This is a genomic window from Spirillospora sp. NPDC046719, assembly GCF_040645715.1.
GTDB lineage: Bacteria > Actinomycetota > Actinomycetes > Streptosporangiales > Streptosporangiaceae > Spirillospora.
Map to the genome: position 1 here is coordinate 1 of NZ_JBEYYT010000013.1, position 44,124 is coordinate 44,124.

Here is a 44,124-nt window from a genome sequence, read left to right on the forward strand (position 1 = left end):
GGGGGGGGGGGGGGGGGGGGGTCCCGGCGGGCGCGGGGGGGCGGGGGCGTCGGGGGGGGGCGGCCGGCGCGCGGCGCGCCGCCCCCCCCCGCGGCGAGGTCCGTGGTGGAGGCGGGCGCGGCCAGCATGACCAGCAGTTCCGCGCGGCGCGCGCCGATGAGCGCGGCGAGGGCCGCGGGGCCCTCGGGGGCGGTGTGGTCCCAGATCGCGCCGCGGCCGCGCGCGGGATAGCAGATCAGCGGCGGGCCCTGCTCGTCGATCATGGTGATCGCGCCGCGCAGGAACAGGCCCGGGACGAGGACGAGCCCGCGTCCGGCGACGTCCACGGCGCGTTCGGGCGCGAGCCCGGAGGGGACGACGAGCCGGACGAGGCCCGGCGTCCAGCTGATCCGGTCGTCCAGCTCGGCGAACAGCGCGGCGGCCCCGCCGAAGGCCAGCCGCCGGGCCCGGTGCGCGAGGTCGGCCTCCAGGACGGCCCGCATCCGGGCCCAGTACGGCTCGACGCAGGCGTCCCAGTACGCCTCGAACGCCGCGCAGATCCGGTCGAGGACGGCCGCCGGATCGCCGCTCAGCAATGGCGGGACGGGCACGTGCCGGTACGCGGCGGCGATGTCGTGCCGGACGGCATCCGGTGGCGTCTCCCGCAGCACGGCGAGGTCGTCGGCGATCTCGTTGCCGATCCCGGCCGGACGGGGGGTGAGGAAGTCGGGGATCCAGCCGTGCGGTGCGAACAGGACGTCCAGGAGCGCGGTGTCGAGCCGGGCGTACGCGGCGGCGGTCTCCCGCACCCAGGGCAGGTGCTCGGGGTGCTTGGCCGGGAACACCCGCGGACGCAGGCTGAACACCAGCTCGAACAGCGGTGACATCCCGAACGACGTCTCGGCGAGGTCCTGGATGCCGAGCCTGAACTCGTACATTGAGCAGAATCCTAAATCCATTCCCGCCGGCGGGCCGTGCGGCTGGGATGGCCGCATGACGACGATCTCCTCCCCGCCCCCGGGCGTGGCCGCCCTGGCGCGGCATCCGGTGATCCGGGTGCTGGCCGCGGCGATGCTGGTCAACACGCTCGGCAACGGCCTGTTCATGACCACCAGCGCGCTGCTGTTCACCCGCGCGGTCGGGATGTCGCCGTCCCAGGTCGGGGTCGCGCTGGCGCTGGGCGGGGTGTTCGGGATCGCGGCGGGGGTGCCGATGGGCCGCGTCGCCGACCGGTTCGGGGCGCGCCCGACGGTGGTGGCGCTGCTGGGCGCGGAGGGCGTGCTGATCCTCGGCTACACGCAGGTGCGCTCGTTCTGGACGGCGGTGCCGCTGATCTGCGGCGTCACGTTCCTGGACCGGGGCGCGAGCGCCGTCCGCAACGCGTTGGTGGCGCACGCGCTGCCCGCGGAGCTGCGGATGCCGGGCCGGGCGTTCCTGCGGATGATGACCAACACCGGAGTCGGCGTCGGGGCGGCGCTGGCGTCCCTGGCGCTCGTCGCGGACACCCCCGCCGCCTACCGGACGATCGTGGTGCTCGACGCGGTGACGTTCGTCGGTGCGGCGCTCCTGCTGACGCGGGTCCCGGCGGTGCGTCCGGCGCGGGACGCGGCGTCCGGCGGCGCCGGCTTCGGCGCGCTGGCCGATGTCCCGTACCTGGTCATCACCGTGCTGGGCGGGGTGCTGGTGCTGCAGCAGGGGATCCTCGAGGTCGGCGTGCCGCTGTGGGTGACGCGCGAGACGCACGCGCCGCGCCTGCTCGTCTCGGCCTGCCTGGTGCTGAACACGGCCCTGGTCATCGCGTTGCAGGTGCGGATGAGCCGCGGCGTGGAGGACCCGCGGGTCGCGGCGCGGGCGTGCCTGCGCGCCGGGACGCTCATGGCGGTCGGCTGCCTGCTGTTCGGGCTGGCCAAGGGCCCGGAGCCGTGGACGGCGTCCCTGCTGATCCTGGCGGCGCTGGTGGTCCAGACGGTCGGCGAGGTGCTGTGCGCGGCGGGCACCTGGGCGCTCAGCTACGAGCTGGCGGACGAGCGCGCGCACGGCGTCTACCAGGGGGTCTTCAACAGCGGTTTCGCGGCCGGGGTGCTGCTGGGGCCGCTCGTCGTCACGCAGACGGCGCTGCGCCACGGCATGGGCGGCTGGGCCGTCTTCGGTGCGGTCTTCCTGGTGGCGGCGGTCGCGTTCGTTCCGGCGGCGCGCTGGGCCGCCGCGCACCGTCCGTTCCCGGTGCCGGCCCCGGCTCCGGCGCCGGAACCGGGGCGGGCGCGCTGACACCCGCGCGGCGGCGGCAGCGGAGGCGAGCCGCCGCGCGGGTGATCGTTGGAGCGGTGCCGCCTGCGGTCACGCCTGGGCGGGCAGCGGTTCGTCCTGGAAGGCGTGGTCGATGTCGACGCGCTCCAGTGGCGCCATGTGGCGGCGGCGCACCACCAGGACGCCGATCGCGACGACGCAGCACGCGGCGCCGACGACGTACGGGAGGTGCGGGTTGACCTCCTCGGCGAGCTTCGTCGCGAAATAGGGGGCGAGGGCGCCGCCCATCCAGCGGACGAAGTTGTACCCGGCGGACGCGACGGGCCGCGGGTTGTCGGACACCTCCATCGCGGCCTCGGTGAACGCGGTGTTGTTCAGCCCGATCGGGATGCCGGACAGGATCGTGCAGACGATGATCCCGTCGTGCCCGAGGAAGGCCAGGCCCAGCTGGAACAGCACCAGCAGCGCCAGCCCGAGGTACATGACGCAGACCGTCCCGATCCGGCGCTGCAGCGCGGGCGCGCCGAACACCGAGGCCAGCGCGACCATGACGCCCCAGCCGAAGAACACCAGGCCGATGCCGTGGGCGCTCATCCCGAGCACGAACGGGGTGAAGGCGAGGACGGTGAAGAACGCGTAGTTGTAGAACAGCGCGGTGAACGCGGTGGTGGACAGCCCGCCGTGCCCGAGCGCGCGGATCGGCGCGGTCAGCCGGGTCTTCTCCGCGGGCTTCGGCGGCGCCTTGAGCAGCGTGACGATCAGCAGGAAGCCGACGGCCATCAGGATCGCGGTGCCGAAGAACGGGAAGCGCCAGTTCATGTCGCCGAGCAGCGCGCCGACGAGCGGGCCGAGCGAGATGCCGAGGCCGAGCGCGGCCTCGTACAGGACGATGGCCTTCTCGGCGCCGCCGGACGCCGCGCCGACGATGACGGCGAGCGCGGTGGCGACGAACAGCGCGTTGCCGAGGCCCCAGCCGGCGCGGAAGCCGACGAGCTGGCCGACGGTGTCGGACGTGCCGGCGAGCGCGGCGAACACCACGACGAGGGTGAGCCCGATCATCAGCGTCCTCTTGCCGCCGATCCGGCTGGACACCCAGCCGGTGATCAGCATGGCCACCGCGGTGATCAGGAAGTAGCTGGTGAACAGCAGCGAGACCTGGCTCGGTGTGGCCCGCAGGTTCGCGGCGATCGCGGGCAGGATCGGATCGACGAGCCCGATGCCCATGAAGGCGACGACGGCGGCGAAGGCGGTGGCCCACACCGACATCGGCTGCCTGAGGATGCCGCCGCCCTTCGACGAGGGAACAGCGTGCATGGAGACCCCCCCTTTAAGAGATCAAGGAGCGGTGAAGAGCTTGTCGAGGGCGGGCAGCGCCGCGGCGACCGCCGCGCGCTCCTCGTCCGTCAGCACCGCGAACCGTTCGGCGAGGAAGCCGATCCGCTGCTCGCGCCCGGCGGCCAGCCGCTCGCGGCCGGTCGCGGTGAGCGCGGCGGTGACGACGCGGGCGTCCGAGCCGTCGCGGCCGCGCTCGACCAGGCCGTCCCGCTCCAGCCGGTTGATCTGCGCGGTCATGGTGGGGAGCCGGACGCCGTGCTCGGCGGCCAGCTCGGTCATGCGGCGCGGCCCGTGCTCCAGCGAGCCGAGCACCGACAGCTGCTGGCTGGTGATCGCCTGGTCGGCGCTGACCCGGCGCAGCATCAGCACGATGTGCCGGAGGCTGCGGTTGAGCTGCTCGGCCAGCGCGCTCTCGGTAACGGTCACGGTTGCTCTCCTCGGGATTACTTAGTCAGTCTAAGTTAGTGTGGCTAAGCATTGGCGCGGTCCGGCATGTCTCGTCCGTCACACGCCGCCGGCCTCCCGGCGCCCGTAGGCTTCGGGGCATGGCGATGGAGACCACGGCCGAGTCCCCCGTGCCGGTGCGGACCGTCCTGCAGGCGGTCGGCGGCTGGATCGGCCGTCTCGGCCGGATCTGGGTCGAGGGCCAGATCACCGACCTCAACGCGCGCGGCGGCACCGTCTACGTGACGCTGCGCGACCCCGTCGCGAACATGTCCGTCCGGGTCGTCGGCCCGCGCGGGGTGTTCGAGGCCGCCGGGCCCGCCCTTACCGACGGCGCCCGCGTCGTCGTGCACGCCAAGCCCGACTTCTGGATCAACCGCGGGACGTTCTCGCTCAGCGCCATCGAGGTCCGCCCGGTCGGCGTCGGCGAGCTGCTGGCCCGGCTGGAGCGGCTCAAGCAGGTGCTCGCGTCCGAGGGCCTGTTCCGGCCCGAGCGCAAGCGCCCGCTGCCGTTCCTGCCCGGCAAGATCGGGCTGATCTGCGGCCGCGACTCCGACGCCGAGCACGACGTCCTGCAGAACGCCCGCCGCCGCTGGCCCGCCGTGGCGTTCCGCGTCGAGAACACCGCCGTCCAGGGCTCCTACGCCGTCGGCGAGGTCATGGAGGCGCTCCGCAAGCTCGACGCCGACCCCGAGATCGAGGTCATCGTCATCGCGCGCGGCGGCGGCGCCATGGAGGACCTGCTGCCGTTCTCCGACGAGACGCTCGTCCGCGCGGTCGCCGCCGCCCGCACCCCGGTCGTCAGCGCGATCGGGCACGAGCAGGACAGCCCGATCCTCGACCTCGTCGCCGACGTCCGCGCCTCCACCCCGACCGACGCGGCGAAGAAGACCGTCCCGGACGTGCGCGAGCAGCTCCAGCTCGTCCGGCAGCTCCGCGACCGCGGCCGCCGCTGCCTGGCGGGCGGCCTGGAGCGGGAGCTGCACTGGCTGAGGAACGTCCGGTCGCGGCCCGCCCTCGCCGACCCGGTCCGCGAGATCGAGCGGCAGTCCGAGCGGGTCCTGGCGCTGCGCGACCGGACCCGCCGGTGCGTGGCGTCCGCCCTGGACCGGGCCGGGGACGAGCTGTCGCACACCCGCGCCCGCCTGCTCGCCCTCTCCCCCGCCGCGACGCTCGACCGCGGCTACGCGATCGTCCAGCGCGAGGACGAGGCGGTCGTGCGGGAGCCCGCCGACGTCAAGGACGGCGAGCGCCTCCACGTCCGCCTGGCGGGCGGCCGGCTCACCGCCACCGTCTCCGGCCGCGAAGAGCCCTAGAGTGGTGCGAGTGGCAGAAGAGAACGCGACCGAGCGCAAGCCCTCGTACGAGCAGGCCCGCGACGAGCTGACCGAGGTCGTCAAGCGGCTGGAGGCCGGCGGGCTGACGCTCGAGGAGTCGCTCGCCCTGTGGGAGCGCGGCGAGAAGCTCGCCGCCGTCTGCGAGGAATGGCTCGAGGGCGCGCGCGCCAGGCTCGCCGCCGCCATGCAGGGACCGGAGGACGGCGAAGCCCCGGCCCCGTTCTGACCGTAGGGGGACACGCGTCCGGGACGGGCCCGCGGGCCCGGGTCAGGACCCCTGGGTGGCCGGCGCCGACGCCGTCGGCGCCGGGCCCGCACCCTGCTTGGCCTGCGGCTTCAGCGAGGCGGCGAGCACCGCCAGCTCCTCGTAGGACGCGGTGCCCGTCACCACGATGCTCATCCCGCCGGGGCCCGGCCGCGCCAGCGAGTTCGCCTTCTTGTCGTTGCGGTGGTACTTCGCCCACGATTCGCCGGCGACCTGCATCGTGCCGATCGGCTTGCTGCTGTTGGTCATCCGCGGGACGTAGGCTTCCGGCTTCTCGTTGCTCTGCTCCAGCGCCGCGTACTCGCCCTTCGGCGTCACGAACCCGAGATGCCACGCCACCGGCTGCTTGCCGCCGGAGTCCAGGCCGTTCAGGCGCGAGCTCGTCGGCCGCCAGCTCGGCGGCAGGCCCTCCGGCGCGTACGGCGTGTACGGCGCGTCGCTGCGCAGGGCCCACAGCTGCGAGGAGTAGTCGACGGTCCGCAGCACTTCCTTGTTGTCGCGCGGCGTGATCACGAAGATCGCCAGCACGAGCAGCAGGCACGCGCCCATCGCCATCGTGAAACCGCCGAGCCCGGTCGTCAGCCGCTTGTACACGGCCGGGCTGACCTGGACCACGGGACGGCCCGCGCCCTGCGGCGCCGCCGCGGCCTCGCCCCCGGCCCGCGCGCCCTCGCTCTCGGCCGGGGCCCGCTCGCCGTCGCCCTTGCCCTCGCCGGACGCGGCGTCCCCGGCGCCCTCAGAAACGGCGCCTTCCGAAACGGCGTCCTGCGGAGCGGCGCCGGCGGTCGCCTCGCCGTGCGCCCGCGGCGCCTCCGCCGCCGACGGCTCCCCGGCGGGCGGCCGCTCGCCGGCGGCGGGCTGCTCGGACCCGGAGACGGTCTCGGCGGCCTCCGGAGCGGATGCGGGACTCTTGTCGGTCACCCCTCCAGGATCCCGCACGGTCACGGCTGCTCTGTACGGGGGTTCCTGATCGTGCCGACGATGCCCATGATCTCGTCCGCCAGGGTGCGCGCCGCGTCCTCGTCGTCCATCAGCGAGATCTCCGACACCGCGCCCGCCATCGCGCCCGTCAGCACCACGACCAGCGCCTCGTCGACGCCGCCGTCCGCGGTGTGGAACAGCGCCGCGTTCCGGCGCGCCCACTTGTTCAGCCGCTGGCGCATCACCCGGTCGAACCCGGGCGGGCCGTCACCGGAGATGAACAGCCGCGCGACGTCCCGCTCCCGCAGGCACCCGTCGAGGTACGCGCCGGCGCCCGCGACGAACTGCCGCATCGCATCGTTCTCGCCCGCGTCCCGCACCGCGTTGATCGCCTTGCGGGTGCGCTCCTGCTGGCGGCCCTGGAACTCCTCGAACAGCGTCAGGTACAGGTCGGCCTTGCCGTTGAAGTGGTGGTACAGGCTGCCGACGCTGGCGCCCGCCTTGGCGACGATGTCGGTCACCGCGGCCTGCGCGAAGCCCGCCTCGCAGAAGACGTCCCGGGCGGCGGACAGCAGGGCGCTGCGCGTGGCGGCCCCGCGGTCGGAGGTGCGCGCGGGCGCCTCCGCGGCCCCCGCGCCCCCGTCCTGTGCCGCCCCGTCGGACGAGACGTCGATGTCGCTGCTCATGAGCCCTGAGATTACGCCCTCTTCCCACGGGGAAACGATCCCTTGCCCGCGTGACGGTCAAAACGACCCGCGCACGCGGGCGGCTCTCCCCGGCGCACCGGCTGGTCTGGTCCAATTTGTGACCCGCCGTCCGGTCCCCGGAGAATCCGAGTCACCACCGAACGAAGGGGCCGCCCCGTCATGTCCGAAGAGACCACCGTTTCCTCCCCGCTGACCACCGAGCCGGCCGCGCCGGACCGCAACCTGGCGATGGAGCTGGTCCGGGTGACCGAGGCCGCCGCCATGGCCGCGGCCCGCTGGGTCGGCCGCGGGGACAAGAACGGCGCCGACGGAGCCGCCGTCAACGCGATGCGCCAGCTCATCAACACCGTCTCGATGCGCGGCGTCGTCGTGATCGGCGAGGGCGAGAAGGACAACGCCCCCATGCTCTACAACGGCGAGGAGGTCGGCGACGGCTCCGGCGCGGAGTGCGACGTCGCCGTCGACCCGGTGGACGGCACCCGCCTCACCGCCCTCGGCATGAGCAACGCCATCGCCGTGCTGTCGGTGGCCCCGCGCGGATCGATGTTCGATCCGTCCGCCGTGTTCTACATGGAGAAGCTCGTCACCGGCCCCGAGGCCGCCGACGTCGTCGACATCGAGCGCCCGATCGCCGACAACATCCGCGCCATCGCGCGCGCCAAGGGCTCCTCCACGCACGACGTGACCGTCTGCATCCTCGACCGCCCCCGGCACGAGGGCATCGTCAAGGAGGTCCGCGAGACCGGCGCCCGCATCAAGTTCATCCTGGACGGCGACGTCGCCGGCGCGATCATGGCGTCCCGCCCCGGCACCGGCGTCGACCTGCTGCTCGGCATCGGCGGCACCCCCGAGGGCATCATCGCCGCCTGCGCGATCAAGGCGCTCGGCGGCGTCATCCAGGGCCGCCTGTGGCCGCAGGACGACGCCGAGCGGCGCAAGGCGATCGACGCCGGCCACGACCTCGGCCGCGTCCTCACCACCGACGACCTCGTCACGTCCGACGACGTGTTCTTCGCCGCCACGGGCATCACCGACGGGGAGCTGGTCGACGGCGTCCGGTACAGCAAGGGCACGGCCGTCACCCACTCCCTCGTGATGCGGTCGCGCAGCGGCACGATCCGCACCATCTCCAGCGAGCACAAGCTCAGCAAGCTCCGCGCCTACAGCGCCATCAACTTCGACAGCGCGGTCTAGGAGGCGCCGGTCAGGGGTCCAGGCGGCGGAAGCGCTGGGCCACGACGAGCGTGTCGTCGGTGATCTCGGGCGTGCGGCCGAGGAAGGCGGCGACGCCGTCGCTGCGGAAGAAGCGCTCGTGGTCGGCGCGCCATTCGGCGGCGCCGGCGTAGCCGCGGCCTTCGGCGCGGGCGTAGGCGTCGTCGATCTCCTTGATCGGGACGACGCGGACCTCGGTGAGCTCGATCGCGGCGGCGGGACGGCCGTCGGAGTCGAGCACGGCGAACCGGTCGCCGGGTCCGGGGACCGGCTCGCCGGCCTTCTCGTGGAGTTCGAGCAGGCCGGTGAAGGCGGTCTTCTCGCCGTTCAGGACCGCGGCCACGCCGCGGTCGCGTTCGGGGCCGGGGAAGGCGAGTTCGAGGGGCGCAAGATCGTCCATGGGCCTAGCGTCGCAGGCGGCCTCGGACGCGCTGCCGGAGGGTCCGCTTCGGGGCCCTGGCCTTCACCGAGCCGAAGAGGAGGGTGCCGGCGACCTCGATGGTGGGGCCCTCGGCGGCGGGACGGGTCCGGACCTCGCGGGTACTGAGCACGGTGCGGCCGGTGACGTCCACGCGGACGCCCTCGGGGACGAGGAGGCGGACGCGGCCGGCGAGGACCATCGAGTCGAGCACGATGTGGCGGCGCTGCAGGACGGCCTCGCGCAGGTCGAGTTCGACCGTTCCGAAGAGGGCGAGCAGCGGCAGCTTGACGGGGACGACCCAGCGGCCGTCGCGGCGGACGCGGCCGAAGAGGGCCGTGACCGGGCGGTCGTCCACGAGGATGGGCTGGGCCTCCTCGGGGCTGAGGTCGAGGGTGAGGCCGGTGAGCTCGCCGAGGGTGCGGGCGGCGTAGACGCGGGCGGTGCGGTCGGCGTGCTCGTCCATGGTGATGCGGCCGTCCGCGAGCGCCTCGCCGAGCACGGCGGCGACGCGCTCCCGGTCGGCGTCGGACGCGCGCAGGTCGCTCACGCGGGTCGCCTGTCCCGGGCGGCGGGGGATGTCCACACGAAGAGGTTACTGGGCCCGCGGCGGGGGACCCCGAGAAAAATGGATGGGTTTCGCCGAGACCGGTACCTAGGGTGACGGCATGACGGTGCAACGTGCGCAGCTCGCGGCCGAGGAGGGGGAGGCCGGGGCGGCGGCGATCAGCCTGCGCGGCGTGGTCAAGCGGTTCGGGACGTTCACCGCGGTGGACGGGCTGGACCTGGACGTCCCCGCGGGCAGCTGCCTGGGCCTGCTCGGGCCGAACGGCGCCGGGAAGTCGACGACCATGAAGATGCTGACCGCGCAGGCGGTGGCGGACGAGGGCGCCATCCGGGTGCTGGGGTTCGAGGTCCCCGCGCAGTCGAAGCAGGCGCGGGCGGCGATGGGGGTCGTCCCCCAGCAGGACAACCTGGACGAGGAGCTGACCGCCCGGGAGAACCTGGAGATCTTCGCGCACCTGTACCGGGTGCCGCGGCGCGAGCGCCGCGCGGCCGTGGACGACGCGCTGGCGATCGCGCACCTGACCGAGCGCCAGGGGACGAAGGTGGACGACCTCTCGGGCGGGATGCGGCGGCGGCTGCTGATCGCGCGGGGGCTGGTGCACCGTCCGGCGCTGGTGCTGCTGGACGAGCCGACGGTGGGCCTGGACCCGCAGGTCCGGGCGGAGCTGTGGGGGCTGATCGACGGGCTGCGCTCGCGCGGGACGACCGTGCTGATGTCGACGCACTACATCGAGGAGGCCGAGCGGCTGGCGGACGAGTGCGCGCTGATGTCGCACGGCAGGGTGATCGCGCGGGGGTCGCCGTCGGAGCTGGTCGCGCGGTACGCGGGCGAGCGGGTGGTGGAGCACTACGGGCCGCCCGACCGGCTCGCGGAGGTCGAGCGGATCGCGCGGGCGGCGGGGCTGCCGACGCGGCGGACGGGCCCGTCGGTGTCGGTGCTGAAGGCGGAGACGATCGCGCCGTCGCTGGACGAGGAGCTGGGGCCGGACGGCGTGCGCCGCGCGGCCAATCTTGAGGACGTGTTCGTCGTGCTGACCGGGGAGCGAGTGGAATGACCGTCGAGGCCGGGCGGGCGCCGCGGCTGCGGCGCTTCGAGGTCGCGCCGCTGAAGGGGATCTGGCGGCACGAGCTGGCCCTGTACAAGCGGTACTGGATGACGCAGTCGTTCGCGTCGATGGTGGAGCCGACGTTCTACCTGCTGGCGTTCGGCTACGGGTTCGGGTCGATGGTCGCGATGGTGGGCCACTACCGGTACCTGGACTTCGTCGCGACGGGCGTGGTGGGGACGGCGGCGCTGTTCACGTCGGTGTTCCCGGGGATGTTCAACTCCTATATCCGGCGGTCGTTCCAGCACACCTACGACGCGATCCTGGCGGCGCCGGTGGACGTGCACGAGCTGGTGACGGCGGAGGCGCTGTGGATCGCCGCGAAGTCGTCGGTCTACTCCTGCACGCCGATCGTGGTGGCGCTGTTCTTCGGGCTCGATCCGTCCTTCGGGATGCTGCTGGTGCCGTTCATGGTGTTCTTCCTGGCGCTCGGGTTCGGGCTGTTCGGGATGTGGACGTCGTCGGTGGTGCCGTCGATCAACTCGTTCGACTACGTGATCACCGGGGTGGTGACGCCGCTGTTCCTGGTGGCGGGGACGTTCTTCCCGGTGGACGCGCTGCCGGACTGGGCGCGGTACGCGGCGCGGGTGAACCCGCTGTACCACTGCGTGGAGCTGGTGCGGGACGCGGTGTTCGGGCTGCGGCCGCTCACCGACCTCGGGCATCTGGGGGCGCTGGTGGCGTTCGCGGGCCTGATGTGGATACTGGCGGTCCGGGGCATGCGGAGGCGGCTGATCGACTGATCGGGACGTCTTCCCGGATGATTGACCCGGCGCGTACCCTGTCTCTACGCTGACGCGAATCTTCTTCACATTTCGTCAGGCAGAGAGGTCGGACCGCATGAGCGAGGGCATCACCGAGCGGGACCGCCGGGCGCGGGTCTCCGCCTACGCCGCTTTCGCCGTCCAGGGACTGTGCTTCGCCTCTCTGGTGACGCAGGTGCCGAAGATGCAGGATACGCACCACCTCAGCGACGGGACGCTCTCCCTCGTGCTGCTCATGGTGCCGCTGATCGCCGGCGTCGGCAGCGTCATCTCGGGCGCGCTGTTCAAGCGGTTCGGCAGCGGCCTCGTGCTGCGGGTCGCGCAGCCCGCCGTGGCCGTCACCATCGTGCTGATCGGCGCCACCGGCGACAACGACATCGCCCTCTACGGGGCGGTCGCGCTGTTCGGCCTGTTCGTCGGCGCGGTGGACGCCTCCATGAACGCGCAGGCCATCGCGGTGGAGCGGCGGTACGGCGTCAGCCTGATCACCGGCTTCTACGCGGTGTGGTCCGTCGCCGGGATCCTCGGCGGCCTGTGGGCGTCGGCGTCCAACAAGATGGACCTCTCGCTCCTCACCGGCTTCGGGATCGCCGCCGCCGTCGGCATCGTGGCGTCCCTCGCCACCGGGCCGCGCCTGTACCGGCGCGAGGAGGAGGGCGACGGGCCGTCCGCCGAGGAGCTCAAGGCCGCCGAGCGCAGCGTCCCGTGGCGCCCGATCCTGATCGTCGGCGCGGCGATGGCCGTCGCCTACCTGGCCGACTCGGCGATCTCCAGCTACGGCGCCAAGTACCTGGACGACGAGCTGTCGGCGGCCGACTGGGTCGCGCCGCTCGGCTACGTCGCCTACCAGATCACGATGGTGATCAGCCGCGCGGTCGCCGACCTCGGCGTCCGCCGCTCGGGCCCGGTCCAGGTGGTGCGGCTCGGCGGTCTGGTCGGCATCGTCGGCATGGTCGGCGTGGTGGCGGCGCCGAACGCGGCCGTCGCCATCGCCGCCTTCGCGGTCGCCGGCCTCGGCCTCAGCGTGATCGCGCCGGTCTCCTTCTCCGCCGCCGGACGCGTCGACCCGACCGGCCTCGGCGTCGCGGTGGCCCGCGTCAACATCTTCAACTACGTGGGCTTCGTGCTCGGCGCCGCCGTCGTCGGCGCGATCGCGCCGGTCAGCCACGACCACGGCCTGCGGCTGGCGTTCATCGTCCCGGCCGCGCTGATCCTGGTCGTCTTCGTCACCGCCAAGGGCTTCGACCCGAAGCCGGTCCAGGGCGCCGACCCCAACACCCCCGCCATGGAACGCCCCTTCGCCTAAGCAAGCCCCACCCGTGCAACCCGGCTGAACACAGGCACGAAAGGCCCGGTTGGACACGGCACGGAAGGCCGGACCTCAGCCACGGCCACGGGCAGGCACGCGGAGCGAGTGCAGCGAGCGCAGCGGGCCTGCCCGACGACGGAGGACGCGTTTCGCGCGGAGCGCCAGCGGAGCGGGAAACGCGTCCTCCGTCGTGACGGGGGTTCCAGGGGGTCGCCCCCCTGGGATCACACGGTCTCTTCCAGTGCGCTCACGGCCTTCTCGCCTTCCACCTGGGCCTGTTCCGGCGTCAGGTCCTGGAGCGCCCGGCTCAGCGCCACTTCGGCGGCGTCGGCGGCGGCGCGCAGGGTGACGGCGTGCTCCTGTGCGCGTTCGAGGTCGCCCAGGCCGACGCAGTCGAAGGCGACCTGCGCGTCGTGACCGGCCATCTTCAGCTGCCGTGCGGCCTCATCCAGACTCATCCATACCTCCTACACCGGGGATGTTGGTCCTACCCTTCCGTCCCCCCGGTAACCGCTTTGCCGAGCAGCTGTGCCGCCTTGACCAGGCGACTTTCGGCAATTCGGGCATATCCCAGCACGAGAGCGGGGGGCGCGCCGGCGGCGCGTTCGGCGGACCACATCTCGCGGGCGCCGGCCGCCGACACCCCGGACCGCGCGGCGCGGGCCAGGACCGCGTCCTCGTCTGATCCGGGCGGGAGTTCCACATAGAGGTGGATGCCCGCTGAGACGCCGTGAACCGTCGCGCCGGGCACGTATGTGGCGAGCGCGTCGGCGAGGGCGTCGCGGCGGGACCGGTAGCGGCGCCGCATGGTGCGCAGATGCCGGTCGTAGCCGCCGCCGCGGAGGAACTCGGCGAGGGCGTACTGCTCGATGACGGGCGCGCCGAGGTCGGTCTGGCCGCGGTGCTCGCGGAGCCGCGTCGCGAGGCGGGCGGGGGCGACGGTCCAGCCGAGGCGCAGCGCGGGCGCGAGGGCCTTGCTGACGGAGCCGAGCAGCACGACGCGGTCGGGGTCGACGCCCTGGAGGCAGCCGACGGGTTCGCGGTCGTAGCGGAACTCGGCGTCGTAGTCGTCCTCCAGGATCAGGCCGTCGACGTCCCGCGCCCAGGCGATCAGCTCGGCGCGGCGGGACGGGGACAGCACGACGCCGGTGGGGTACTGGTGGGCGGGCGTGACGAGGACGGCGCGCGCGTTGGTGCGGGCGAGCGCGGCGACGTCCACGCCGTCGGCGTCCACGGGGACGCGGACGAGCCGGATGCCGGACGCCTCCAGCATCGGCAGCTGCCGGACGCTGGTGGGGTCCTCGACGGCGAGGGCGCGGTGGCCGTCCGCGATCAGCAACCGGACCAGCGCGGACAGCCCGTGCGCCACCCCGTTCATGATCACGACGCGGCCGGGGTCGGCGACGGCGGCGCGGACCCGGCCGAGGTAGCCGGCCAGCTCGGTGCGCAGCGGCCGGACGCCGCCGGGGTCGGGGTAGGTCAGCTCCTCGCTGGGGAGCGTGCGCAGCGCGGCGCGGGTGGCCGCGATCCAGCGCTCCCGGGGGAAGGCGGACAGGTCGGGCTGGCTGGGCCACAGGTCGTAGAGCGCGCCGGGGTCGGGCGGGATGTCGCAGGACGGGAGCGCGGCGGGGGCCGGGTCCTCGGCGGGAGGGGCGGGAACGGGGTCGTCGGGGCGGGCGAGGGGGGCGATGCGGGTGCCGTCGCCGCGCCGGGCGATGAGGAAGCCCTCGGCGGTCAGCTGCTCGTAGGCGGCCACGACGACGCCGCGGGACACCTCGAGGTCGCGGGCGAGGTCGCGGCTCGACGGCAGTCGGGTGCCCGCGGTCAGCCGCCCGGCCCGCACCGCCGCGCGGAAGCCCGCGGCGATCTGCGCGGCCAGCCGTCCCGCCCCGCGGTCGAGTGGGAGATGGAGGTCGGTCACATGACACTCAGCGTCGATCGGGCGTTCATGCGTCACTTGCCCGAGATTGGTCCATGGTCGATGGTAGCCATTGGCTCTGTGTTCAGGTCCAACGGGCTCCTAGCGTTCGAGTCATGAAGATCTCCTCTCTCTCCCTCGGGGGCGGCGCCGCCGCCGGGACCGCGATGTTCCTCGTCGGCACGCTGACCGCGGTGTCCGCGACGATCGCGGACTATCCGGTCTTCGGCGGCCAGGCCGTCCGGTACACGGTGGCCGCGGTGATCCTGCTGGCGGTGGCGCGGCTGCGCGGCGGCCCGGCCCGGCGGCCGGCGGCGCGGGAGTGGGCGCTGCTGGCGGCGCTGGCGGGGACGGGCCTGGTCGCGTTCAACGTGTGCATCGTCGCGGCGACCCGGGACACCAGCCCGGCGACGATCGGCACGGTGATCGCGACGGTGCCGATCGTGCTGGCGCTGGTCGGGCCGCTGCTGGAGGGCCGCCGGCCCGCGCCGGCGGTGGTGGCCTCGGCGTGCGTGGTCGCGGCGGGGGCGGCGCTCGCCAACGGGCTCGGCGGGGGCAGCCTGCGGGGGCTGCTGCTGTCGCTGGGCGCGCTCGCCGGGGAGGTGTGCTTCTCGCTGCTGGCCGTCCCGCTGCTGCCGACGCTCGGCCCGGTGCGGGTGTCGGCGTACTCGGCGGCGATCGCCGCGCCGATGCTGCTGGCCGTCGGGCTGGTCACCGACGGGACGGCCGTGCTGCGGGCGCCGACCGGCGCGGAGTTCGCGGGGCTGGCGTACCTGTCGGTGATCGTCACCGTGATCGCGTTCCTGCTCTGGTACGGGGCGCTCGGCCGGCTCGGCGCGGACCGGGCGGGGTTGTTCGCCGGGATGATCCCGGTCAGCGCGGTCGTCACCACGGTGGTCCTCGGGCTCGGACGGCCCGGGCCGGCGGACCTGGCGGGGGCGGCGCTGGTGGCCGTGGGGGTCGTCCTCGGGCTGCGGCGCCGGGTCGTACCCTGTGAGGCGGCCCCCATCGGAATCGCGCGAGGATCTGCCTGAGATGCCTGAGTTCTCCTACACCGACCTGCTGCCGCTCGGCCCCGACGAGACCGACTACCGGCTCCTGACCTCCGACGGGGTCTCCACGTTCGAGGCGAACGGCCGGACGTTCCTGCAGGTCGAGCCGGAGGCCCTGCGACTCCTCACCGAGACCGCCATGCGCGACATCGCGCACCTGCTGCGGCCCGCGCACCTGGCGCAGCTGCGCCGGATCCTCGACGACCCCGAGGCGTCCCCCAACGACCGGTTCGTGGCGCTGGACCTGCTGAAGAACGCGGGGATCGCGTCCGGCGGCGTGCTTCCGATGTGCCAGGACACCGGCACCGCGATCGTCATGGGCAAGCGCGGCCAGCACGTCCTGACGGACGGCCGCGACGAGGAGCACATCTCGCACGGCGTGTACGACGCGTACACGAAGCTGAACCTGCGCTACTCGCAGATGGCGCCGCTGACGATGTGGGACGAGAAGAACACCGGCAGCAACCTGCCCGCGCAGGTCGAGCTGTACGCGGCGCCGGGCGACGCCTACAAGTTCCTGTTCATGGCCAAGGGCGGCGGCAGCGCGAACAAGTCGTTCCTGTACCAGGAGACCAAGGCCGTCCTGAACCCGAAGCGGATGATGTCCTTCCTGGAGGAGAAGATCCGCTCGCTGGGCACGGCCGCGTGCCCGCCGTACCACCTGGCGATCGTGGTGGGCGGGACGTCCGCCGAGTACGCGCTGAAGACCGCCAAGTACGCGTCGGCGCACTACCTGGACACGATGCCGACGGAGGGCTCGCCGCTGGGCAACGGCTTCCGCGACCTGGAGCTGGAGCTGCAGGTGTTCGAGCTGACGCAGCAGCTCGGCATCGGCGCGCAGTTCGGCGGCAAGTACTTCTGCCACGACGTGCGGGTGATCCGGCTGCCGCGGCACGGCGCGTCCTGCCCGGTGGCGATCGCGGTGTCGTGCAGCGCGGACCGGCAGGCCCTCGCCAAGATCACCGCGGAGGGCGTGTTCCTGGAGCGGCTGGAGACCGACCCGGCGCAGTACCTGCCCGACACCACCGACGAGCACCTGAACGACGAGGTCGTGAAGATCGACCTGAACCGCCCGATGGCGGAGATCCGGGCCGAGCTGACCAAGTACCCGGTGAAGACGCGGCTGTCGCTGACCGGGCCGCTGGTGGTGGCGCGCGACATCGCGCACGCCAAGATCAAGGAGCGGCTGGACGCGGGCGAGCCGATGCCTCAGTACCTGCGGGACCACGCCGTCTACTACGCGGGGCCGGCGAAGACGCCGGAGGGCTACGCGTCGGGCTCGTTCGGGCCGACGACCGCCGGCCGGATGGACTCCTACGTCGAGCAGTTCCAGGCGGCGGGCGGCTCGCTGGTGATGCTGGCGAAGGGCAACCGGTCCAAGCAGGTCACCGACGCGTGCAAGGAGCACGGCGGGTTCTACCTCGGCTCGATCGGCGGCCCGGCGGCGCGGCTCGCGCAGGACTGCATCAAGAAGGTCGAGGTCCTGGAGTACCCGGAGCTCGGCATGGAGGCCGTCTGGAAGATCGAGGTCGAGGACTTCCCGGCCTTCATCGTCGTGGACGACAAGGGCGGCGACTTCTTCGCCGACACCACCGGCCCCGTCCTCACCATCGGCCGCCGCTGACCCGGCCGCACGATACCACCCTCGGCGCCCCCGGAATCCGGGTCCTGACGGCCCGATTCCGGGGCGTTTCGGGGCGGCAGGTCACATATTGGGGCTAAATCCAACTTGGTGGAGACGTCTCCCCGGTGACCGCGTGGCCACTCCGGTATCTTTTCCGCCATGTCTCAGTCAGAGCGCCTCGTGCTGGCGACGCGCTATCGGCTGGTCTCGGAAATAGGTCAGGGCGCCAACGGCACCGTGTGGCGGGGCCATGACGAGCTCCTCGATCGCGCGGTGGCGATCAAGGAGCTTCGGCTCCCCGAGGACCTTTCCCAGGACGACCGGGTGGTCTTCTTCCGCCGTACCCTGCGCGAGGCGCGCGCGCCCGCGCAGCTGCGCACCCACTCCATCGTCGAGGTCTACGACGTCGTCACCGAACAGGGCCGGCCGTGGATCGTGATGGAGCTGATCGAGGCGCCGAACCTCGAGCAGCTCATCGAGCGCGACGGCCCGCTGCCGCCCGAGCGCGTCGCGCACATCGGGCGGCGGCTGCTGGAGGCCCTCAACACCGCGCACAAGGCCGGGATCGTGCACCGCGACCTCAAGCCGAGCAACGTGCTGCTGGACGGCGACCGGGTCGTGCTCACCGACTTCGGGCTGGCGTTCTCGTCGGGCTCGGCGAGCCTGACCAAGACCGGGCACTTCATGGGCTCCCCCGCGTACGTCGCCCCGGAGGTCGCCGCGGGCGAGAAGGCCACGCCCCGCTCCGACCTGTGGTCGCTCGGCGCGACGCTGTACGCCGCGCTGGAGGGCCGCCCGCCGTTCGAGCGCGACAACGTCATGGCGACGCTGAGCGCACTGGCGAACGAGTCGACGCCGCCGCCGCAGAACGCCGGCGCGCTCGGCCCGGTGATCACCGGGCTGCTGGAGAAGAACCCGACGCGCCGGCTCAGCCACGCCCGCGCGGTGGACCGGCTGGAGCGGGCCATGGCGGGACCGCGCGCCGGGCGCCGGCAGGCGACGCCCCGCTACCGGCTGATGGCGGTGATCGCGCTGATCGGCGCGACCGTCGCGTCCTGCGGGATCGGCGCCACCGCGCTGATCGTCGGGATGATGCGGGAGAGCCCCGGGCCGTCCCCGACGTCCCGCGCCTCCACCCCGTCCGGCCGGCCCGGCGAGGCCGCCCCGCCGGCCGGTGTCGCGAGCAGCACGCTGGTCGTGCGGGCCCGCAGCGCCTCCTGCAAGATCTTCGTGTCGGAGCCCGGCACCGCGATGCGGGTGCTGAGCGACGAGACGCTCGCCGCGGGCGAGGCGCGCCGGTACGGCGAGGCCCACATCAACGCGGTGATCTACGACGCGTCCGCCTGCGACGTGTGGGTGAACGGCCAGGAGAAACCGCTGGGCAAGCCCGGTGAGCGCGTCAGCTACACCGTGGCGAAGGGCTCCGGGGGCTGATCACGGCCGCGCCCGCGCGGGAATGCGCGGGCGCCCCGCGCCGCTGCCATGAAGGAACGGCGGTGACGATTGCGCGGGGGCTCCTCGGGGACGTCCCCCACGGAGGTGGCTTCATGTCGGAGCAGGAATTCCGGGTCGAGCACGACTCCATGGGCGAGGTCCGGGTGCCGGCGGCGGCGAAGTGGCGGGCGCAGACACAGCGGGCCGTCGAGAACTTCCCGATCTCCGGACGCGGACTGGAGCCCGCGCACATCGCCGCGCTGGGGCAGATCAAGGCGGCGGCCGCGGCGGTGAACGCGGAGCTCGGCGTGCTGGACAAGGACGTCGCCGAGGCGATCGGCGAGGCGGCCCGCGAGGTCGCGGACGGCCGCTGGAACGACCAGTTCCCCATCGACGTGTTCCAGACCGGGTCCGGGACGTCGTCGAACATGAACGCCAACGAGGTCGTGGCGACGCTGGCGGAGGAGCGGCTCGGCCGGCCCGTCCACCCGAACGACCACGTGAACGCCTCCCAGTCGTCCAACGACGTGTTCCCGTCGTCGATCCACATCGCGGCGACCGGCGCGGTCGTGAACGAGCTGATCCCCGCGCTGCGGCACCTGCGCGACGCGCTGGCCCGCAAGGCGGACGAGTTCGCGACGGTGGTGAAGGCGGGCCGCACGCACCTGATGGACGCGACGCCGGTGACGCTCGGGCAGGAGTTCGGCGGGTTCGCGGCGCAGGTCGGGCACGGCGTGGAGCGGCTGGAGGCGGTGCTGCCGCGGCTGGCGGAGCTGCCGCTCGGCGGCACCGCGGTCGGCACCGGGATCAACACGCCGGAGGGGTTCGCCGCCCGCGTCATCGCGGAGATCGCGCGGGTCACCGGGCTGCCGCTGACCGAGGCCCGCGACCACTTCGAGGCGCAGGGCGCCCGGGACGGCCTCGTCGAGGCGAGCGGCGCGCTGCGCACCGTCGCGGTGAGCCTCAACAAGATCGCCAACGATCTGCGCTGGATGGGGTCGGGGCCGCGGGCCGGCCTCGCCGAGATCCGGCTGCCGGACCTGCAGCCCGGCTCGTCGATCATGCCGGGCAAGGTGAACCCGGTGATCCCGGAGGCGGTGACGCAGGTGGCCGCGCAGGTGATCGGGAACGACGCGGCGATCGCGTTCGGCGGCGCGGCGGGCAGCTTCGAGCTGAACGTGATGCTGCCGATGCTGGCCCGCAACGTGCTGGAGTCGATCACACTGCTGGCGAACGTGTCGCGGCTGCTCGCGGACCGCTGCGTGGACGGCATCGAGGCGGACGTGGACCGGCTGCGCGAGTACGCGGAGTCGTCGCCGTCGATCGTGACGCCGCTGAACCGCTACATCGGCTACGAGGAGGCGGCGAAGGTCGCCAAGCAGGCCCTCGCGGAGCGCAGGACGATCCGGGAGGTCGTCATCGAGCGCGGGCATGTCGCCGACGGGAAGCTCACCGAGGAGCAGCTGGACGCGGCGCTGGACGTGCTCGGCATGACCAACGCGTCCCGCGGCTGACGGCTTCAGCGGCCGCTGGAGGCGTCAGGGGGCGCGCGCGGCGGCGCGGGGCACGGCGGCGGCGGGTTCGCCCGCGAGAGGCCGTCATGGCGCCGCGGAGACGAGAAGAGGGGCGGCCCGGCGGGCCCGCCCCTCTCTCCTGTGCTTCCGAACGCGGTCTAGTACCAGCCGCTGGACTGCGAGTGCGCCCAGGCGCCGCAGGGCGTGCTGTACCGGTCCTTGATGTAGCCGAGGCCCCACTTGATCTGGGTCGTGGCGTTGTTCTGCCAGTCGGGCCCCGCGCTCGCCATCTTCGAGCCGGGCAGCGCCTGCGGGATCCCGTACGCGCCGGACGGGTTCGCCGCGTGGGTGTTCCAGTGGCTCTCCTTGTTCCACAGGTTCACCAGGCAGCCGAACTGGCCGGAGCCGCTCATGCCGTAGCTCGGCAGCAGCCTCTTGGCGATCTGCTGAGCCTCGCCCGCCGGGACGGGGTCGCCGGACGGGCCGCCGCCGCTGCCGCCGCTCGGGGACTTCGTCTTGGTGGGGGTCGGGGTCGGGATCGGCTTGCCCTTGGCCTGCAGCTTCGGCCCCTTGGACGGGTCCTGGCGGGTCGCGCGGGAGGCCCGCTCGTAGGCCTCCTTGCGGCGCATCTGCTCCATGACCATGGGGTCGACCTTGGGCGCGGCGGCGGCGTCCGCCAGCTTCTTCGGCTGGACGGTCTTGGTGCCGCCGTCGTCGGACCCGCCGGTCATCGCGAACGCGGCGCCACCGCCGCCGACCACGACCAGCGCGCCCGCGACCACCGCGGCGATCTTCAGGCCGTTGCGGCCGCCGCCGGAGCGGCGCGCGCCGCCGGGCCGGCCGGACGCGGAGCGGGAGGCGCCGAGCCGGCGGGGGCCGGAGCGGCGGGCGGGACCGGCGGCGGAGCCGGCGCCGAAGGCGATCTCGTCGCGGGGCTCGCCGATGTCCTGCCCTTCGAGCCCGGGGGCTCCCATGGCGAGGACGCCGGTCGCGCCGGTCGCGGTGGCCGGGGACTCGCCCTGCGAGACGGGCTGGAAGCCGAGGGTGTCGCCCGCGGGGGGCGCGCCGAACGCGGGCGCCGCGCCGGCGACCTTGACGTCCTCGTCGCCGGGTGCGGCCGGGAACGCCTCGGCGCCGCCGAGCCGGGGGGTCTCGGCGGAGGCCGGGGCCGCGTGCGACCACGGCTCCTCGGGGGCAAAGCTCTGTCGTTCGTCTCGCCTAGGGGACCCGGGACGGTCTCCGAACAAGGCGGTCCTTCCGACGGTCGCACGCGCATGGACACGCGGGCGAACTGCTTCCACCCCGGCCCGGCGGCGCGTCCGCACCGCGGACGGCTCCGGGCCCTGAGCGGCTCGCGCCCGCGCGCTTTTACAGGGGGGTGCGCTGCGGGCGGCACCGTTCTGGGGGTGCTTACGAGGAGACACAATGCCCGAGCCCGAGCCCTGGTCCGCAACCGAAACGAGACAAATGCTGCGAGTGGTGCGGTTGTCAACTCGCCGCTCGCCTCCCCGAAAACGGGGAGGGACCTGCGGTTCCTTTACCTTGCGGCGGTTCGTGTGACCTTCATCACAAGTCGACGGTGCGGCGTTTAACGATCACGTTCCGTGTGGTTATCCACAGGACCGTCCACAGGCAGGAGACGGGGCGCCCCGCCGGCGCCTCCCGAGGAGGGCCGGCGGGGCGCCCGCCGCGTCCGGTGCGGGTCCGTCAGGCGACGACCTCGCCGAGCATGTCGGTCACCAGCGCCGCGATCGGCGACCGCTCCGACCTCGTCAGCGTCACGTGCGCGAACAGCGGGTGCCCCTTCAGCTTCTCCACCACCGCGGCGACGCCGTCGTGCCGGCCGACCCGCAGGTTGTCGCGCTGCGCCACGTCGTGCGTCAGCACCACCCGCGAGCCCGCGCCGATCCGCGACAGCACGGTCAGCAGCACGCCGCGCTCCAGCGACTGCGCCTCGTCCACGATCACGAACGAGTCGTGCAGCGAGCGGCCCCGGATGTGGGTGAGGGGCAGGACCTCCAACATGTCACGGTCCACCACCTCCTCGATGACCTCCGGGGTCGTCACCGCCGAGAGCGTGTCGTAGACGGCCTGCGCCCACGGCGACATCTTCTCGTTCTCCGACCCCGGCAGGTAGCCGAGCTCCTGGCCGCCGACCGCGTACAGCGGGCGGAACACCACGACCTTGCGGTGCCGCCGCCGCTCCATCACGGCCTCCAGGCCCGCGCACAGCGCGAGCGCCGACTTGCCCGTGCCGGCCCGCCCGCCGAGCGAGACGATCCCGACGTCCTCGTCCATCAGCAGGTCGAGGGCGATGCGCTGCTCGGCGGACCGGCCGCGCAGCCCGAACACCTCCCGGTCGCCCTTCACCAGCTTCACCGACTTGTCGGGCAGCGTCCGGCCGAGCGCCGAACCGCGCTCCGACAGCAGCCGCAGGCCGGTGTGGCACGGCAGGTCCCGCGCCTCCTCCAGGTCCGCGCCGCCCGTCTCGTACAGCTCCTCGACGAGCCCGCCCGGCACCTCCAGCTCCCGCATCCCCGTCCAGCCGGACTCCACCACGGCCAGCTCCGCCCGGTACTCCTCGGCGGCGAGCCCGACCGCGGACGCCTTCACCCGCATCGGCAGGTCCTTGGAGACCAGCACCACGTCGCGTCCCTCGCGGGCGAGCCACGCCGCCACCGACAGGATGCGGGTGTCGTTGTCGCCGAGCCGGAAGCCGTCCGGCAGCACGCTCGGGTCGGAGTGGTTCAGCTCGACCCGCAGCGTCCCGCCCTGGTCCCCGTTCGGCCCCTGCACCGACACGGCCTCGTCCAGCCGGCCGTGCTCCAACCGCAGGTCGTCCAGCGTGCGCAGGGCCTGCCGTGCGAAGTAGCCGAGCTCCGGGTGATGCCGCTTGCCCTCGAGCTCGGAGATGACGACGATGGGCAGCACGACCTCGTGCTCGGCGAACCGGGTCATCGCCCCCGGGTCGGCGAGCAGGACGCTGGTGTCGAGGACGTACGTGCGCCGGACCGGAACGGGCGTTCCGGCGGGGATCCCGGACTCGGGACGGCGCGGCGAGGTTGTGGCCACTCGATCTCCCTGACTATGGGGGATGTACCGGTGGCGCGACAGTCCGCCCCCGTACGGCCGGAGACCCCGGTCAGGGGACGACGGCCTGGGGCGGTGGTCTCTGCGACGGAGGCGACAGGAAGACCGTCAGGTACCGTAGCGCCGGTGCCGCGCGGCGTAGGAACGCATCGCCCGCAGGAAGTCGACCTTGCGGAAGTCCGGCCAGTGGACCTCGCAGAAGTAGAACTCCGAGTGGGCGCTCTGCCAGAGCATGAAGCCGGACAGGCGCTGCTCCCCCGAGGTGCGGATGACCAGATCCGGATCCGGCTGGCCGCGCGTGTAGAGATGCTCGGCGATGTGCTCCACCTCGAGGCCCTCGGCGAGTTCCTCGATGCTGGTGCCACGGCTCGCCTGCTCGATGAGCAGAGAGCGCACCGCATCAGCGATCTCACGCCTACCTCCATACCCAACGGCGACGTTCACAATCAGGCCGGGAGCGCCGGATGTCGCCTCACCCGCGTCTTTCAGGACGCGGGCGGTCTTATCGGGCAGGAGGTCGAGGGCGCCGACGGGCTTGACGTGCCACCCCTCGTCGGCGAGCTTGCGGACGGTGTTCTCGATGATCTCCAGCAGCGGGTCGAGCTCGTTCGCGGGACGGTTCAGGTTGTCGGTGGACAGCAGCCAGAGCGTGACGTGCTCCACCCCGGCCTCGGTGCTCCACTGCAGCAGCTCGGAGATCTTGTCGGCGCCGCGCTGGTGCCCGTGGTTGACGTCGGCCAACCCCATCGACCTGGCCCAACGCCGGTTCCCGTCGAGGATGACGCCGACGTGCCGGGGGGTGATGTCGGTGGGCAGCGACGCCTCGACGCGGTGCTCGTACATGCGGTAGACGGCGTCCCGGACGGCCGCGTACGGCCCGCTGTGGCGGATCGCGGCGGTCAGCCGGGCACCGGCGGAAGGAACGCGGCGCGCACGGCCGTCCCGGGCCGCGCCGGCCTCGGCGCCGCCCTTCGCGGCCTTGTCGCGCCCTGACATCCCCGTACGCCGAACCCCCATGTGGGCATCCCTTCGAGCGATCCTCCCTGATGGGAACGGACGCTCAATTATGGCCCGACGGCGACACTTTTCCCGCCGTTCCGGTGATGTCAGGCTAGCGCGCAGGTCGGGGGGCTCTGCCGTGCCGAGCCGCCCCGCCCGGCCAGGACGCCGCGGAGGCGCCGGACACTCCGGATGTCCCGACCATTCCGGCGTGATCGACCTCGGCCAGCAGCGCGTTCAGGAACCGCGCGAGCTCGGCGGAGGTGAGCACGGCGCGGATGCCGCGCCCGCCCGCCCCCCACGCCTCGATCACCGCCCGGCGCGCCACCCGCCAGCGCCCGGCGGCGGACTGCTGGCGCCCCACCCACATCGATGAGGTCCGCACCGCGCAGCGCAGCTCGCCGGTGCTGATCACGTCGCCGCGGTCGCGGTAGCGGAAGGCGAACAGCTCGGGCTCCCGGGCGGCGCCGGCCGCGGGCGGGTCGGGGAAGCGGTCGTCGGGGTCGGGCCAGCGGGCCGCCTGCGGGGAGCCGTCGGCGCGGGCGGCGTCGACCCGGCGGGCGAGGTCGGCCAGGAAGTAGCCGCAGCGCTCCCCCACCGCGCCGAAGCGGTCGCCGTCGCGGCGCAGCTCCAGGGTGACCTCGAACGGGGTGCCGCCGCGGTCCAGCGAGGCGACCGGCACGACGTCCAGCACCGAGCCGTCCAGGCAGCGCAGCGCCCTCACGCTCCGTCCCCCTCCCCGGCGGCGTCCCGGCGCGGCCCACCCGCGCTTCAACGCACATTAGGCCAGGTCGGCACCATGATCACACCCAGCGGACGTCGTGATCGCGTAATGATCCGCGGCGCCGGGGGTCAGGGCTTCGGGCCGGCGGCGCGGGCGCGCTCGACGTGCTCCAGGGCGCTGCGCAGCTCGCCGAGCCACTCGTCGGTGTTCTTGCCGACGAGCCGGACGCACCAGGCGAGCGCGTCGCTGCGGCTGCGCGCGACGCCGGCCTCGACGAGGGTGTCCAGGACGCGGCGCTCGGGCTGGCGGAGCCGGGTCATGACCGGCACGGACAGGGTGGTGAACATCTCCCGGTGGCCGCCGCACTCGGCGCCCCAGGAGACCTTGTGGCCGAAGGCGTGCTCGGCCTCGCGCGCGATGGCGATGCGCTGGTCGCGGGTGTCGGCGCGGAAGCGCTGGACGTGCCCGGCGAGCAGCGCGGACCGCTCGGTCTCCGAGACGTCCTTCGCGGCGTCCGGCTCCGGGAGCCGGCCGACCACGCTGACCTCCTCGCGGTCGACGACGACCTCGGGCGCACCCTCGAACCAGCCGTCGGGCAGGCGCCCGGCGAACCAGCCGCGCAGCCGGTCCGCCGCTTCGCTTGTAGTCATGTAATCAAAATTACAGCCTGCGGAGCGGCGGCACCAGCCTCCATCGCGATTGACATTCGCCATCTTTTGAGAGTTACTCTCAAAAACGATGGACTCTTAGTTGGAGGCGAGTGTCATGAGGGTGGGCAACGAGAGGCGCTGGTGGGGGCTCGGCGCGCTGGCACTGAGCATGCTGGCGCTCGGCTTCGACATGACGATCCTCAACGTGGCGCTGACCACGATCTCCGAGAAGCTGCACGCGAGCACCAGCGAACTCCAGTGGATCGTCGACTCCTACCTGCTGGTCTTCGCCGCGCTACTCCTCCCGGCCGGGCTCCTCGGCGACCGCCTCGGCCGCCGGCGGACGCTGCTGGCCGGCATGGCGGTCTTCGGCGCCGCCTCGCTCGCCGGGGCCCTGGCGGGCGGCACCGGCGGCGTCATCGCCGCCCGCGCCTTCATGGGCCTGGGCGCGGCGATCATGATGCCGCTGTCGATGTCCATGCTCCCCGCCGTCTTCCCGCCGCACGAGCGGACCCGCGCCATCGCGGTCTGGTCGTCCGCGTCCGCCCTCGGGCTGCCGATCGGCCCGCTGCTCGGCGGCTGGCTGCTGGAGCACTTCTCGTGGAGCTCGATCTTCCTGGTCAACGTCCCGATCGTGGCGGTCGGCGGCATCGCGCTGGCCTTCACCATGCCCGAGACCCGGGACCCGGCCGCCCCCAAGGCGGACGGCCCCGGCTCGCTGCTGTCGATGGGCGGCCTCGTCGCCCTGGTGTACGGGGTCATCGAGGCCCCCGTGCGCGGCTGGGGCGACCCCGTCGTGCTCGGCGTGCTCGCCCTGTCCGCCGTCCTGCTCGCCGCGTTCGTGCTGTGGGAGCGGCGTGCGGCGCAGCCGATGATGGACGTCCGGCTGTTCCACGACCGCCGGTTCAGCTGGGCGATGGTCGCCGCCATCGCCGCCAACCTGCTGATGGGCGGGCTGCTGTTCGTCTTCCCGCAGTACCTGCAGGCCGTCCTCGGCAACGACGCCTTCGGCACCGGGCTGCGGCTCATCCCCATGCTGCTCGGCCTCCTCGCCGGCGGCCTCACCACCGACCGGATCGTCCCCCGCACCGGCCACAAGCCGATCATCGTGACCGGGCTGGCCGTCCTCGCGGCGGGCCTCGGCTGGGGCGCGTTCACCGACGCCGGCGACTCCTACGGCTCCATCGTCCCGTGGCTCCTGCTGATCGGCCTCGGCTGCGGCCTGTCCCTCGTCCCCGCGATGGACGCGCTGATGGCGGCGCTCCCCGCCGACCAGGCCGGACGCGGGTCCGGGCTCGTCCAGACGCTCCGCCAGACCGGCGGCACCCTCGGCGTCGCGGGCCTCGGCAGCCTCCTGTCGGCCGTCTACCGGGACCGCGTCGCGACCGACGGACTGCCCCGCGCGGCCGCGGACGCCGCCCACGACTCGGTCGGCGGCGCCGTCGCGGTCGCCGGCAGGCTCCACGACGGCGCCCTGCTGGCCTCCGCCCGCGACGCCTACGTCCACGGGATGGACGCGGTGCTCGCCGCCTGCGCCGCCGGCGCGCTGGCCGTCGCCGTCCTCCTCCTGGCCTTCCAGCCGGGCCGCCGGGGTGCGGACGCCACCGCCGATGAACCAGAATCGACGCATGAGCACGTCGCACCCTGAGCACGCCCTCGACCGCCTGGAGGACCGGCTCGCCAGGCTGCCGCTGAGGGAGCGCAAGAAGCTGAGGACCCGGAGGGCGATCCAGGACCACGCCCTCCGGCTCTTCACCGAGCAGGGCTACGACCAGACCACCGTCGAGCAGATCGCCGCCGCCGCGGAGATCTCCCCGAGCACGTTCTTCCGCTACTTCCCCACGAAGGAAGACGTCGTGGTCACCGACGAGTACGACCCGATCATGGCGGAGATCTTCCGCGACCAGCCCGCCGAGCTGTCCACGATCGACGCGCTCCGCGCGACGCTCCGCGAGATCCTCCCCCAGATGATCGCCGAGGACCTGGAGGTCGTCCGGACCCGGCTCCAGCTCACCGCCCAGGTCCCCGCGCTGCGCAGCCGCACCTTCGAGTCGATGCGCGAGGGCACCGCCGCCATGCTGAGCGAGGTGATCTCCGCGCGGGTGGGCCGCCCCACGACGGACGGCGACGTCCAGGCGTTCACCTGGGCCGTGATCGGCGTCATGCAGGCCGCCATGTACCAGTGGCTGGACGGCGGCACCACGATCGAGGACATCCCCGACGCCGTCGACCACAACCTGGAGTTCCTCAGCCGCGGCTGCCCTCTGTAATTCCCAGGGGGGCGACCCCCTGGAACCCCCGTCACGACGGACGGGCTGTTTCCCCGCTCCGCTGGCGCTCCGCGGCGAAACAGCCCCTCCGTCGCCGGGCAGGCCCGCTGCGCTCGCTGCACTCGCTCCGCGTGCCTGCCCGCGCGGTGGCTGAGCTTCAACCTCCCGGTCCCAAGGTTCAACCTGCCGTGGCCAGGGCTCAGCCTGCCGGGACCGGGGTTCAACCTGCCGGGGCCGGGGGCTCAGCCTGCCGGGGCTGAGGTCCAACCTGCCGGGGCCGGGGTTCAAACTGCCTAGGCGGGGCTGAGGTTCGAGGTGCCGGAGGCGGGGGCGGGTCAGCCGGATAGTTGGGCGGCTAGTTTGGGGCTCACCCGGACGGCGCCCTTGAGGTTGCGGGTGTAGACGTTCTGGATCATCACGTCGAGGCCCGTGCGGGGCGCGACGACCATCTTGCCGTTGCCGATGTACAGGGCGATGTGGGAGATGTAGCCGGGCGCGGTGGGGTCGTTGGCCCAGATCAGCATGTCGCCGGGGACGGCCTTGCTGTAGGGGATGACCCAGCCCACGCGGGCCTGGTCGGCGGCGACGCGCGGGAGGCGGATGCCGGCCCGCGCGAACGCGTACTGCATCAGCCCGGAGCAGTCGTAGCCGCCCTCGGCCTCCGACTCGCCGCCCCACACGTACGGCCAGCCGATCCGCGAGTACGCCGCCTTGATCACGGTCTGCACCTGGCCGGCGGTCATCACCTGGCCGTGCGAGGTCGGCGCGTGGTCCGAGCCGGCCTTCGGGAAGTCGATCTGCGGGTTGACCGCGACGGCCTTGGCGTGCTTCGGCAGCACCTTCTTCAGCTTCTTGATGAAGGCGGCCGGCTTCGTCTTCGGCACGCTGACCAGCATCGCGTTGCCGGTGGGCATGCCGAGGGCCTGCGCGGTGGCGTGCGAGACGACCGCGTCGACGTCGCTGATGCCCATCGTCGCGTAGGCGCCGACGCGCAGGTTCGACTGGTGCTGCTTGCCGCCGACGGGCACCTGGCTGCCGAGCTTGACGCCGCCGTCGCTGCCCATCGTGAAGGAGATCGCGACGTCGCCGGACGCGACGTTGCGCCAGAGCGCGTCGGACTGCGCGGTCGGCTTCGGCGTGTAGTTGCGGAACGTCGACGGGTCGACGCCCATCAGGCCGACGCGCTTGCCCGCGACCATGCCCTGCACGGCGTCGACGACCTCGACGCCCTTCACGCCCTTGGCGCCGCGGATCTTCGCGATGGTCGCGGCGGGCAGCGCGGACGGCGCCGCGACGAGGACGTGCGGGGTGAGGCGCTTGCCGAGCGGCGCGACCGCGCCGGGCGACAGGCTGGTGCTGCCGGACGCGGCGACGTAGCGGGCCCGCTTCTCCTGCGGGGAGGGCGGGGGATCGCCGTCGTGGCCGCGGGCGATGAGCACCGCGGTGTTGGCTGCGAGCGTGGTCAGGACCGAAACGCCGATGATCGTCGGTAGGATCCGGCGGTTCGGCTTCCGCACTGCCACGCTCCTTTTAGGTCGGCCTTCCCGGCTCCCACGACTATGACCCAGAGGAGCGGCAACCGTCCAGATACCCGGCGCACCAGCGGACACCCGTGCCCGTCGTGCCCCATCGGGTCAGCCCCGTCCCCGCTACCCATTGGTAACACCATGCGGGAACGAGAGCAAGGTCACGTTGCCACAAAATGGACGGCTAATCCAATTGCCCACGTAGTTCGCGGGTCAGCTCGGCCGGGGTCGTCACGGGCAGCCGGCAGGTGAACATCCGGCAGACGTACGCGGCGGGCGCGCCGTCCACCGGCTCGCGGCCCTCCAGCAGCGGGACGCCCTCCGCCCCGGGCTCGCCGACGCTCACCACCGCGCCCGGCGCGGGCGACATCAGCGCGGTGCGGTGCAGCGCCCGGGTCCGCTCGTCGTCCCGGCCGCCGATGATCGCGATCTCCACCGGCCCGGCCGCGTGCGCCTCCGCGACCGCCAGCCCCCAGCCGGCGAACCGCGCGTGCTTCTCCGCCAGCGGCCCGACCGGGCCGAGCGCCGCCTCCGCCGCCTGCCGGTGCCAGTCCGACCCGGTCAGCGCGGCGAACGACAGCAGCGCGCCCGCCGCCGCGAACTGGCCGGACGGGGTGGCGTTGTCGGTCGGGTCCTGCGGGCGCCGGAACAGCCGCTCGGCGTCGTCGGCGGTGTCGTAGAAGCCGCCCGCCCCGTCCCCGAACCGTTCGAGGACGGTGTTCAGCAGCTCCCCCGCCAGCCGCATGTGCGCGGGGTCGCCGGTCACGCCGTGCAGCGCGAGCAGGCCCTCCGCCACGTCCGCGTAGTCCTCCAGGACGCCCGCGTTCTCGCCGGCGGCGCCGCCGCGCGACGTCCGGACGAGCCGCCCGCCGCTCTCGTGCACGCCGATGAGCAGCCGCGCCACGTCCTCGGCCGCGCTGACGAGGTCGGGCCGGTCGAACAGCGCCCCGCACTCGGCGAGCGCCGCGACGGCGAGGCCGTTCCAGGCCGCGACGACCTTGTCGTCCCGCGCCGGCGGCACCCGGTGCGCGCGGGCCTCCAGCAGGAGCGTCCGGACGCGCTCGTAGCGCTCGGCGTCGTCGGGGTCGCGGAGGAGCTGGAGCACGGAGGTGCCGTGCTCGAACGTGCCCGTCACCTCGAACAGGCGCTCGGCGTAGGCGCCGTCGTCCTCGCCGAGGACCTGCCTCAGCTGCTCCGGCGTCCAGACGTAGTACTTGCCCTCGACGCCCTCGCTGTCGGCGTCCAGGGCCGACGCCAGCCCGCCTTCGGGCGTCCACAGGTCGCGCAGCATCCAGTCGCAGGTCTCCAGGGCGACGCGCCGCGCGAACGGCGAACCGGTCAGCCGCCACCAGTGCGCGTACACGCGGGCCAGCAGCGCGTTGTCGTAGAGCATCTTCTCGAAGTGCGGGACGACCCACTGCGCGTCCACCGAGTACCGCGCGAACCCGCCGCCGAGCTGGTCGTACATCCCGCCGCGGGCCATCGCCTCCAGCGTGTGCCCGGCCATCGCGAGGGCCTCCGCGTCGCCCGTGCGGGCGTGGTGGCGCAGCAGGAACTCCAGGGCCATCGACGGCGGGAACTTCGGCGCGCCGCCGAACCCGCCCCGCGCCGCGTCGTAGGACTGCGCCAGCACCTTCACGGCGTGCGCGAGCCGCTCCGCGCCGGGCACCTCGCCGCTCGCGAGCCCCGTCCCGCGCGAGGTCAGGGCCGCGACGACCTGCTGCCCCTGCCCGACGACCTCGTCGCGCTGCTCCGTCCACGCCTTGTGGACGGCCTCCAGCAGCGCCTGGAACTGCTGCCTCGGGAAGTACGTTCCGCAGTAGAAAGGATGCCCGTCCGGCGTCATGAACACGGTCATCGGCCAACCGCCCTGGCCGGTCATCGCCTGCGTGGCCTCCATGTAGACCGCGTCGATGTCGGGGCGTTCCTCCCGGTCCACCTTGATGTTCACGAACATCTCGTTCATGAGCCGCGCGGTCTCACCGTCCTCGAAGGACTGGTGGGCCATCACGTGGCACCAGTGGCAGGCGGCATATCCAACAGAAAGGAGCACCGGGACATCTCGCCGGCGCGCCTCGGCGAACGCCTCGGCGCTCCACTCCCACCAGTCGACCGGGTTCCCGGCGTGCTGCAGCAGGTACGGGCTGGTGGCGTCCTTGAGCCGGTTCATGCCCCGATCCTGCCCGATCCGGCGGCCGGTTCACGGCCCGGGGCCGTCCCGTTTCGGCGGGTTGCCCCCGAGCTCGGCGCCCCTATGATGTGACGTCGCCGATGACCGGGTCCGTCCGCGGACGGACCGTGACCGACGCAAGCGCAAGTACATCGACTGATCGCTCCCCCCCTCCGCATCCCCCCGAACCGCTCCTGCACCCGCTGAAGTTGGAGCTTCACCCATGACCGAAACCCGGCCCTCCGCCCCCGCCTCCCTCGACGACGTCGACGGCTGGTTCCCCAAGGTCGACCAGCGGCTGTTCACCTGGTTCCTGGACCGCCAGGAACGCCTCGGCCAGCACGGCGACCTCGTCGAGCTCGGCTCCTATCTCGGCAAGAGCGCCATCCTCATGGGGCGCCACCTGCGCGACGGCGAGACCTTCACCGTCTGCGACCTGTTCGACTCCGACGCCCCCGACGACTCGAACCAGGCCGAGATGGACGGGTCGTACGCCAGCCTGACCCGCACGGCCTTCGAGGCGAACTACCGCGCGTTCCACGACGGCCTGCCGCGGATCATCCAGGCGCCGACCTCGGTGATCCTCGATCACGTCCGGCCGGAGAGCTGCCGGTTCGTGCACGTGGACGCGTCCCACCTGTACGAGCACGTGCGGGGCGACATCCAGGCCGCGCACGTGATGCTACCGGTGGAGGGCGTGATCGTCTGCGACGACTACCGCTCCGAGCACACCCCCGGCGTCTCCGCCGCCGTCTGGGAGGCGGTGGCCGCCGAGGGCCTGCGCCCGGTCTGCGTCACCCCGCAGAAGCTCTACGGGACGTGGGGCGACGTGAAGGACGTCCAGGACGACCTGCTGGCCTGGCTCGGCGAGCAGGACGACCTCTGGCACGAGGTGCAGCAGGTGGCCGGGCGGCCGCTCCTGCGCGTCAAGGCCAAGTCGGCCCCGAAGACCAAGAAGGACCGGACGCGCGAGCTCAAGGAGCGCCTCGCCCGCGCGGAGGAGCAGCGGGCGCGCGCGCAGCACGAGCTGGACTCCGTCCGCAACTCGCTCAGCTTCAAGGTCGGCCGGGCCGCCACCGCGCTGCCCCGGGCGATGCGCCGCAACGGGCGCCGCCGCTGACGGCAGGCGGCGCTAGCCGTCGAGGGCCGCGAGGGCGGTCTCGATGGTGCGGTGGAACGTGGGATAGGCGTAGATCATCTCGCGGAGGGCCGCGGTGGGGGCCTCGGTGTGCACGGCGACGGCCAGCGCGCCGAGGACCTCCCCGCCGGCCGGCCCCGCCGCGGTCGCGCCGACCAGCACGCCCCACTCGGTGCTCTCGACGAGCTTGACGAACCCGTCGTTGCCGACCTTCTGGATCCAGCCGCGCGTCGACTCCGGGATCGGCGCGAGCCCGGTGCGGACCGGCAGGTTCTGGTCGCGGGCCTGCGCCTCGGTGAGCCCGACCGCCGCGATCTCGGGGTCGGTGAACGTCACCCGGGGGACGGCCCGGTAGGCGGCCTGCGGCCCCTCCTCGCCGAGGATGTCGCGGACCGCGACGGACGCCTGGTACATGGACACGTGCGTGAACGCGCCCTTGCCGGTGATGTCGCCGATCGCCCAGACGCCGTCGGCGGCGCGCATGTGCCCGTCCACGTCGATCTGCCGGGCGTCCTCGTCGAGGCCCACGGCGTCCAGGCCGAGGCCCTTCAGGTTCGGGCGGCGGCCGGTCGCGACGAGCAGCCGGTCGGCGGTCAGGGTCTCGTCCCCGAGGTGCAGGCGGAACTCGCCGTTCGCGTACGAGGCGCCGGTGACCTTCGCGCCCGTCCGCACGCCGACGCCCTCGCGCTCGAACACCTGCCGCAGCAGCTCGCTCGACTCCGGTTCCTCGTTCAGCAGCAGGCGGTCGGCGGCCTCGACGACCGTCACGCGGCTGTCGAAGCGGGAGAAGACCTGCGCCATCTCCACCCCGACCACGCCGCCGCCCAGCACCAGCAGCGACTCCGGCACCTCCGTGGCCTGCACGGCCTCCCGGTTCGTCCAGAACGGGACGTCGGCGAGGCCGTCGACCGGCGGCGCCGACGGCGCCGTGCCGGTGTTGAGCAGGATGCCGCGGCGGGCCCGGAACACCCGGTCGCCGACCGTCACCTCGCGGGGCCCGGTGATGCGGCCCTCCCCGCGCACCAGCCGCGCGCCCTTGCCGGTGAGCCGGTCCGCGGCGGCCGTGTCGGTCCACGAGCCGGTCGCCTCGTCGCAGATCCGGGCGGCCACCGGCGCCCAGTCCGGCCGGATGATCGAGTCGCCCGCCATCCCCGGGATGCGGGTGCCGTCCGCGATCAGCCCCGCGGCGCGCACCATCATCTTCGTCGGGACGCACGCGTAGTACGGGCACTCCCCGCCGACCAGCCGGGACTCCACGGCCGCGACGGACAGGCCCGCCTCGGCCAGCCGGCCCGCCGCGTCCTCCCCGCCGGGCCCGAGACCGATGACGACGACATCGACTTCTTCAGCCATGCACCGGGTCCTGCCCATGTTGGGCGGCGTCTCACTGTGGCGGGCGAGGTTTTGCGGCTCGGCGGGGCGGCAGGGGGATCCGGTCCAGGTCGTGGACGAGCGAGATCGCGCCGCCGAACCCGGCGGCGGCCTCGTCCTCGAAGCGGTGCTCGTCCTCGGCGCGGTAGCGCTCGGAGAAGTGCGTGAGGACCAGGTGCCGGACGCCGGCGTCCGCCGCGACCCGGCCCGCCTGCCCCGCCGTGAGGTGCCCGAACCTGGCCGCGAGCGGGGAGTCCTCGTCCAGGAACGTCGACTCGATCACCAGCATGTCGACGCCGGCCGCGAGGTCCCGGACGCCGTCGCAGCGGCGGGTGTCCATGACGAACGCGACCTTCTGCCCGGGGCGCCGCGTGCTGCACTCCTCCAGCGCGACCGTGGTGCCGTCCGGCGCGGTCACCCGCCCGCGCTCCTGGAGCTCGCGGACGAGCGGCCCCCGCACGCCCTTCGCGGCGAGCCGCTCGGGCAGCATCGTGACGCCGTCCGGCTCCTCGACCCGGTACCCGTACGCCTCCACCGGGTGCGACAGCCGCCGCGCGACCAGCGAGAACGGCGCGTCCTCCAGGTCGAGCGCGGTCCGCTCCCCGGACACCGGCCACTCGCGGACCACCTCGGTGTCGTGGAACGCCGACGCGTACCGCAGCCGCTGCCAGTACTCCGCGCCGCTCGCCGGGAAGACCGCGTTCACCGGGTGCTCGACGCCGTCGCGCGCGATCCGCTGGACGATGCCGGGCACGCCGAGGCAGTGGTCGCCGTGGAAGTGCGTCACGCAGATCCACGTCACGTCGTTCGCGGCGACCCCGGCGTGCGCCATCTGCCGCTGCGTCCCCTCGCCCGGGTCGAACAGCAGCCCCTGCCCGTCCCAGCGCAGCAGGTAGCCGTTGTGGTTGCGGGCCTTGGTCGGCACCGCGCTGGCGGAGCCGAGGACGATCAGATCGCGAACGGACATCCCCCCATGGTGCCGCGCGAGGGGCGTTGCAAGCGCTTGGTTATCCTGACCGCGTCCTGGACCGATGCGAGCAAGGGAGAGCCGCGTGGCCGGAAGCAAGCGCGACAAGATCAAGATGACCCCCGACGAGGTCGCCGCCTACCTCGCCGGCAACTTCAAGGTCCAGGTCGCCACCGTCGGCAAGGACGGCGAGCCGCACCTCGTCACGATGTTCTACGCCCTGCTCGACGGCAAGATCGCGTTCACCACGTACCACTCGTCGCAGAAGGTCGTGAACCTGCGCCGCAACCCGACGATGACCTGCCTCGTCGAGGACGGCGTCGAGTACAACGAGCTGCGCGGCGTCGCGCTGTACGGCCGCGGCCTGGTCATCGAGGACCGCGACGAGCTGCACAAGGTCGGCTACGTCGTCGGCTCCCGGATGGCGGGCCTGCCCGTCCCCGAGATCGGCGAGCCCATCGACCCCGCCATGGCCGCCGGCATCGAGCAGGCCATGTCCAAGCGCGTCCTCGTCGTCATGGACCCCGACACCATCGTCAGCTGGGACCATCGGAAGGCGTGAGCCCCTCCCGGCGGCGCGCCGCGTCCTCCGCCTTCGGGGTCGGGACCGAGCCGTAGAGGGCGATCGCGCGGTCGAGGGCGGCGCCCTCGGCCGCGGCGTCGCCGCGCTGCCGGGCCGCGTCCGCGAGGTGCACGAACGCGTCGCCCTCCCGCTCCGGGGCCTCCTCCGCCCGGACGATCTCCAGCGCCTGGCCGAAGAAGTTGGTCGCCGCGACGGGCCGTCCCGCGCGCAGGTACGCCTCGCCGAGGGTGGTGAGGGCGCGGGCCCGGTCGTGGTCGTCGGAGAGCGCGGCGAACTCGTCCGGCAGGGAGCCGAGCAGCCGGATGGCGCGGTCGAGGTCGCCCGTCTCCATCAGCGCGCGGCCGAGGTTGTGCCGGGCCAGCAGGACCGTGCGGCGGTCGCCGTCGCGCTCGGCCAGCCGCAGGCCCTCCTCCAGCGCCTCGGCGGCCTCCGCCCAGCGCTCCCGGTGCAGCAGCGCCAGGCCCTCCGCCTCCAGCTCCGCCTCCCCTGACGCCGTACCGGCGAGGTAGTGGTCCAGGACGCGGCGGAGCGCCGCGTCGCGCTCCTCCTCGGTGTCCTCGCGGACGGCCCATTCCCGCGCGTAGTCGCGGACGGGCCCGGGCAGCCGGTGGCGGTCGCCGCCCGCGTCGGCGACGAGGCCGCGGTCGGCGAGCGTCCGGAGCAGGTCGCGGGCCTCCGCCGCCGGGACCCCGGCCAGCGCGGCGGCCGCGGCGACGCCGAAGTCGTCGCCGGGCTGCAGGCCCAGCAGCCGGAGCAGCCGGGCGGCGTCCGGAGGGAGCGCCCGGTAGGAGTCCTCGAATTTCGCGCGCACGTCGGGGTCCTTCCCCCGGCGCGGCGGGGGCCAACCGGGCGGCCGGCCCGGCGCGGCGTCCGACCGGCGGGCGGCTCAGCGTTCCGCAGGCGACTCGGCGGGCCCGGCGCCGGCGGACTCGGCGGCCGTCTCCTCGAGCGGGACGGGCCGCATCCCCGGCACGCCCGGCATCCCCGGCACGCCCAGGCCGCGGCTGTAGAGCCGGTAGGCGCGCACGTCCCACAGCGCCAGCGCGGCCACCACGACCGTCGTGCAGATGTGCAGCGTCAGCCGGTCCATCGCGAACGAGATCGCCGCGAGCCCCGCGAGCGCGACCAGCGCGGTGAGGCGGGCCCGGGTGAAGTCCCCGAAGACGGCCCGCTTGAAGAGGGCGTGCCCGAACACGAACAGGGCCGGGCCGCCCGCCGCGACGGCGGCGAAACCGGTGGTCATGTGCCCGCCGGGATGCGCCATGACCATCTCGTCCGAGACCGCTCCGACGATGATGCCCGCGACCATCACGATGTGGATGAACGTGTAGGCGGACCGGCCCAGCCGTCCCGGATCGGCGGACTCGGCGATCCGCTCGGCCGCCTTCTCCGCCGTGTGGTCGAAGTAGATCCACCAGAGCGCGACGGCGCCGGCGAACGCCGACACGAACCCCGCCGCGACCCCGGCGCCCGGCGTGTGCCCGCCCAGCGTCGTGCCGGTGACCAGCACCGACTCGCCGAGGGCGATGATGACGAACAGCTGGCAGCGCTCGGCCATGTGGCCGCCGTCGATCGTCCAGTCGGCCGTGCTGGACCGGCCGAGCAGCGGCGTCGTGTACCCGTGCCACGGCGCCAGGTACTCCAGGGCGACGGCGAGCAGCCACAGCCCGGCGCGGACGTCCGCCGCGTCCACGAGGGCGCCGCCGATCCACAGCACGGCCGACACCGCCTGCCAGAACAGCACCCGCTGGAAGTTGCGGCCGAGCTCGTGGCCCCAGGTGGCGGCGACGACGAAGACGGTCCGGCCGACCTGGATGGCCACGTAGGCGGCCGCGAACCACACCCCGCCGGAGCCGAACGCGCCGGGCAGCATCGCCGCCATGAACAACCCGGCGACCATCACGCCGACCAGCACCAGCCGGACCGCCGGATGGTCCGGGTCGAACCAGTTGGTGGTCCAGCAGGTGTACATCCACGCCCACCAGACGGCGAGCAGGAGCAGCAGCGTCTCGGCGGCGCCGCGGGCGGTCAGGTGCTCCAGCAGCCGGTGCGACAGCTGGGTCACCGCGAAGACGAAGACCAGGTCGAAGAAGAGCTCGAAGAACGTGACCCGCGCCGCGCCGTCGCCGCGGGGCCGCAGCAGGGCGTCCGCCCTGGACGGACGCCCTGCGGGCATGCCGGACGGCGCGGCGTGCCCGGTGCGCGCGTCGCTCATGGGGGGATGCCCGGCCGGCCGGCGCGCCGGCTAGGCGGTGCCGGCGGACTCGTCGCCCGCCGCGCGGTCGGCGGCCGCGGCGGCCTTGGCGGCCTGCGCCCGCTCCCATTCCTGCTGCTTGAGATCGGCCTCCCGGGGCGCCTGGATCTTCCCCATCTGCTTGTTCATCGAGCGGACGAGGAACACCAGCGCGATCAGCAGCGCCAGGAACACCCCGAAGCCGAGGAAGCCGGGGCTGACCGTGTCGTTGTTGAGCGGAATGGCGTGGGCGAGCGGAAGCACTACAGACACACCTTCTCCCGGATGCCGGCGAACAGGTCGCCCTCCGGCAACTCGGTGTCGACCAGGGACCTGGCCAAATGGTAGTCCTCGGTCGGCCATGCCTCGCGCTGGACGTCCAGCGGGACGCGGAACCAGAACCCGTTGGGGTCGATCTGGGTCGCGTGCGCCAGCAGCGCGCGGTCACGTGTCTCGAAGTGGTCGGCGCACGGGACCCGGGTCGTGACGTCCCACATCGCGCGCTTCTCCTTCTCCTCCTCGAAGCGCTCGATCCACTCGTGGTACGGCGACTCCAGGCCCGCCTTCTCCATCGCGGTGTGCAGCGCGAGGATGCGGTCCTTGCTGAAGGTCATGTGGTAGTAGAGCTTCAGCGGCTGCCACGGGTCGCCCGCGCCGGGGTAGCGCTCCGGGTCGCCGGCCGCCTCGAACGCCTCCACCGACACCTCGTGGCACTTCACGTGGTCGGGGTGCGGGTAGCCGCCCTTCTCGTCGTACGTCAGCATGACGTGCGGGCGGAACTCGCGGACGGCGCGCACCAGCGGCTCGCTGGCGGTCTCCAGCGGCTCCAGCGCGAAGCAGCCCTCGGGCAGCGGCGGGAGCGGGTCCCCCTCGGGGAAGCCGGAGTCGACGAAGCCGAGCCAGCGCTGCCGGACGCCGAGGATCTCGCGGGCCCGGGCCATCTCGGCCTCGCGCACCTTGCCGATGTCGGCCTTGACCTCCGGACGGTCCATCGCCGGGTTCAGGATGTCGCCGCGCTCACCGCCGGTGCAGGTGACGACCAGGACCTCCACGCCCTCGGCGACGTACCGGGCCATCGTGGCCGCGCCCTTGCTGGACTCGTCGTCGGGGTGGGCGTGCACCGCCATCAGGCGCAGCGGTTCGGCACCCCCGTCCGGCCCGGCGCACGTCGTATCGTCGATGACCTCGGACACCTGGGGATCTCCCTCTCAGCGAGCGGTTCTGACCGTGAAGGCGGACCCCGGTTCGGAGCACCCGCGCCTACAGACGAGAATTGTCCCTGACAACGTCCGCACCCCGCACGGAGATTCCCCGCGATGACGACGAGCGTGCCGGCGCCCGAGGCGCCCGCCGAGCCCAAGCGCGGCCGGCTCGGCCTGGTGATCATCGGGATCGTGTGCGCGGTCGCGGCGGGCGGCTTCGGGTTCATCGCCGCGCACGTGGGGCAGACTCCCGGCATCGACGCGCAGCTGATCACCTACGACGCGGGCCCGGCCTCCATCGAGGTGAACTTCTCCGTCGCCAAGCCGAAGGGGGACGTGGTGCACTGCACGCTGCAGGCCTACGACGAGAACATGGCCGTGATCGCCAAGAGGGACGTCACGATCCCGGCCGGGACGTCGAAGGCGGGCATGTCGGAGACGCTGCCGACGCCGGGCAAGGCGACCAGCGCCCAGGTGCAGGGCTGCCGCAAGGCGTGACGCCGGGTCCGGGCGGCGAACGCCCGGATCGTCCGGTCGGCGGGTGAAACCCGATTGGCCGGTTGCACACGCCGAGTTCAGGGAACCTTTACCCGCACACACCGGATAGGCTAGAGGTTTCACCCGGCCGCACTTCATGTCGATGTGGCGCCCGCCCGGAAGGGCCGGCGAGGATCGCAACATGTGGATGAGGAGTACCCGTGACCGAGACCCGCGCTGACAACGTCACCTGGCTGACCCAGGAGGCGTACGACCGGCTCAAGGCTGAGCTGGACCACCTGTCGGGCCCGGGCCGCATCGAGATCGCTCAGAAGATCGAGGCGGCGCGGGAGGAAGGCGACCTGCGCGAGAACGGCGGCTACCACGCGGCCAAGGAGGAGCAGGGCAAGATCGAGGGCCGGATCCTCCAGCTCCAGGGCATCCTGGAGAACGCGCGCGTGGGCGAGGCGCCGCGCACCGAGGGCGTCGTCGGTCCCGGCATGACCGTCACGGTCACCTTCGAGGGCGACGACGAGGAGGTCACGTTCCTGCTGGCCTCCCGCGAGGAGGTCGGCGCGCCCATCGACGTCTACTCGCCGAAGTCGCCGCTCGGCGCGGCGATCAACGGCAAGAAGGTCGGCGACAAGGCCACCTACGCGCTGCCGAACGGCCGCAGCATGACCGTCGAGATCCTCGACGCGACCCCCTACGGCGGCTGACCCCCGCCGCGATCGCCGCTCCCCCGAGCGGCGTCACCGGCCGGGAGTGCGCTTCACGGTCCGCCGTCCCGCTCAGCGGGGCGGCGGACCGTCGTTTTGCCCGGACCCGCCCGTCCGGCCCGACGCCTCCCGGACGAGGGGCAGCGTGCGGTAGGGGATCTGGGTGGCGAGGGAGATCACCGAGGACGCGCGCTCGACGCCCGCGACGTCCACGAGCACGTCGATGACGCGCTGCAGGTCGGTGTTGCTGCGCGCGACGATGCGGCAGAGCATGTCGCCGGGGCCGGTGATCGTGTGCGCCTCGATCACCTCGGGGACCTGGGCGAGGCGGCGCGCGACGGGGTCGTGGCCGCCGGCCTGCCGCAGCTGGAGCGTCACGAACGCGGTGACGCCGTAGCCGAGGGCCGCCGGGTCGATCTCGGGGCCGAACCCGGCGATGACGCCGTCGCGCGACAGCCGGTCCAGCCGGGCCTGGACGGTCCCGCGGGCGACGCCGAGGCGGCGGGACGCCTCCAGCACGCCGACGCGGGGCTCGGCGGCGAACATCTCGATCAGCCGTCCGTCCAGCTCGTCGATGGGCACGGCGCCCTCCCCTGCTGTGGTCCTGGTCACGCTGTACAGAGCGACCGGTCGTTTCCGCTGATTACTGTACAGATTGTGCAGTGATTTCGACGACTCTTGCGCACCTTGTAGGCAAACGCCGAGATTGGTGGGCATGGATGAGTTTCCGGTCAAGGGCATGGACGCCGTCGTGTTCGCCGTGGGCAACGCCAAGCAGGCGGCCCACTACTACTCGACCGCCTTCGGGATGCGCCGGGTCGCCTACCGCGGCCCGGAGAACGGCAGCCCGGACGAGGCGGTGCACGTGCTGGAGTCGGGCGGCGCCCGGTTCGTGTTCCGCGGCCCGGTGAAGGCGGGCACCGCGATCGGCCGGCACATCGCCGAGCACGGGGACGGGGTCGTCGACCTGGCGATCGAGGTGCCGGACGTCGAGCACGCCTACCGGCACGCGCTCGCCAAGGGCGCCACGGGCCTGGAGGAGCCGCACGTCCTGGAGGACGAGCACGGCAAGGTGACGATCGCGGCGATCGCCACCTACGGCGAGACGCGGCACTCGCTGGTCGACCGCTCCAACTACAGCGGCCCGTACCTGCCGGGCTTCGAGGCCGCCGAGCCGATCGTCGAGCCGCAGGAGAAGCGGTTCTTCCAGGCGATCGACCACTGCGTCGGCAACGTCGAGCGCATGGACGAGTGGGCCGAGTTCTACCACCGCGTCATGGGCTTCACCGACATGGCCGAGTTCGTCGGCGACGACATCGCGACCGAGTACTCGGCGCTGATGTCGAAGGTCGTCGCGGACGGCACCCGGAAGGTGAAGTTCCCGCTGAACGAGCCGGCGGAGAGCAGGCGCAAGTCGCAGATCGACGAGTACCTGGAGTTCTACGGCGGGCCGGGCGTGCAGCACATCGCGCTGGCCACCAACGACATCCTGGCGTCGGTGGACCGGATGCGCGCGGCCGGCGTGGAGTTCCTCGACAGCCCCGACTCCTACTACGAGGACGCGGAGCTGCGCGAGCGCATCGGCCAGGTGCGGGTGCCGATCGAGGAGCTGCAGAAGCGCCGCATCCTGGTCGACCGGGACGAGGACGGCTACCTGCTGCAGATCTTCACCAAGCCGGTGCAGGACCGTCCGACGGTGTTCTTCGAGCTGATCGAGCGGCACGGGTCGCTCGGCTTCGGCAAGGGCAACTTCAAGGCGCTGTTCGAGGCGATCGAGCGCGAGCAGGAGCGCCGCGGCAACCTGTGACACCGCCGCCGCCGTGCGGCCCTGACCGGCCCGGAACGAGGTGTCCGGGGCCGGTCAGGAGCCCGGCGGGCGGACGAGGGCGCGGACCGGCACACTGTGGCGCTATGACCGAACCGCCGCAGAACGCCGAGCCGCCCGAGCCTTCCGGAGCGGCGCCGCGCCCGGAGGCGCCCGAGCAGGGCTGGGCCTCCCCGGACGCGCCGTCCGCGCAGGAGCGGCCGGACGTCCCCGCACCGGCGGAACCGGCCGACGACCGGCCGCCGCCGTACCAGGGCACGTACGGCGCGCCTCCCGGGCGCCCGCAGCCGGCCTTCACGCCCCCGACCGGGTATCCGGCGCCCGGATCCGGCCAGGCCGGATATGGCCAGGGGCCGGGCGCTCCGCAGGCGCCGTACGGGCCCGGTCAGCCGCCCTACGGCCAGGTTCCCCACCCGCAGGCCCCGTACGGGCCGGGCCCCGGCTACGGCCCGCCGTCCCTCGCCCCCGTCGACCCGAACGCGCCCGCGAGCCGCGGGCTGCGGTTCGCCGCGGGGCTCATCGACAGGTTCATCGTCGGCCTCTTCAACGTGCCGGTCGTGCTGTTCGCCATCCGCTGGGACCGGTTGCGGGAGGTCGCCGACACCGGGCAGAGCCTCGACAACCCGCTGGACGCCTACGACCTCCCGCGCCTGGCGGTCGGCTATGCCGTCGCGATGCTCCTGGGCGTCGCCTACTACACGGTCCAGCACGCCGTATGGGGAAAGACGATCGGGAAGCGCGCGGTCGGGATCCGCGTCGTGCGGGCGGACGACCGCACGGCCGCGGGCTGGGGGCAGATCATCGCGCGGCAGGGGTTCGTCTTCCTGGCCGACGCCATCACCACGGCGCTGACCCTCCTGGTCCCGTTCGCGGGCCTGTTCGGGTTCGTCGCGCTGCTCGACAACGCGTGGATCCTGTGGGACCGCGACCGGCGGGCCGTCCACGACATGGTGGCGGGGACGGTGGTGGTGCGGGCTCCGGCGTGGGCGCCGGACCCGTACGCCCGTACATGATCCCCGGCCCGGCGGCAACCCTTGATCATCACGGCGGTAACGTTCCGGTGTCCGCCGACGTCGGCGAGGTTTGGACGGACGCGGCGCGGCGAACCTCTCAGGCATGACGCAACCGCCCAATGACCCTCGGTCCGGGGACCAGCCGGAGGACCGGCCGCACGGGCAGCAACCGCAGGGGCAACCGGAACAGCCGGGCCCGTACACCGGTCCGCCGTACGGCGGCCAGCCCGGCTACGGCCAGCAGCAGCCGGGCTACGGCCAGCCGGGCTACGGCCAGCCGGGCTACGGCCAGCCGGGCTACGGCCAGCCCGGCTACGGCGAGCAGCAGCCCTACGGCGGGCAACCCGGATACGGGCAGCCGGGGTACGGGCAGGAGCAGCCCTACCCGGGCCAGGGCGACCCCTACGGCGGGCTCCCCCGCTACCAGGGCGGCCCGGGCGAGTACGCCGACCCGTCCGCCGGGCTGGCGAGCCGGTGGGCCCGCCTCGGCGCGGCCATCATCGACGGCATCATCGTCGGGATCGTCGTCGGGCTGATCTCGCTGCCGTTCGTGGACTGGGACCACGTGATCCACAACAACGGCACCATGTACGACGGCGCCCGGGTCGGCACCAACGCGATCAGCGTCGTGCTGGGCTTCCTCTACTTCTGGCTGATGACGGCCAGGTGGGGCCAGACGCTCGGCAAGATGCTGCTGAAGATCCGGGTCGTCCGGCAGGACGACGGGCTGGCGATCACGACCGGGCAGGCGGCGGGCCGGTCCGCCTTCTACACCGTCCTCGGCGGCATCTGCGGCTGCATCGGGCTCATCGACGTGCTGTGGATCCTGTGGGACCCGCGCAAGCAGGCGCTGCACGACAAGGTCGCGCGGACCGTCGTCATCAAGGCCGGCGCGCATCTCCCCGACCCGTACGTGCGCCGCTGACGGCTTCCGGAGTTGCCGGGCACGCCCCGGCACGGGCAGGCTGGGCGGCGTGCATATGGCCGGATACTCCCCCAGCCCCCGCCCTCGCC

43 protein-coding genes are annotated in these 44,124 nt (G+C 73.2%); 20 read left to right on the top strand and 23 right to left on the bottom strand.

What is annotated here, in order from left to right:
- On the bottom strand, positions 1-917 hold a 917-nt coding region (locus ABZ914_RS04030), incomplete at its 3' end, for a hypothetical protein (RefSeq protein ID WP_500191491.1).
- A 55-nt stretch (positions 918-972) separates the two neighbouring features.
- Here ABZ914_RS04030 and ABZ914_RS04035 point away from each other — a divergent pair.
- A complete protein-coding gene (locus ABZ914_RS04035; protein ID WP_500191492.1) occupies positions 973-2,247 on the top strand; it encodes an MFS transporter in 1,275 nt (424 codons plus the stop codon).
- Positions 2,248-2,316: 69 nt separating this feature from the next.
- Here ABZ914_RS04035 and ABZ914_RS04040 read toward each other — a convergent pair whose 3' ends face one another.
- Positions 2,317-3,540, bottom strand: a complete 1,224-nt coding sequence (locus ABZ914_RS04040; RefSeq protein WP_500191493.1) for an MFS transporter — start codon at positions 3,538-3,540, stop codon at positions 2,317-2,319.
- A gap of 21 nt (positions 3,541-3,561) precedes the next feature.
- Complete coding sequence (locus tag ABZ914_RS04045; RefSeq protein ID WP_500191494.1) at positions 3,562-3,987, bottom strand: MarR family winged helix-turn-helix transcriptional regulator; 426 nt, start codon at positions 3,985-3,987, stop codon at positions 3,562-3,564.
- Positions 3,988-4,106: 119 nt separating this feature from the next.
- Here ABZ914_RS04045 and xseA point away from each other — a divergent pair, with 119 nt between their 5' ends.
- Positions 4,107-5,321 (top strand): exodeoxyribonuclease VII large subunit, encoded by a 1,215-nt coding sequence (gene xseA, locus ABZ914_RS04050; protein ID WP_500191495.1) that lies wholly within the window; start codon positions 4,107-4,109, stop codon positions 5,319-5,321.
- A 10-nt stretch (positions 5,322-5,331) separates the two neighbouring features.
- Positions 5,332-5,568 (top strand): exodeoxyribonuclease VII small subunit, encoded by a 237-nt coding sequence (locus ABZ914_RS04055; RefSeq protein WP_500191496.1) that lies wholly within the window; start codon positions 5,332-5,334, stop codon positions 5,566-5,568.
- Between the two features lie 42 nt (positions 5,569-5,610).
- Here the strand turns inward: ABZ914_RS04055 and ABZ914_RS04060 are convergent, their stop codons facing one another.
- Together ABZ914_RS04060 and ABZ914_RS04065 are read right to left on the bottom strand one after the other, a co-directional pair.
- Complete coding sequence (locus ABZ914_RS04060; RefSeq protein WP_500191497.1) at positions 5,611-6,528, bottom strand: DUF4245 domain-containing protein; 918 nt, start codon at positions 6,526-6,528, stop codon at positions 5,611-5,613.
- 20 nt (positions 6,529-6,548) lie between these two features.
- Entirely contained in the window at positions 6,549-7,214 is a 666-nt protein-coding gene (locus tag ABZ914_RS04065; protein ID WP_500191498.1) for a TetR/AcrR family transcriptional regulator, read from the bottom strand.
- A gap of 180 nt (positions 7,215-7,394) precedes the next feature.
- Here ABZ914_RS04065 and glpX point away from each other — a divergent pair, with 180 nt between their 5' ends.
- Complete coding sequence (glpX, locus tag ABZ914_RS04070; RefSeq protein ID WP_190861687.1) at positions 7,395-8,429, top strand: class II fructose-bisphosphatase; 1,035 nt, start codon at positions 7,395-7,397, stop codon at positions 8,427-8,429.
- Positions 8,430-8,439: 10 nt separating this feature from the next.
- Here the strand turns inward: glpX and ABZ914_RS04075 are convergent, their stop codons facing one another.
- The gene (locus ABZ914_RS04075; protein ID WP_433148331.1) at positions 8,440-8,847 is read right to left on the bottom strand and encodes an ASCH domain-containing protein; all 408 of its coding nucleotides are present in this window, start codon (positions 8,845-8,847) and stop codon (positions 8,440-8,442) included.
- Between the two features lie 4 nt (positions 8,848-8,851).
- Positions 8,852-9,415 (bottom strand): DUF1707 SHOCT-like domain-containing protein, encoded by a 564-nt coding sequence (locus tag ABZ914_RS04080; RefSeq protein WP_500191499.1) that lies wholly within the window; start codon positions 9,413-9,415, stop codon positions 8,852-8,854.
- A 118-nt stretch (positions 9,416-9,533) separates the two neighbouring features.
- On the opposite strand from ABZ914_RS04080, the gene ABZ914_RS04085 reads away from it, so the two are divergent.
- The 3 genes from ABZ914_RS04085 to ABZ914_RS04095 all read left to right on the top strand — a co-directional run bounded on the left by ABZ914_RS04085 (position 9,534) and on the right by ABZ914_RS04095 (position 12,608).
- Positions 9,534-10,487: an ABC transporter ATP-binding protein gene (locus ABZ914_RS04085; protein WP_500191500.1), complete on the top strand. Its 954-nt coding sequence runs from the start codon at positions 9,534-9,536 to the stop codon at positions 10,485-10,487.
- Positions 10,484-11,281, top strand: a complete 798-nt coding sequence (locus ABZ914_RS04090; RefSeq protein WP_500191501.1) for an ABC transporter permease — start codon at positions 10,484-10,486, stop codon at positions 11,279-11,281. The genes ABZ914_RS04085 and ABZ914_RS04090 overlap by 4 nt, the downstream gene beginning before the upstream one ends.
- 97 nt (positions 11,282-11,378) lie before the next feature.
- The gene (locus ABZ914_RS04095) at positions 11,379-12,608 is read left to right on the top strand and encodes an MFS transporter (protein ID WP_500191503.1); all 1,230 of its coding nucleotides are present in this window, start codon (positions 11,379-11,381) and stop codon (positions 12,606-12,608) included.
- Between the two features lie 227 nt (positions 12,609-12,835).
- Here the strand turns inward: ABZ914_RS04095 and ABZ914_RS04100 are convergent, their stop codons facing one another.
- Positions 12,836-13,069, bottom strand: a complete 234-nt coding sequence (locus ABZ914_RS04100; RefSeq protein WP_190861675.1) for a hypothetical protein — start codon at positions 13,067-13,069, stop codon at positions 12,836-12,838.
- Between the two features lie 29 nt (positions 13,070-13,098).
- A complete protein-coding gene (gene pdxR / locus ABZ914_RS04105; protein WP_500191505.1) occupies positions 13,099-14,532 on the bottom strand; it encodes a MocR-like pyridoxine biosynthesis transcription factor PdxR in 1,434 nt (477 codons plus the stop codon).
- A gap of 113 nt (positions 14,533-14,645) precedes the next feature.
- On the opposite strand from pdxR, the gene ABZ914_RS04110 reads away from it, so the two are divergent.
- The 4 genes from ABZ914_RS04110 to ABZ914_RS04125 all read left to right on the top strand — a co-directional run bounded on the left by ABZ914_RS04110 (position 14,646) and on the right by ABZ914_RS04125 (position 20,153).
- Complete coding sequence (locus tag ABZ914_RS04110; RefSeq protein ID WP_433148314.1) at positions 14,646-15,563, top strand: DMT family transporter; 918 nt, start codon at positions 14,646-14,648, stop codon at positions 15,561-15,563.
- A 1-nt stretch (position 15,564) separates the two neighbouring features.
- Positions 15,565-17,205 (top strand): fumarate hydratase, encoded by a 1,641-nt coding sequence (locus tag ABZ914_RS04115; protein ID WP_500191506.1) that lies wholly within the window; start codon positions 15,565-15,567, stop codon positions 17,203-17,205.
- 159 nt (positions 17,206-17,364) lie between these two features.
- Positions 17,365-18,639: a serine/threonine-protein kinase gene (locus ABZ914_RS04120; RefSeq protein ID WP_500191508.1), complete on the top strand. Its 1,275-nt coding sequence runs from the start codon at positions 17,365-17,367 to the stop codon at positions 18,637-18,639.
- Positions 18,640-18,752: 113 nt separating this feature from the next.
- Entirely contained in the window at positions 18,753-20,153 is a 1,401-nt protein-coding gene (locus tag ABZ914_RS04125) for a class II fumarate hydratase (protein WP_500191509.1), read from the top strand.
- 158 nt (positions 20,154-20,311) lie between these two features.
- Here ABZ914_RS04125 and ABZ914_RS04130 read toward each other — a convergent pair whose 3' ends face one another.
- The 5 genes from ABZ914_RS04130 to abmR form a co-directional block, all read right to left on the bottom strand.
- The gene (locus ABZ914_RS04130; RefSeq protein ID WP_500191511.1) at positions 20,312-21,400 is read right to left on the bottom strand and encodes an aggregation-promoting factor C-terminal-like domain-containing protein; all 1,089 of its coding nucleotides are present in this window, start codon (positions 21,398-21,400) and stop codon (positions 20,312-20,314) included.
- A 460-nt stretch (positions 21,401-21,860) separates the two neighbouring features.
- Positions 21,861-23,189, bottom strand: a complete 1,329-nt coding sequence (phoH2, locus tag ABZ914_RS04135; RefSeq protein ID WP_500191541.1) for an RNA 5'-3' helicase PhoH2 — start codon at positions 23,187-23,189, stop codon at positions 21,861-21,863.
- A 162-nt stretch (positions 23,190-23,351) separates the two neighbouring features.
- Complete coding sequence (locus ABZ914_RS04140) at positions 23,352-24,260, bottom strand: isoprenyl transferase (protein WP_500191512.1); 909 nt, start codon at positions 24,258-24,260, stop codon at positions 23,352-23,354.
- Positions 24,261-24,354: 94 nt separating this feature from the next.
- Positions 24,355-24,966, bottom strand: coding sequence for a hypothetical protein (locus ABZ914_RS04145; RefSeq protein ID WP_500191513.1), 612 nt, complete (start codon positions 24,964-24,966; stop codon positions 24,355-24,357).
- Between the two features lie 128 nt (positions 24,967-25,094).
- The gene (gene abmR, locus ABZ914_RS04150) at positions 25,095-25,616 is read right to left on the bottom strand and encodes an ATP-binding transcription factor AbmR (protein WP_190861664.1); all 522 of its coding nucleotides are present in this window, start codon (positions 25,614-25,616) and stop codon (positions 25,095-25,097) included.
- 115 nt (positions 25,617-25,731) lie between these two features.
- Between abmR and ABZ914_RS04155 the strand changes: the two genes are divergently transcribed.
- Together ABZ914_RS04155 and ABZ914_RS04160 are read left to right on the top strand one after the other, a co-directional pair.
- Positions 25,732-27,264: an MFS transporter gene (locus ABZ914_RS04155; RefSeq protein WP_500191514.1), complete on the top strand. Its 1,533-nt coding sequence runs from the start codon at positions 25,732-25,734 to the stop codon at positions 27,262-27,264.
- Positions 27,245-27,886: an acyl-CoA-like ligand-binding transcription factor gene (locus ABZ914_RS04160; protein ID WP_500191515.1), complete on the top strand. Its 642-nt coding sequence runs from the start codon at positions 27,245-27,247 to the stop codon at positions 27,884-27,886. Before ABZ914_RS04155 ends, ABZ914_RS04160 begins: the two co-directional genes overlap by 20 nt.
- 335 nt (positions 27,887-28,221) lie before the next feature.
- Here ABZ914_RS04160 and ABZ914_RS04165 read toward each other — a convergent pair whose 3' ends face one another.
- The gene (locus tag ABZ914_RS04165; RefSeq protein ID WP_500191516.1) at positions 28,222-29,403 is read right to left on the bottom strand and encodes a C40 family peptidase; all 1,182 of its coding nucleotides are present in this window, start codon (positions 29,401-29,403) and stop codon (positions 28,222-28,224) included.
- Between the two features lie 193 nt (positions 29,404-29,596).
- Entirely contained in the window at positions 29,597-31,582 is a 1,986-nt protein-coding gene (locus ABZ914_RS04170) for a thioredoxin domain-containing protein (RefSeq protein WP_500191517.1), read from the bottom strand.
- A gap of 223 nt (positions 31,583-31,805) precedes the next feature.
- Between ABZ914_RS04170 and ABZ914_RS04175 the strand changes: the two genes are divergently transcribed.
- The gene (locus ABZ914_RS04175) at positions 31,806-32,702 is read left to right on the top strand and encodes a class I SAM-dependent methyltransferase (RefSeq protein ID WP_500191519.1); all 897 of its coding nucleotides are present in this window, start codon (positions 31,806-31,808) and stop codon (positions 32,700-32,702) included.
- Between the two features lie 12 nt (positions 32,703-32,714).
- On the opposite strand, the gene ABZ914_RS04180 is transcribed toward ABZ914_RS04175, so the two are convergent.
- Positions 32,715-34,073, bottom strand: a complete 1,359-nt coding sequence (locus ABZ914_RS04180) for a dihydrolipoyl dehydrogenase family protein (protein WP_387022999.1) — start codon at positions 34,071-34,073, stop codon at positions 32,715-32,717.
- Between the two features lie 31 nt (positions 34,074-34,104).
- The gene (locus tag ABZ914_RS04185; RefSeq protein WP_190861657.1) at positions 34,105-35,058 is read right to left on the bottom strand and encodes a ribonuclease Z; all 954 of its coding nucleotides are present in this window, start codon (positions 35,056-35,058) and stop codon (positions 34,105-34,107) included.
- A gap of 85 nt (positions 35,059-35,143) precedes the next feature.
- Between ABZ914_RS04185 and ABZ914_RS04190 the strand changes: the two genes are divergently transcribed.
- The gene (locus tag ABZ914_RS04190; RefSeq protein WP_190861656.1) at positions 35,144-35,620 is read left to right on the top strand and encodes a pyridoxamine 5'-phosphate oxidase family protein; all 477 of its coding nucleotides are present in this window, start codon (positions 35,144-35,146) and stop codon (positions 35,618-35,620) included.
- Here ABZ914_RS04190 and ABZ914_RS04195 read toward each other — a convergent pair.
- The 4 genes from ABZ914_RS04195 to mca form a co-directional block, all read right to left on the bottom strand.
- A complete protein-coding gene (locus ABZ914_RS04195) occupies positions 35,595-36,452 on the bottom strand; it encodes a tetratricopeptide repeat protein (RefSeq protein WP_500191521.1) in 858 nt (285 codons plus the stop codon). The two genes, ABZ914_RS04190 and ABZ914_RS04195, sit on opposite strands and share 26 nt — an antisense overlap.
- Before the next feature lie 75 nt (positions 36,453-36,527).
- Entirely contained in the window at positions 36,528-37,856 is a 1,329-nt protein-coding gene (locus ABZ914_RS04200; protein WP_500191522.1) for a low temperature requirement protein A, read from the bottom strand.
- Between the two features lie 30 nt (positions 37,857-37,886).
- Positions 37,887-38,147, bottom strand: a complete 261-nt coding sequence (locus ABZ914_RS04205) for a hypothetical protein (protein ID WP_500191524.1) — start codon at positions 38,145-38,147, stop codon at positions 37,887-37,889.
- The gene (gene mca, locus ABZ914_RS04210) at positions 38,138-39,001 is read right to left on the bottom strand and encodes a mycothiol conjugate amidase Mca (RefSeq protein WP_500191542.1); all 864 of its coding nucleotides are present in this window, start codon (positions 38,999-39,001) and stop codon (positions 38,138-38,140) included. The genes ABZ914_RS04205 and mca overlap by 10 nt, the downstream gene beginning before the upstream one ends.
- A 189-nt stretch (positions 39,002-39,190) precedes the next feature.
- Between mca and ABZ914_RS04215 the strand changes: the two genes are divergently transcribed.
- Both ABZ914_RS04215 and greA read left to right on the top strand, forming a co-directional pair.
- Positions 39,191-39,574, top strand: coding sequence for a DUF4307 domain-containing protein (locus ABZ914_RS04215; protein ID WP_500191525.1), 384 nt, complete (start codon positions 39,191-39,193; stop codon positions 39,572-39,574).
- 200 nt (positions 39,575-39,774) lie between these two features.
- The gene (gene greA, locus ABZ914_RS04220; RefSeq protein ID WP_151598654.1) at positions 39,775-40,272 is read left to right on the top strand and encodes a transcription elongation factor GreA; all 498 of its coding nucleotides are present in this window, start codon (positions 39,775-39,777) and stop codon (positions 40,270-40,272) included.
- A 72-nt stretch (positions 40,273-40,344) separates the two neighbouring features.
- Here greA and ABZ914_RS04225 read toward each other — a convergent pair whose 3' ends face one another.
- A complete protein-coding gene (locus ABZ914_RS04225) occupies positions 40,345-40,854 on the bottom strand; it encodes an Lrp/AsnC family transcriptional regulator (protein ID WP_347256897.1) in 510 nt (169 codons plus the stop codon).
- Positions 40,855-40,987: 133 nt separating this feature from the next.
- Here ABZ914_RS04225 and hppD point away from each other — a divergent pair, with 133 nt between their 5' ends.
- The 3 genes from hppD to ABZ914_RS04240 all read left to right on the top strand — a co-directional run bounded on the left by hppD (position 40,988) and on the right by ABZ914_RS04240 (position 44,035).
- Positions 40,988-42,079, top strand: coding sequence for a 4-hydroxyphenylpyruvate dioxygenase (hppD, locus tag ABZ914_RS04230; RefSeq protein ID WP_500191527.1), 1,092 nt, complete (start codon positions 40,988-40,990; stop codon positions 42,077-42,079).
- Between the two features lie 104 nt (positions 42,080-42,183).
- On the top strand, positions 42,184-43,110 hold the full coding sequence (locus ABZ914_RS04235) for an RDD family protein (protein WP_500191528.1): 927 nt from the start codon (positions 42,184-42,186) through the stop codon (positions 43,108-43,110).
- Positions 43,111-43,213: 103 nt separating this feature from the next.
- Entirely contained in the window at positions 43,214-44,035 is an 822-nt protein-coding gene (locus ABZ914_RS04240) for an RDD family protein (protein WP_500191529.1), read from the top strand.
- The last annotated feature ends 89 nt before the right edge of the window (positions 44,036-44,124 follow it).

Excerpts from the sequence above, each read along its gene's own strand:
- ABZ914_RS04200 (WP_500191522.1), bottom strand. The coding sequence starts at position 37,856 with ATGAGCGACGCGCGCACCGGGCACGCCGCGCCGTCCGGCATGCCCGCA.
- ABZ914_RS04090 (WP_500191501.1), top strand. The coding sequence starts at position 10,484 with ATGACCGTCGAGGCCGGGCGGGCGCCGCGGCTGCGGCGCTTCGAGGTC.
- ABZ914_RS04035 (WP_500191492.1), top strand. The coding sequence starts at position 973 with ATGACGACGATCTCCTCCCCGCCCCCGGGCGTGGCCGCCCTGGCGCGG.
- glpX (WP_190861687.1), top strand. The coding sequence starts at position 7,395 with ATGTCCGAAGAGACCACCGTTTCCTCCCCGCTGACCACCGAGCCGGCC.
- ABZ914_RS04120 (WP_500191508.1), top strand. The coding sequence starts at position 17,365 with ATGTCTCAGTCAGAGCGCCTCGTGCTGGCGACGCGCTATCGGCTGGTC.
- ABZ914_RS04140 (WP_500191512.1), bottom strand. The coding sequence starts at position 24,260 with ATGGGGGTTCGGCGTACGGGGATGTCAGGGCGCGACAAGGCCGCGAAG.
- ABZ914_RS04185 (WP_190861657.1), bottom strand. The coding sequence starts at position 35,058 with ATGTCCGTTCGCGATCTGATCGTCCTCGGCTCCGCCAGCGCGGTGCCG.
- hppD (WP_500191527.1), top strand. The coding sequence starts at position 40,988 with ATGGATGAGTTTCCGGTCAAGGGCATGGACGCCGTCGTGTTCGCCGTG.
- ABZ914_RS04170 (WP_500191517.1), bottom strand. The coding sequence starts at position 31,582 with ATGAACCGGCTCAAGGACGCCACCAGCCCGTACCTGCTGCAGCACGCC.
- ABZ914_RS04100 (WP_190861675.1), bottom strand. The coding sequence starts at position 13,069 with ATGAGTCTGGATGAGGCCGCACGGCAGCTGAAGATGGCCGGTCACGAC.
- ABZ914_RS04075 (WP_433148331.1), bottom strand. The coding sequence starts at position 8,847 with ATGGACGATCTTGCGCCCCTCGAACTCGCCTTCCCCGGCCCCGAACGC.
- ABZ914_RS04065 (WP_500191498.1), bottom strand. The coding sequence starts at position 7,214 with ATGAGCAGCGACATCGACGTCTCGTCCGACGGGGCGGCACAGGACGGG.
- ABZ914_RS04180 (WP_387022999.1), bottom strand. The coding sequence starts at position 34,073 with ATGGCTGAAGAAGTCGATGTCGTCGTCATCGGTCTCGGGCCCGGCGGG.
- abmR (WP_190861664.1), bottom strand. The coding sequence starts at position 25,616 with ATGACTACAAGCGAAGCGGCGGACCGGCTGCGCGGCTGGTTCGCCGGG.
- ABZ914_RS04235 (WP_500191528.1), top strand. The coding sequence starts at position 42,184 with ATGACCGAACCGCCGCAGAACGCCGAGCCGCCCGAGCCTTCCGGAGCG.
- ABZ914_RS04175 (WP_500191519.1), top strand. The coding sequence starts at position 31,806 with ATGACCGAAACCCGGCCCTCCGCCCCCGCCTCCCTCGACGACGTCGAC.
- mca (WP_500191542.1), bottom strand. The coding sequence starts at position 39,001 with ATGGCGGTGCACGCCCACCCCGACGACGAGTCCAGCAAGGGCGCGGCC.
- ABZ914_RS04115 (WP_500191506.1), top strand. The coding sequence starts at position 15,565 with ATGCCTGAGTTCTCCTACACCGACCTGCTGCCGCTCGGCCCCGACGAG.
- ABZ914_RS04085 (WP_500191500.1), top strand. The coding sequence starts at position 9,534 with ATGACGGTGCAACGTGCGCAGCTCGCGGCCGAGGAGGGGGAGGCCGGG.
- ABZ914_RS04215 (WP_500191525.1), top strand. The coding sequence starts at position 39,191 with ATGACGACGAGCGTGCCGGCGCCCGAGGCGCCCGCCGAGCCCAAGCGC.
- ABZ914_RS04095 (WP_500191503.1), top strand. The coding sequence starts at position 11,379 with ATGAGCGAGGGCATCACCGAGCGGGACCGCCGGGCGCGGGTCTCCGCC.
- ABZ914_RS04110 (WP_433148314.1), top strand. The coding sequence starts at position 14,646 with ATGAAGATCTCCTCTCTCTCCCTCGGGGGCGGCGCCGCCGCCGGGACC.
- ABZ914_RS04155 (WP_500191514.1), top strand. The coding sequence starts at position 25,732 with ATGAGGGTGGGCAACGAGAGGCGCTGGTGGGGGCTCGGCGCGCTGGCA.
- ABZ914_RS04040 (WP_500191493.1), bottom strand. The coding sequence starts at position 3,540 with ATGCACGCTGTTCCCTCGTCGAAGGGCGGCGGCATCCTCAGGCAGCCG.
- ABZ914_RS04160 (WP_500191515.1), top strand. The coding sequence starts at position 27,245 with ATGAGCACGTCGCACCCTGAGCACGCCCTCGACCGCCTGGAGGACCGG.
- xseA (WP_500191495.1), top strand. The coding sequence starts at position 4,107 with ATGGCGATGGAGACCACGGCCGAGTCCCCCGTGCCGGTGCGGACCGTC.
- ABZ914_RS04240 (WP_500191529.1), top strand. The coding sequence starts at position 43,214 with ATGACGCAACCGCCCAATGACCCTCGGTCCGGGGACCAGCCGGAGGAC.
- ABZ914_RS04125 (WP_500191509.1), top strand. The coding sequence starts at position 18,753 with ATGTCGGAGCAGGAATTCCGGGTCGAGCACGACTCCATGGGCGAGGTC.